This is a genomic window from Streptomyces sp. NPDC045955 (assembly GCF_056430805.1).
In genome coordinates this window covers 69,208-125,794 of sequence record NZ_JBWKKY010000002.1, presented here as the reverse complement: position 1 = coordinate 125,794, position 56,587 = coordinate 69,208, and the positions used below count along the sequence as shown (strand labels likewise).

Here is a 56,587-nt window from a genome sequence, read left to right as displayed (position 1 = left end):
ACGTCGACCTGGTGCGGGGGCACCTCAACCCCGCCCTTCATGTGTCGACCATCCTCCTCACCATGTACGACGGCCGGACGCGACTCGCGTCCCAGGTCGCGGAAGAGGTACGCACCCACTTCGGCGACGAGGTGCTGCGGACGAGCATTCCAAGGTCCGTCCGTATCTCCGAGGCGCCGAGTTATGGGCAGACGGTCCTGACTTACGATCCTGGATCGAGTGGTGCCCTCTCTTATCTTGAGGCGGCACGAGAGATCGCGCTGAAGGGAGTCGGCATCAGCTATGACGCGACGCACGCCCATATTGGCGCACAGCAAAACGACCCGAGCATGGTGGAGGGCATTCAGTGAGCGAGCGACGGAGGGGGCTGGGCCGTGGTCTCGGCGCACTGATCCCTGCTGCGCCGACCGAGAAGTCGGTGGCCCAGGCTGCGACAGGGGGTGCCGCTTCTACGTCCCCCGCGGCAGTGCCCGTGCTGCCGAACGACCGTGGGGTGGCCGCGGCCAAGGTGGCGACCCTGCCGAATGTTTCACGTGAAACAGAGGAACCGGCGCAGCCCAGTGCTCCCGCCACGCCTGCGGCACCCGTCGGTGCGCACTTCGCCGAGATTCCCCTCGACTCCATCACGCCGAACCCGCGGCAGCCGCGTGAGGTGTTCGACGAGGACGCGCTGGCCGAGCTCATCACCTCCATCAAGGAGGTGGGGCTCCTCCAGCCGGTCGTCGTACGGCAGGTGGGTCCTGCCCACTACGAGCTCATCATGGGCGAGCGCCGCTGGAGGGCTTGCCGCGAGGCGGGGCTGGAGGCGATCCCGGCGATCGTGCGCGCCACGGAGGACGAGAAGCTCCTCCTGGACGCTCTGCTGGAGAACCTGCACCGCGCCCAGCTGAACCCGCTGGAAGAGGCAGCCGCCTACGACCAGTTGCTGCGGGACTTCAACTGCACGCACGACCAGCTGGCGGACCGCATCGGCCGATCCCGCCCACAGGTCTCCAACACCCTGCGCCTGCTGAAGCTCTCTCCGGCGGTGCAGCGTCGGGTCGCCGCCGGAGTGCTCTCCGCGGGTCACGCTCGGGCCCTGCTGTCCGTCGAGGACTCGGAGGAGCAGGACCGGCTCGCTCACCGCATCGTGGCCGAGGGGCTGTCGGTGCGGGCCGTCGAGGAGATCGTGACCCTGATGGGGTCGCGTCCCCAGAAGGCCCAGCGGCCCAAGGGCCCGCGTGCCGGTGCTCGTGTCTCTCCCGCGCTGTCCGAGCTCGCCACGCGGCTCTCGGACCGCTTCGAGACGCGGGTGAAGGTCGACCTGGGCCAGAAGAAGGGCAAGATCACCGTCGAGTTCGCCTCCATGGAGGACCTTGAGCGGATCCTCGGTTCACTCGCTCCCGGCGAGGGACCGGTTCTGCAGAAGAGCCTGCTGGAGGGCGACTCCGAGGAGAGCGAGTCCTGAGCCTCCGGCGGGAGCCGCTGTTGTGGGTGACAGAGCGGGCCATGTCCGGTGTGTGCCGGAACGTGGCTCGCTCTTTCCTTTCTGGCGGTATCGATGGAATCACATCGTGGATACGATGCGTTCGGATACGGCGCAACCACCCGGCAGCACCTCTGAGAGGAAGGCAGGGGCCATGCGAACGATGAGCCGCACTGGACTGGTGAGCGCCGGTTTGGGGCTGGGAGCGGTCGGTGGGTTCATCGGCAGTCTCCTCAGGGAACGGAGCGCTCTCACAGCCGCCCGCGACGCGGCAGGCGAAGGAAGCGAGGATCAGCCTTCATGGGTCGCCGGCTCGTACCGCTCACGTTGGACAACCTTCAGGACCTTCCCCAACGCTGTCGGTCGTGTGTCTTCTGGGAGCTCGACCCGGTCAGCGGTGAGGCCGCGGTAAAGGCGGGCGAGTCCGCTCTGGAGAAGGAAGCCTGGATCTCGGCCGTTCTGCTGGACTGGGGGTCCTGCGGCCGGGTCGTGTACGTCGACGACGTGCCCGTGGGTTTCGTGCTCTACGCACCCCCCGCCTATGTCCCGCGCTCTACGGCGTTCCCCACGAGTCCCGTCTCCCCCGACGCGGTGCAGCTGATGACCGCGTTCATCGTGCCGGGGTACCAGGGGCAGGGGCTCGGTCGGGTGATGGTCCAGACGGTCGCCAAGGACCTCCTGCGGCGCGGGTTCAAAGCGATCGAGGCGTTCGGGGATGTGCGCTGGAAGGAACCGGCCTGCGTGCTGCCCGCAGATCACCTCCTGGCGGTGGGCTTCAAGACGGTCCGGCAGCACCCCACCCATCCCCGGCTGAGACTGGAACTGCGGTCGACGCTCTCCTGGAAGGAAGACGTCGAGATGGCCCTCGACCGGCTTCTGGGAGCCGTGCAGAAGGAGCCGGCGCTGCGGCCGCTGTAAGGCGGCATTCGGCGGTCGCTGGGGCCGGTACTCAAACGAATGGGCCAACCCGTCCGGGTTGGCCCATTCGTGTTTCACGTGAAACGTGCACCGTCGCTCCGACGGCTCCGCCGGTTCACTCGGCGATGAACTCCTCGAGGTCGCGAACGATCGCGGCCTTCGGCTTGGCGCCCACGATGGTCTTGGCGACCTCGCCACCCTGGTAGACGTTCAGGGTCGGGATGGACATGACGCCGTACTTGGCGGCCGTACCCGGGTTCTCGTCGATGTTCAGCTTGACGACCTCGATCTTGTCGCCGTACTCGGAGGCGATCGCCTCGAGGGACGGCGCGATCTGACGGCACGGACCGCACCAGGCGGCCCAGAAGTCCACCAGAACGGGCTTGTCGCTCTTGAGGACGTCCTGCTCGAAGGAGTCGTCGGTCACATTCTTCAGGGTGCCGGCCACGGCGGGCTCCTTAACTGGTTGGTGCGTGGGGCGGGTAGGGAGGGGTCAGACAGAGGTCTTCTCGGGCTCGGGCTGCTCCTCGTCCGCGAGGGCGGCGAGGTAGCGCTCGGCGTCGAGAGCGGCGGAGCAGCCGGTCCCCGCCGCGGTGATCGCCTGACGGTAGGTGTGGTCGACCACATCGCCGGCGGCGAAGACCCCGGTCAGGTTCGTGCGCGTCGATGGTGCGGTCACCTTCAGGTAGCCCTCGTCGTCCAGGTCGAGCTGACCCTTGAAGAGCTCGGTCCGAGGGTCGTGGCCGATGGCGATGAACAGACCGGTCACCGGCAGGTCCGAGAGCTCGCCGGTCTTGAGGTTGCGCAGCTTCAAGCCCGAGAGCTTCGCGTCGCCCTGGATCTCGGCGACCTCGCTGTCCCACACGAACGTGATCTTCGGGTCGGCGAAGGCACGCTCCTGCATCGCCTTGGAGGCGCGCAGGGTGTCGCGGCGGTGGACGACGGTCACGGACTTGGCGAACCGCGAGAGGAAGGTGGCCTCCTCCATGGCGGTGTCGCCACCACCGATCACGGCGATGTCCTGGTCCTTGAAGAAGAACCCGTCACAGGTGGCGCACCAGGACACTCCACGGCCGGAAAGGGCGTCTTCGTTCGGCAGACCGAGCTTACGGTGCTGCGAGCCGGTGGCGACGATGACGGCCTTGGCCCGGTGGACGGTACCGGCCGTGTCCGTGACGGTCTTGACCTCACCGGTCAGGTCGACGGCGACGATGTCGTCCGGGACGAGCTCGGCGCCGAAGCGCTCCGCCTGGGCGCGCATGTTGTCCATGAGCTCGGGGCCCATGATGCCGTCCTGGAAGCCCGGGAAGTTCTCGACGTCGGTGGTGTTCATGAGCGCACCGCCGGCGGTGACGGCGCCCTCGAACACCAGTGGCTTCAGCGACGCGCGCGCGGTGTAGAGCGCCGCCGTATAGCCGGCGGGCCCGGAGCCGATGATGATCACGTTACGGACGTCGCTCACGGCTTGATTCCTCGTCTCTGGACTGCGTCGTTCGACCTGTGGGAGCTTCCTCTCGGAACTCTCACCCCACCCAACGGATCCTAAGGGGCGAGCATTCCCGCTGTGTCCGGGCACACGGAGATGCGGCCCTGTGCCGGGTACCGCGCAGGGTGAAGACGAAGGCGTGCCTCAGGCGGACGGGTACGAGCGCTGAAGAAGGACCTTGCCCTTGGCGTTGGCCGCGGCATGATCCACACAGGTCGCGTCGACGATGTAGGCGGTGACCCGAGTGGCGTCGGATGCGTCGGGGAGCAGCACCAGCATGGCCTTCTTCCCCTGATACCTGCCGTTCTCGACGGCGAGGGCCGTGTCCTTGCGCCCGATGCCGTCGCGGACGCAGCCGGGCACGGTGGGCTCCCTGAAGACCCGAGGATGGTTGGGGTCGGCGGTCTTCGCGCCGAAGGGAGTGCGGGAGCCGCCTCCCTCCTTGCTCTGCTTGTCCGCCAGAAGATCGGTGACCTGCTTCTCGAGCTTCCCCTCGGAGAAGGTGTCCGCAGGGGCGGTCTGCGGTCCGCCCGCCGTGTCACGCGAGGACGTGCCGTCATCGAGTGACGACAGCAGGACGGAGCCCAGCCCCAGGACGGCGACGGTGAAGACGGTCCCCAGAACAGCGATCCTCCGGCGCCCGCTCCGTGTGCGGTCCTTGCGGCCCGGGCCGGTGGTGGCAGAGCGGGGGCGCCCGGCGGGCCGGTCGGCGGGTGTCGATGTTTCACGTGAAACATGAGCATCGCTGTCGGTCTCGGGCGTGGCATGGGGCGTGCTCACCGGCGTCTGGTGCTCTGTCTCCGGCCCTGTGGCGTTCAGCAGGGCCTCGGCGGCGAGGGCGGCATCGATGCGGCCTGCGACATCGGCGGGCATGCGCGGTGGCCCCGGCAGTGTGCCGAGCAGCCCGCGGATCTCCTCCAGGGAGGCGTAGACATCCGCGCAGAGCTCGCACCCGTCCAGATGCCGGCGTACGTCGGTGCTCCGGGACGGTGGGAGGAGGCCCTCGGTGAGGTCGGAGATCTCCGCGACGTCCGGGTGCCCGGCCATGTCTGTCGTCGACGTCACGCTCGTCCACCTCCGCCCTTCACTGCCGCTGGGTCGCTCGGTCCTGTGTCCGGTGGTTCCGCTCGGCGCGGTCCCGCTGCGGGTGGGACGGCTGGCCCCTGCGTCCGGTTCCGTTCCCCGCCAGGCTTCTCGCTCCCACCGGTGCTGTCGGGCCGTAGGTGGGTGAGCAGCGGCAGGAGTCTGGCTCTGCCGCGCGCACATCGGCTCTTCACCGTGCCGGTCGGCACGTCGAGGACGCGGGCCGCCTCGGCGACCGGGTAGCCCTGCATGTCCACCAGGACGAGCGCCGCTCGCTGGTCGGCCGGCAGGGTTCCCAGGGCTTCGATGAGCTGCCGGTGCAGATCGTTGCGCTCGGCGGGCGCCGAAGCCGACTCGTGAGGCTCCAGCAGCTGTTCCAGGCGCTCGGTGTCGTCGACGGGAGAGGTCTTCCGGGAGGCGGCCTTGCGGGCGCGGTCCAGGCAGGCGTTCACCGTGATCCTGTGCAGCCACGTCGTGACGGCCGACTGGCCCCGGAAGGTGTGGGCGGCCCGGTAGGCGGACACGAGGGCGTCCTGCACCGCGTCAGCGGCCTCCTCGCGGTCTCCCAGCGTCCGCAGGGCGACGGCCCAGAGCCGATCGCGGTGCCGCCGCACGATCTCACCGAAGGCGTCGGGGTCGCCGTCGACATGCCGGGCGAGGAGGTCCTGATCACTTGCACCGCTGTGCTCGGCGCGGTCCGCCATCGAACCCCCTTCCCCTCGCTCGGCTCTCAGCCCGTGAACTTCACTTCGGTGATGGCCTGCTTGTAGCCCGGGTTGCTGTAGTTGGCGGGGTCGTCACCGGAGTACGGCAGGGCCGTCAGCCACACCAGCAGGTACCGGCTCTTCACCGGCTTGTCGACGGTCACCTTCGCGGAGGTGCTGCTCGTCGTGGCCGTGCCCAGCTTCTTCATGGCACTCAGTGGCGTGGAGGAACCGAGGGTGTCGGTCGCGTACAGCTCCACCGTGGTGTGGTCGCTGCCGTACCGCAGCGAGAGCGTCGCGGCCGAGACTTCCTTCTCGGACCCGAGGTCGTAGACGATGCCGACACCGGGCTTTATCACCAACTTCGGACCGTCCAGGTAGCTGCTGGTGCGCCAGGCCGTGGACGGGTTGCCGTCATAGGTCTTGGTGACGTCGGCGGGGTGCTGGGCGTCGCCCTCGGCGACGTACTCCTCGGCGCCCTTGATGGCGATCGGCTTCGGTGCCGGGCGGTTCTTGTTCTTGTCGCCGCCGTCGTTGTTCTGCGTCTGGCCCGGGGCGTCGTTCTTGCCGCCCTGGTCCATGAGCGCGTCCGCCAGCTGCCAGCTGCCGAGGCCCAGCGCGGCGATGAGGAGCGCGGACACGGCCCACTTCAGGGCCTTGCCCGTGCGGCTCTGCAGCGGGGGCGGCGGGGTCGGGACGGGCTGCGTGGCACCGGGGCGCGGGGCCTGGCGGCCGTACGTGCCCTGCTGATACGCGGTGCGCTGGTACTCGGGCGGGGCGGTGAACGCCGGCTCCGGCGGGCGGATGCGGGGCATCTCGCCGATCGCCTTCACCAGCTCCTCCGGGGTGGTGCACGGCGACTCGTGGCGGGAGGCGGTGGCGCCGTCGTTGGCGAGAGCGCGCATGGAGAGTTCGGAGAGGCCGCGGTGCACACCGGCACGCACTTGGTCGGGCGCGATCAGGCCGATGTCCTTCGGCAGGCCGGACAGCCCGTAGGCATCGCTCTCGTACGGCCAGCGCTGGGTGAGCGCCGCGTACAGCAGCGCGCCGATGGCCTCGGTGTCGGTGCGCTGTGGGGTGTCGGACGCGACGCCCCGCAGCGCGGCGTTCACCGCGAGCCCCCGGATGCGCCACTGGCCGGTCGAGGCACGCAGGACGGCGTTGGGGTTCAGCCGCAGATGGGCGAGGCCCTCACGGTGGGCGGCGGCCATGGCGGAGGAGACCTGGCTGACCATCTGGTAGGCGTCGTACGGCTCCAGCGGCCCGGCGGCGAGGAGCGTGGTCAGTTCCGTGGCGTCCGGCAGCCACTCGTGGACGACGTAGACGAGGTCGTTCTCCTCCACCGCGTCCAGCACCTGGACGAAGCGCGGGTCGCCCAGCAGGGCGGAGGAGCGGGCGGCGGCCAGGACGGACCGGGCCCGTGAGTGGTCCGCGGGCAGAATGTGCACGCCGACGGCACGGCGGAGCTTCTCGTCCACGGCACGCCAACTGCTGAAACCGTCCAGACGGGTGACGCACTCCTCGAGGCGGTAGCGTCTGGCGAGTTTGTGACCACTGTGCAGTTCAGGCGGCGAGGTCTTCCCTGGACCGTCGGTCCGGGTGCTCTCCTGTACCTCGTCGCTGTCCGTGTCCCGCTCCCGGTTCTTGGCCACCCCGTCGGCCGTGGACTGGTCCGCCTGTGCGGTCAGCGACGACTCGTCGCTGTTGTCTGCCACGTCGACGGCAGCCGTACTCCGTTCCGCCACCGTCGTTCCTGCCTCCCCATCCATTGCGCGCCGCCCGGCATCCGTTGCGCGCCGTTCGACGCCGAAACCAATTGTGCCCACAGTCCGCCGCTATGCACGACACGCGGTGGCTGACGATGGTTGTGCGCCCACCCCCCGACTCAGCGTCCCAGGCGTCCGCGGACCATGCCGACCAGCGAGTTGAGTTCCTCGATGCGCATGCGGCGGGCGGCGACGAAGAAGATCACGAGTAGTACGGCGCCTCCGGCGAGCACCGCGGCGAGCGAGCCCATGACGCCCTGGCCGAGCGTGCGGCCGATGCCGTAGCAGGCCGCGCCGCTGAGCAGGGCGGCTGGGACCGACGCGATGCACAGCCGGGCGTAAGTCCGCAGGACACGGGCGCCGTCGAGGTCCCCACCCAGCCGCTTGCGCAGCCGGCGCCAGGCCACACCGACGCCGATCGCGTAGGCCAGGCCGTACGAGGCGGCCATACCGACGACGGCCCAGCGCGACGGGATGACGAAGTAGCAGACCGCCGAGGCGCCGGCGTTGACCGCGGCCACGATGACCGTGTTGTAGAAGGGAGTTCGGGTGTCCTCGTAGGCGTAGAAGGCGCGCAGGACGACGTACTGCACGGAGTACGGGATCAGGCCGAGACCGAACGCCATCAGCATGAAGCCCATGTTGGTGGCCTCGCTGGTGCCGGAAGAGCCGAACATCAGCGTGCACATGGGGATGCCGAGGGAGAGGAAACCGAACGCGATCGGCACGATGGCGACCGCCGTGTTGCGCAGGCCCTGGGAGATGTCGTCGCGGACGGCACCGCCGTCGCCCTCGGCCGCCGAGCGCGACAGGCGCGGCAGCAGGGCGGCCATGAGGGAGACCGTGATGATGGCCTGCGGCAGGCCCCAGATCAGCTGTGCGTTGGCGTAGGCGGCGAAACCGGTGCCGTCGACCGGTGAGGCCTTGCCCGCCGCGGTGGACAGCTGGATGACGATCATGGCGCCCGCCTGGTTGGCGAGGACGAACAGGACCGTCCACTTGGCGAGCGTGATGGCCTTGCCGAGGCCCTGCCCCTTCCAGTCGAAGCGCAGCCGCAGCCGGAAGCCGGTCTCGCGCAGGTAGGGGATCATCGCCAGCGCCTGGACCACGAGGCCGAGCAGGACGCCGATGCCGAGGAGGCGCTGGCCCTCCGGCGGGATGTTCGTGACCTTCATCCCGGACTCGGCGGCGGTGCCGTAGACGTAGATGAACATGCCCAGCGTCACGATGATGACGATGTTGTTCAGGACCGGGGTCCACATCATCGCGCCGAACTTCCCGCGGGCGTTGAGGATCTGTCCCATCACCACGTGGACGCCCATGAAGAAGATCGAGGGCAGGAAGTACTGGACGAAGGTGATGCCGACCTGGTTCGCCGCCGGGTCGCTGGCGACCGGGTCGGACAGCATGCGGATCAGGAATGGCGCGCCGAAGATCGAGAGCGCGGTGAGCGTGCCGAGCGACACCATGACGAGGGTCAGCAGGCGGTTGGCGTACGCCTCGCCGCCGTCGTCGTCCTCCTTCATGGCGCGCACGAGCTGCGGCACGAAGACGGAGTTGAGACCGCCGCCGACCGTGAGGATGTAGATCATCGTCGGCAGCTGGTAGGCGACCTGGAAGGTGTCACCGAGGAGACCGACGCCGAGGGCCGACACGATCAGCGCGGAGCGGATGAAGCCGGTGAGGCGGGAGACCATCGTGCCCGCCGCCATCACGGCGCTGGACTTCATCAGGCCTGCGGCGCGGCCGCCCTTCTTCGGAGCGGGCGAGGCAGCGGCCTCCGGGGCGGGGGTGTCGTTCACGGCCGGCGTCGCCGCGGTCTCGCCGGGTGCCGTGTACTGGCCCGCAGCGTACTGCCCCTGTGCCGCGTACTGCCCCTGCGCCATCTGGCCCGGGGCCGGTGACGGGCCGGGGACCGACGGCGACTCGTAGGACGGGTGGCCGCTGCCCTGCTGCTGGTCCCGGAAGAGATGCGCGAACGCGTCCGGCTCCTGGCGCGGCTCGCCCGCCTGGGAGACGAGGTCGTCCACGCCCACGAATTGGGTGGTCCGGGCGTCGTCGCCGTACGGCAGGTGCCTGGTCGGGCCCTCCGGCTCCGGCGCGGGCGTCTGGGCCCACACCCGGGGGTCGGGCGCGTACGGCGACTGCGGCGGCTGGGCGTACAACTGCTGCTGCGGCTGGTACGTCCCCGGAGGGGGCGGGGGGTGCGCGGCGCGGTCGTAGTGCGCTTCGGCGACCGGGTCCTGGGCGGAGAGGTCCTGTGCCCGGTAGGGGTCCTGGCCGTAGGCGTCCTGGAGGTACATGTCCGCGGGCGGCTGCGGTGGCACCTGGCCCTGCTCGGGCGGCGCGCCCTCGGGCCCGTCCGACTCGGGGTGGCCCGAGCTGCCCACGCCACGGCCGTGGTCACCGTCGTACGGCGCGTTCATGGTTACCCACCTCATCGTCCCGGGCCCACCGGCCACGACATCTCAACGGTCCACTCTCTCACCCGTGCCGGACGGGTCGGCGCTTTCCGCTGCGGTGTCCGTGGCCGGGTCACTCGGCTGCTGCGGGGCGTCTGCCCGGAAGCCGCCCTCGGACTCCTCGTTGAGAGGGTCGCCGGGGGCTTCCGGGTTCTGCGGAGCGACGACCGGGCTGCCACCATCGTCGTCTGCCTCCTCCGCGGCGCCCTCGGCGGCCTCGCGGGCGGCGGCGCGCTTCCGCTGCGTGTACATACGGAAGCCGGCGAGGACCAGGAGCAGGACGCCGCCACCGATGACCAGCATCACGGTGGGCGTGACCTCGGTGACCTTCACCTCGAAGGTGACGGGCTCGCCGTACTTCTGGCCGTCCTCCGTGTACAGCTGGGCGACCACCTCCGCCCGGCCGTTGGCGTTGGCAGACGTGGTGAACTTCACCGACTGGCTGTGTCCGCCGTTCACGGTGACCGGCTGTTCCTCGTAGGCGTCGCCGCCGATCTTGAGGCGGGTCGGGTTCTTCGACGTGAGCCGCAGCTCCAGGTGATCGACGCCCTGGACCAGGTTGTTCTGGACCGTGACCGGGATCATGGCGCTGCGGCCGGAGAGCTTGGTCTCCGACTTCTCGATCAGCTTGACCCCGTCGATCAGCCCGTCGAGGTAGGACTCGACGTTGTCGCGGTACCCCACCGCGGCGACCCCCCGGCCCCGCCATGACGTGGACATCTCGCGGTTCATGGCCCGCCCGAAGGGGGTGACCACCCGGGACTCGTCGGTGAGGATCACCTTGAAGCTGTCGAGCTTTCCCTGCGTCCTCGCGATCTGCTCGAAGGCGGCCCGCGGCAGCTCCTGCCTGCGCAGTGAGGAGGGGTACGCCGAGGCGGGCGGCACCTTCCTGTTGGCCGACGGGTCCGGCTTGGCCCTGGCGGCGGCCGTGAGGTCCTGCGACTCGGACCAGTTCCCGCCCTGGAGGGCTCCCAGCGCCCCGGCCATCGCCTGCGCCTGGCTCCCGGAGGGCATGCGCTGCGGGGCGACGACGACGCTGCGCTGCTTGCCGGTCTGGAGGCCGAGCGTCAGGCTCTGGGCCAGGAAGCGCTGCACGGCGAGCGTGGACGCGGAGGCCTTCGTGAGGTTGCCCTGGAACGCCGTGGACATCCTGGAGTCCGCGACGACCGCCGTGGTGCCGCCGCCGATGGGCCGGGCCGCGGAGGGGGTGTACGACAGGTCGTCCTGGAGGCTGTCGCTGCGGGCGATCACCTTGTCGGCGCCCGCCGAGGTCGCGACCTTCATGATCGACGGGTCGACGGCGCCGTCGACGGGCCACGCGAAGTCCTTGGACGGTTTCACGTGGAGGATCGTCTGCACCGTGTTGTCGACGGCGTCGGTGGCTTCCTTGAGGTGACTCAGCGAGCCCGTGACGGCTGTGCCGTTGTGGGCGAGGGCGGCCAGGTCCGGATCGCCGAACGGCAGGGCGACGACCTCCTTGCCCGCCACGGCCTGCTGGAGCTCGGAGAGCCACTGCTTGGCGGCCGCCTGGTTCCTGCCGGGGGTCGTGGCGCCGTCCGCGCCCCTGACCTCGTAGCTCCTCGTCATCGCGTCGACGGACGCCAGCAGGTCCGGGTCGACCACCCACGTGATGTCGAGGCCCTTGCCCAGCGACACCATCTGGTCGAGGCGCCCGCCCGGGGCGATCTCCGCGGCGAGGTCGTCGTTGCTGAAGACCGGCGTCTGCTGCTCGTTCGACCCCGTCTCGGCCGTCATGTGGACGTCGGAGACGAGCGGCCACAGGAACGTGGTCTTCGTCTTGGTGCCGGCCTCCTCCGGATGCCACGGCAGGAACGTGCGCTGGACGCCGAGAACCTGGTCCCAGGGCTGTGCGGCGGTCTCACCGGAGAGCGCGACGGCCAGCTGGTAGACGCCGTCCTGGCCGAGGTCCAGCTCGTCGACCGGCACGGAGATGTTGAAGGGCTCCGCCACGCCGGGGGTGAGCTTGGGGAACTTCTCGGTGTACTTGCCGCCGAGTGGCTCGCCGGCGGGGCCCTGGACGTCGTCGCTCTTCTTGGCCAGGCGGTCGATGGCGGACCGGGTGTCGAGCGAGGGCCCGACCCGCAGGTCGACGTGGGCGTCCGTGACCGGCTGCTTGCCGTTGTTGGTCACCGTGCCCGTCACGTTCACCGTGTCCCCCTCGGTGGGGGCGCTGGGGCTGAGTGAGTCGACAGCGACGGATACCGAACCGCTCGTGCCGGAGGCGGCCTGGGGGGACTCCTGCCCGGCTGCGTCCGCCGGCGTCGCGGCGGGCAACTGGAGGAGTCCGGCCAGCAGGGGCGCACCGGCGAGCAGTGCCCCGGTGCGCCGCAGCCACCGGCGGGCAGGTGAGGCACTGGTCCCCTGGAAGTCTGCCGCCTCGGCCACGCGCTCGCCCGTCCCTCGTCGTCGTCAGTGGTCGTCGGAATGTGCGTCCACGCATGGTAACGATGCGCGCTGAGGGGAAGTGCCGCGGTCCGTTCCACAAGATCGCGGCCCGGCCCCGAGCTGTCCGTTATGTCGCCGTATGACGGAGAGCGGTTGTCTCCTTCTCAAGAGCATCCCTTGTGCGCGTATGGAGGGACGTGTCTGCATGCGTAATAGGGGGAGCTTGGGGGCGCCCGGGCCACGTACCCTCTTCTGTTGTGCCGAACGCCAACGAAGAAATGCCCAGTGCCCTGAGCCAGGTGCAGCACCGCGCGGTGAGTGAACTGCTGCGGGTCGCTCCTGTCGCCGACGACCTCGCCCGCCGCTTCCAGGAGGCCGGGTTCTCACTTGCCCTGGTCGGCGGCTCGGTCCGGGACGCGCTGCTGGGCCGGCTCGGCAACGATCTGGACTTCACGACCGATGCCCGCCCCCAGGACGTGCTCAAGATCGTGCGCCCGTGGGCGGACGCCGTCTGGGAGGTCGGGATCGCCTTCGGCACCGTCGGAGTGCAGAAGGATGCCCGCGTCGAAGGCGCTGATCGACGCTTCCAGATCGAGGTGACCACCTACCGGTCGGAGGCGTACGACCGGACCTCGCGCAAGCCCGAGGTGTCGTACGGCGACTCCATCGAGGAGGATCTCGTCCGCCGTGACTTCACGGTGAACGCGATGGCCGTCGCGCTGCCGGAGAAGGAGTTCATCGATCCGCACGGCGGGCTCGAGGACCTCGCGTCCCGTGTGCTGCGTACCCCTGGCACGCCGGAGGAGTCCTTCTCCGACGATCCCCTGCGGATGATGCGGGCCGCGCGCTTTGCGGCTCAGCTCGACTTCGAGGTCGCCCCCGAGGTCGTCGCGGCGATGAAGGAGATGGCCGGGCGTATCGAGATCGTCTCGGCCGAGCGGGTGCGGGACGAGCTGAACAAGCTGGTCCTTTCGCCGCACCCGCGCAAGGGCCTGACACTGCTTGTCGAGACGGGCCTCGCCGACCGCGTGCTGCCCGAGCTGCCGGCCCTGCGCCTGGAGCGTGACGAGCACCACCGGCACAAGGACGTCTACGACCACTCGCTGATCGTCCTGGAGCAGGCGATGGCGCTGGAGGATGACGGTCCCGACCTGACGCTCCGCCTGGCCGCCCTGCTGCACGACATCGGCAAGCCCCGTACGCGTCGCTTCGAGAAGGACGGCCGGGTCTCGTTCCACCACCACGAGGTGGTCGGGGCGAAGATGACCAAGAAGCGCATGACGGCGTTGAAGTACTCCAACGAGCTGGTGAAGGACGTCTCACGTCTGGTCGAACTCCACCTGCGGTTCCACGGCTATGGCACCGGCGAGTGGACGGACTCGGCGGTCCGCCGCTACGTCCGTGACGCCGGTCCGCTTCTCGATCGCCTCCACAAGCTGACCCGCTCGGACTGCACCACGCGCAACAAGCGCAAGGCAGCTGCCCTGTCACGCGCGTACGACGGTCTGGAGGAGCGGATCGCCAAGCTTCAGGAGCAGGAGGAGCTGGACTCGATCCGGCCCGACCTCGACGGCAACCAGATCATGGAGATCCTCGGCGTCGGACCCGGCCCGGTCATCGGCCGCGCGTACCAGCACCTGCTGGAACTGCGCCTGGAGAACGGGCCGATGGAGCACGACTCAGCGGTGGCCGCGCTCAAGGAATGGTGGGCCGGGCAGGAGGGCTGAGGCTGTGAAACGGGGTCATGTTTCACGTGAAACATGATCCCGGGAGACGAGCAGGGGCGGTGTTTCACGTGAAACACCGCCCCTCGCTGTGTCTGCCTTACTTCTTGTCCTTCAGGCAGAGCAGGAAGTCCTTGCCGTCGCCGCTCTCGGTGTACGTGTACTGGAAGTCCTTGGCCTCGGCCTCGCACTTGCTCGACGCCAGGGTCTGGGTGAGGTAGGCGCCCTCGATCTTGGCCAGCACGACGTACTGAGCCTTCGCATCGCTGCACTCGACGACTTCGAGGTCGGGGTTGTTGTCGTTGGTGCTGCCGCGGTGCATGCAGTCGCCGACGGCCGCCGTCTTGGCGTCGTCCCGGCTCGTTATGTATCCGCCGATGGCAATGCCCGCCACCGCGATGACGATGGCGATGTTCTTGATGGTCTTGAAGCTGAGCTTGCGGCCGGTCGGCTGCGGCGGACCCGGAGCGTACGGAGCCGCCCCCTGGGGCGGGAAGCCGGGCTGGCCGGGCTGCTGGGGGTAGCCGCCCTGCGGCGGGTACGGGGCCTGCTGAGGCTGACCCGCGGGCTGGCCCTGCGCGAACGGGTTGCCCTGGGGCGGCGGAGTAGTCACTTGGGGTCCCCCTGGAACATGGTTGAGTGACGCGAACATGTCGCGAGATAAGACCCACGTAAGGTAGCGGTCCCCCCTGACAGCGCAGTAGCCGAACGTGGCTCTGTGTCATTGATGTGACACTTACTGGCGGGCAAACCGGCCCATAGTCACAGCTACTGCCGCGTAGATAACGGCGATCGTGATCACCAGCGGCACGGATCGGCCATCCGGCGGCAGCATCAGGGCGGCGAGGGCAGCGGCGCCGACGAAAGCGACGTTGAAGAGGACGTCGTAGACCGAGAAGATCCGGCCACGGAAGCCGTCCTCGACGGAGGACTGGACGATCGTGTCCGTGGCGATCTTCGCCCCCTGGGTGGTCAGGCCCAGGAGGAAGGCCGCGGCCAGCAGAGGGGCAGCGGCGAACGGCAGCCCGAGAGCGGGCTCCAGCAGCGCGGCGGCCCCCGCGCACACGACGATCCAGCGGCCCGGACCGAGCCGCCCCGCGGTCCAGGGCGTCACCACGGCCGCCGCGAAGAAGCCGGCGCCGGAGATGCCCAACGCCAGCCCCAGCAGGGCGAGGCCGTCGTCCGTGGTCGTGGTGAGCGCGTACCGGCAGAGCATCAGCAGCATCACCAGCAGAGCGCCGTAGCAGAAGCGCATCAGCGACATGGCCGCGAGCGCCCAGGCCGCTTCCCGGCGCTGCGGTGCGGCCAGGTGACGTACGCCCGCCGCCAGATCGCGAGCGGTGCCCGTGAGAGCCGTCCCGATCCGCACGCGTGCCAAGTTCCGTTCGGGGCCGAGGAGTTCCCGCGCCATGCTGAGCGACGCCAGGGCGGCGCACAGATACAGCACGGCTCCCACGAGCACCACGACGGCATCGGAGTCCGCCACCACCAGGCGGACGGCGAAGGCGAGACCGCCGCCCGCGGTCGCCGCCAGTGTTCCCGCGGTCGGGGAAAGGGAGTTGGCGATGACCAGGCGCTCGGCGTCGACAACGCGGGGCAGGGCGGCGGACAGGCCGGCGAGGACGAAACGGTTGACGGCGGTGACACACAGGGCGGATACGTAGAAGAGCCAGTCCGGAGCGGGACTGAGTATCAGCAGGGCCGTGGCGGAAGCCAGCAGTGCGCGCAGCAGGCTGCCGTACAGCAGGACCTGACGGCGCCGCCAGCGGTCCAGCAGGACACCGGCGAAAGGGCCGACGAGCGAGTAGGGGAGCAGCAGCACCGCCATGGCAGAGGCGACCGCGGCCGCCGACGTCTGCTTCTCCGGCGAGAAGACCACGTACGAGGCGAGCGCGACCTGGTACACGCCGTCGGCACCCTGGGAGAGCAGGCGCACGCCGAGCAGGCGCCTGAAACCCTGGAAACGCAACAGGACACGCAGGTCACGGACGACGGCCATGGGGCACAGCCTCACATAAGGAGAAGGTCCCCGGGTCGTGCGACCCGGGGACCCTCACAGCCCTGGCAGGAGCGACTGGTTGCGGCGCCTCAGCGCTCGACCTCACCCTTGATGAACTTCTCGACGTTCTCGCGGGCCTCGTCGTCGTAGTACTGGACGGGCGGGGACTTCATGAAGTAGCTCGACGCGGAGAGCACGGGGCCGCCGATGCCGCGGTCCTTGGCGATCTTCGCGGCGCGCAGGGCGTCGATGATGACGCCGGCGGAGTTCGGGGAGTCCCAGACCTCCAGCTTGTACTCCAGGTTCAGGGGGACGTCACCGAACGCGCGGCCCTCCAGGCGGACGTACGCCCACTTGCGGTCATCGAGCCAGGCCACGTAGTCGGACGGGCCGATGTGGACGTTGTCCGCGCCCATGTCGCGGTCGCGGATCTGAGAGGTGACGGCCTGCGTCTTGGAGATCTTCTTCGACTCCAGGCGGTCGCGCTCCAGCATGTTCTTGAAGTCCATGTTGCCGCCGACGTTCAGCTGCATCGTGCGGTCCAGGACGACGCCCCGGTCCTCGAACAGCTTCGCCATGACGCGGTGCGTGATGGTGGCGCCGACCTGGGACTTGATGTCGTCGCCGACGATCGGGACGCCCGCCTCGGTGAACTTGTCGGCCCACTCCTTGGTGCCGGCGATGAAGACCGGAAGGGCGTTGACGAAGGCGACCTTGGCGTCGATGGCGCACTGGGCGTAGAACTTCGCCGCGTCCTCGGAGCCGACGGGCAGGTAGCAGACGAGGACGTCGACCTGCTTGTCCTTGAGGACCTGGACGACGTCGACCGGCTCCTCGGCGGACTCCTCGATGGTCTCGCGGTAGTACTTTCCGAGGCCGTCGAGCGTGTGGCCGCGCTGGACCGTCACACCGGTGCTGGGTACGTCGCAGATCTTGATGGTGTTGTTCTCGGAGGCGCCGATGGCGTCCGCCAGGTCGAGGCCGACCTTCTTGGCGTCCACGTCGAACGCGGCGACGAACTCGACGTCGCGGACGTGGTAGTCACCGAACTGGACGTGCATCAGGCCCGGCACCTTGGACGCCGGGTCGGCGTCCTTGTAGTACTCGACTCCCTGCACCAGCGATGCGGCGCAGTTGCCCACACCGACGATGGCTACGCGAACCGAACCCATTCCGGTTGCTCCCTGTGTGTACGAGTGAGGCCCTTCAACGGGCTCTCACGTGGCGGTGTCGTCGGGCGTATCCGGACGGGGGTCGTCCCCGGTCCGGGGCAGGCCGCCCGACGCTCCAGATGTGGTGTCACGCGAACCGGGCTCCCCCGAGGCGGAACCTTTCAGGTCCCGTCCCGCCCGCTCGCTCTCGATGAGCTCGTTCAGCCAGCGCACTTCGCGCTCCACGGACTCCATCCCGTGGCGCTGGAGCTCAAGCGTGTAGTCGTCGAGGCGCTCCCGGGTCCGGGCCAGGGAGAGGCGCATCTTCTCCAGGCGCTCCTCCAGTCGGCTGCGGCGGCCCTCCAGCACGCGCATGCGTACATCGCGTGAGGTTTGCCCGAAGAAGGCGAAACGGGCGGCGAATGTCTCGTCCTCGTACGCCTCGGGCCCGGTCTGGGAGAGCAGCTGCTCGAAGTGCTCCTTACCCTCCGCCGTCAACCGGTAGACGATCTTGGCGCGGCGGCCGGTGAGGGGAGCGGCCTCGGAGTCGTTCCCCGGCTCCTCGATCAGCCAGCCATTGGCGACCAGCGTCTTGAGGCAGGGGTACAGCGTCCCGTAGCTGAACGCACGGAACACACCCAGTGATGTGTTGAGTCGTTTGCGCAGCTCATAGCCATGCATCGGGGATTCGCGGAGCAGGCCGAGTACGGCGAACTCGAGGATCCCGGAACGCCGGCTCATCGTCGCCTCCTCTCTGCCGCGGTACCCGATGTCTCGGTGGGCTGATGTCTCGGCCCGATGTGTCGGCCCGATGTGTCGCGCTGATGTATCGACTCGATACATCATGACGATAGAACGGCCTTCCGGATGCGACAAGAGGGGGTGTGGTGAACGGGATCACACCACCGATTCATCGGGCGCGAGTTGCCTGATTTGAGATGAACTTCAGACCTCGGCAGGTTTTGGCGGTGCGTAGTCTGTGCGCCATGCACATCACCGGGAACCAAGTGACGCCTGAGGGCGTCGTCGTCTTCGGTGTAGTACGGGTGCATGCGGGACCAATGAATGCGGAGCCGACCGCATCCGTACTTCGGGGGGACCGGAAACCAGCCGCCGTTTCCAGGCGCGCAGCGGTGCGCCTGCCCGAGGAGTAGTCGTTCGATGAGCGAGCACCGTCGCAAACCGCCGCAGCCGCAGGGAGGCGGACGTGCCGCGGCCCGACGCGGCCAGTCCGGCTCGTCCCCCGGTCGCCGCGCGGCCCCGCGAGGCGCCACCGGGTCTCCGTCCGACTCCTATGGGTCGGACTCCTACGGCTCGGGGGGTGAGGAGCGTCCGTACGGCGGTCGTGCCGAGGCCCGGCGTGCGGCGCAGAGAAGTACCGGAGGCGGCCGACGCAGAGCGGCCGAACCGGCCCGTGGCGGCCGGCGTGCCGCTCCCGGCGGTCCGCCCGGGCGTGGCAGGGGGCGCGCGGCTGCCTATTCCGACAAGAAGCGGCTGATCGACTATCCGCGGGCCGGAAAGTACGGCTGGCGCCGCTGGATGCCGTCCTGGAAGCTCGTCTCCGGCCTGTGCATCGGCTTCTTCGGGAGCCTGGTGGCCGTGGCGGGCATCGGGTACGCCATGGTCGGCGTCCCCAACGAGGAGAACGCGGCGGCGCTGTCGCAGAACAACGTCTACTACTGGGCCGACGGCAGCCAGATGGTCGCGGCGGGCAGTGGCCAGAACCGGCAGAACGTCACGATCGACCGGATCCCCAAAGCCATGCAGTGGGCGGTGATCTCGGCCGAGAACAAGACCTTCTATCAGGACTCCGGCGTCGACCCGATGGGTATCGCCCGGGCCCTGGCGAACATGGCCCGGGGTGGTGACACGCAGGGCGGTTCGACGATCACCCAGCAGTTCGTCAAGAACACCTACCTGAGCCAGGAACAGACGGTCACCCGTAAGTTCAAGGAGATGTTCATCTCGATCAAGGTGGGCACGAGCGTCCCCAAGCGGGTGATCCTCCAGGGCTACCTGAACACCTCGTACTACGGCCGTGGCGCCTACGGCATCCAGGCCGCCGCCCAGGCCTACTACGGCAAGGAGGCGAGGGACCTCAAGCCGAGTGAGTGCGCCTTCCTCGCCGCTCTTCTGAAGGGTCCGACGTACTACGACCCCGCGGGTAACGAGGGCATCGACGAGACGGCGACGGCCGACGCCAACCGCAAGCGCTCGGAGCTGCGCTGGCGCTGGATCCTCGAGCAGATGCACAACGACAAGAGGATCACGGACACCGAGTACCAGGACGCGATCAAGGAGTACCCCGAGCCCCAGGGCCGCAAGGCGACCAAGGGCATGACCGGCCAGATCGGCTACCTGGCGGACACCGCCAAGAAGTACGTCCTGAACCACTCCAACATCACGGAGAAGCAGTTCGACCAGGGCGGCTACCAGATCAAGACGACTTTCGACAAGGACAAGGTCGAGGCTCTGGCCAAGGCCGTGAAGAAGGTCGAGAAGGAGAAACTGGACCCGGAGAAGCGTGAGCTGGACAAGCATGTCCAGTTCGGCGCGGCGTCGGTGAAGCCCAAGGACGGCGCGATCGTCGCGCTCTACGGTGGTGCGGGGTACGAGAAGGGCCACTTCAACAACAACGCGGACACCTCGGGTGTCCCCGTCGGTTCGACGTGGAAGCCGTTCGTGCTCGCCGCCGCCATGGAACACGGCACCTACAGGAGCGACGGTCCCCTCTCGCCGCTGAGCAAGTACAACGGCAACGACCACCTCAAGGTCAGGAACAACGACGGCTCCTACGTCCTGAAGAAGGACAACACACCGTTCTTCCAGGAGAACGAGAGCGCCCGCCCCTGGGGCTACATCACCTTGCGCAAGGCGATGGAGCAGTCCGTCAACACCCCGTTCGTCCAGCTCGGCATGGACGTCGGAATGAGGAACGTGCGGGACGTGGCCGAGAAGTCCGGCATCCTGGACTCCAGTTTCGCCACCCTCAACCCGTCGTTCGCGCTCGGTACGTCGACTCCCAGTGCGATCCGCATGGCCGACGCCTACGCGACGTTCGCCGCCGCCGGCAAGCAGGCCTCCCCGTACTCCGTGACCAGCGTCAAGTTCAACGGGAAGGAAGTCGAAGGCTTCGACAAGCCGCGCATCACGCAGGCGATGCCCGAGAACGTGGCCAACAACGTTACGGACACTCTGGAGAACGTCATCCAGAACGGTACGGGTAAGAACGCCCTGGCCCTGGGCCGTACGGCGGCCGGTAAGACCGGTACCACGGACGAGAACAAGTCGGCCTGGTTCGTCGGCTACACCCAGCAGCTGTCGACCTCGGTCGCGATGTTCCGTGAGGACCCCAAGAGCGCCAAGCTGCTCTCCATGAACGGCACGGCGGGTGAGGAGTCCATCCACGGTGGTGACACTCCCACCCAGGTGTGGACCGAGTACATGAAGGCCGCGCTGAAGGGCGAGCCCGACCTCGGCTTCCCGGAAGCCGAGAAGATCGGTGAGATCCAGCACGAGGTGGGCGCTCCGTCGCCGACCCCGACGCCGAGCGTCACGCCCAGCGAAACCGTGACCGAGTCGCCGAGCGCGACGCCCAGCGAGAGCCCGACGCTTCCGTCACCTTCGCCGAGCGACACCTGTGGATTCTTCGGATGCGAGGAGGACGGTGGTGCGCAGAACGGCGGCACCGGTAACGGGGGCACAGACGGGGGGGTTTCCCCCGAGCCCACGCCAACCGATACGAATCTGGACGGCGGCAACACCAGAGGCAATGGCAACGGAGGCATCTTCGGAGGCCCCGAGGGATAGCCCCTGATCGCCCGGCATGGGTGTTTCACGTGAAACGCGAAGACGTTTCACGTGAAACACGGGCCGTCGCACCTACCCGGTGCGGCGGCCCTCGGCGTATTGATGGACGCGTACGGCAGGATGTGCGGCATGGCCAGTGCAGAATCGACGCAAGCGAGCGTCCACGAGCCGGACCCGGTGCGGCCGACCCAGGAGGACAAGGTCGCCGCGGCCGGCAGCGAGCTGATCGGCGGCCCGCTCGGGCGGCGTGCTGTGCTCGGGACGTCCTGGTGGACTCCCGTGCGGGTGATCGCACTGGTGGCGATCGGCATGTTCGCCCTCGGTCTGGTCCAGAAGGCGCCCTGCTACAACGGTGCCTGGTTCGTCGGTGCCAGCTCCCAGTACACGCACGCGTGCTACTCGGACATCCCGCACCTCTACCAGGGGCGCGGCTTCGCCGACGGGCTCGTGCCGTACTTCGACAAGCTCCCCGGCGACATGCAGTACCTGGAGTACCCGGTGCTCACCGGGGTCTTCATGCAGGTCGCCTCCTGGCTCACGCCCGGCAGCGGCACCATCCAGGCCCAGGAGCAGTGGTACTGGATGGTCAACGCCGGGATGCTGATGATCTGCGCGTCGGTCATCGCCGTCTGCGTGACGCGTACCCACGCCCGGCGTCCCTGGGACGGCCTGCTGATCGCCCTGGCACCCGCCTTCGCCCTGACGGCGACCATCAACTGGGACCTGCTGGCGGTCGCCCTGACGGCCGCGGCGATGCTGATGTGGTCGCGAGGCCGCTCCCTCGCCTTCGGCGTCCTCCTGGGACTCGCCACGGCCGCCAAGCTCTATCCCTTCCTGATTCTCGGGCCGCTGCTGGTGCTCTGCTGGCGCGCGGGCAAGTGGCGTGAGTTCGGGACGGCTCTGGGCGGGGCGGTCGTCGCCTGGGTCGTCGTGAACGGGCCGGTGATGCTCTTCGCGTTCGAGGGCTGGTCGAAGTTCTACACGTTCAGCCAGGAACGGGGCGTCGACTTCGGCTCCTTCTGGCTGATCATGGCCCAGAACTCGGACGACCCGCTGAGCACCGACACCGTCAACACGCTCGCCACGCTGTTGATGCTGGTGTGCTGCGCGGGAGTCGCCGTGCTCGCGCTGACCGCACCGCGCCGCCCGCGGCTCGCCCAGCTGGCCTTCCTGATCGTCGCGGCGTTCATCCTCACCAACAAGGTCTACTCCCCGCAGTACGTCCTGTGGCTGGTGCCCCTGGCCGCCCTGGCCCGGCCCAAGTGGCGGGACTTCCTGATCTGGCAGGCCTGCGAGGTGGCGTACTTCCTGGGGATCTGGCTGTACCTCGCGTACACGACCAGCGGAGACGCCCACAAGGGGCTCCCCACCGACGGCTACCACTGGGCCATCGGCCTGCACCTGCTGGGCACGCTGTATCTGTGCGTCATGATCGTGCGCGACATCTTCCTGCCGGAGCGGGATCCCGTCCGCCGGTCCGGGGACGACGATCCCTCGGGCGGAGTGCTCGACGGCGCGAAGGACGTCTTCGTCCTTGGTCCTGCGGCGCGTCCCGCCCGGCACGCGGCCGCTCAGTTCGACGGGCCGCAGGTCGAGTGGGGAAGGCACGGCGCAACGGGCGGTTCGCTCTGAGCGAACCCTGGGAAGGCCGTACAGACGATGCGAAGGCCGTACACGGTTCCCGTGTACGGCCTTCTTGCTGTGCTGGGCCCGTCGGTGCGGGTGCCGGTCAGCGGTCCACGATCCGGTCGAACTGCGTGGTGGTGTGCCGCAGATGGGCCACGAGCTCCTCGCCGACCTTCGGCTCCGGCGCGTCCGCGGGCACGAACAGGATCGAGACCTGCATGTGCGGCGGTTCGGCGAACCAGCGCTGCTTGCCGCCCCAGACGAACGGAGAAAGGTTCCGGTTGACCGTCGCGAGGCCGGCCCGGGCGACGCCCTTGGCACGCGGCATGACGCCGTGCAGAGCCTTGGGGGCCTCCAGGCCCACCCCGTGTGACGTACCGCCCGCCACGACCACCAGGAAGCCGTCGGAGGCCGCCTTCTGCTGCCGGTAGCCGAAGCGCTCGCCCTTGGCCACACGCGTGACGTCCAGGACCGCGCCGCGGTACTCGGTGGCCTCGTGGTCCCCCAGCCACAGCCGCGTGCCGATGCGGGCACGGAACCGGGTCTGCGGGAACTGCTGCTGGAGCCGGATGAGTTCCTCGGCCTTGAGGTGGCTGACGAACATGGTGTGCAGCGGCAGCCGGGCGGCGCGCAGCCGGTCCATCCAGCCGATGACTTCCTCGACCGCGTCCGAGCCGTCGGTGCGGTCCAGCGGCAGGTGGAGCGCGAAGCCTTCCAGGCGGACGTTCTCGATGGCGGCATGCAGCTGGGCCAGATCCTGCTCGCCGATGCCGTGCCGCTTCATCGAGGACATCACCTCGATCACCACACGGGCACCGACCAGGCCGTACACGCCGTCTATCGACGAGACCGAGCGGATGACCCGGTCCGGCAGGGGCACGGGCTCCTCGCCGCGCCGGTACGGCGTCAGCACCAGCAGGTCACCGCCGAACCAGTCCTTGATCCGGGCGGCCTCGTACGTCGTGCCGACGGCGAGGACGTCCGAGCCCAGCCGGGTGGCCTCCTCCGCCAGCCGCTCGTGCCCGAAGCCGTAGCCGTTGCCCTTGCAGACCGGCACGAGGCCGGGGAACTGCTCCTGCACGTGCTTGTGGTGCGCCCGCCAGCGCGCGGTGTCGACGTAGAGCGTGAGCGCCATGGCCGGACCTGGAACCTTTCTCGTGGTTGCCGTTAAGCAGTGGTTGCCGTGTGTCAGAGGGTGCCGTGTGTCAGAGGTATGGAAGCACTGAACGTGACATCAGCGGCGCGACATGTAGATGTCGAGCGCCTTGTGCAGCAGCTTGTTCAGCGGGAAGTCCCACTCGCCGAGGTACTCGGCGGCCTGGCCGCCCGTGCCCACCTTGAACTGGATCAGACCGAAGAGGTGGTCGGTCTCGTCCAGCGAGTCGGAGATGCCGCGCAGGTCGTAGACGGTGGCGCCGAGCGCGTAGGCGTCGCGCAGCATCCGCCACTGCATCGCGTTCGAGGGCCGGACCTCACGGCCGATGTTGTCGGAGGCGCCGTAGGAGTACCAGACGTGCCCGCCGACGATCAGCATCGTCGCCGCCGACAGGTTCACGCCGTTGTGCCGGGCGAAGTACAGCCGCATGCGGTTGGGGTCCTCGGTGTTGAGGGCCGTCCACATGCGCTGGAAGTACGACAGCGGGCGCGGCCGGAAGTGGTCGCGCACGGCCGTGATCTCGTACAGCCGCTGCCATTCCTCGAGGTCCTGGTAGCCGCCCTGGACGACCTCGACGCCGGCCTTCTCGGCCTTCTTGATGTTGCGGCGCCACAGCTGGTTGAAGTTCTTGTGGACCTCTTCCAGGGAACGGTTGGCCAGCGGCACCTGGAAGACGTAGCGGGGCTGGACGTCGCCGAAGCCGGCGCCGCCGTCCTCGCCCTGCTGCCAGCCCATGCGGCGCAGTTTGTCGGCGACCTCGAAGGCGCGCGGCTCGATGTGGTCGGCCTCGATGTCGCGCAGCCGCTTCACGTCGGGGTTCTGGATGCCCTGCTTGATGGAGGTGGCCTCCCAGCGCCGGATGACCACCGGCGGGCCCATCTTCACCGAGAAGGCGCCCTGCTGCTTCAGGTGCGCCAGCATCGGCTCGATCCAGTCCTGCAGATTCGGCGCGAACCAGTTGATGACCGGGCCCTCGGGCAGGTAGGCGAGGTAGCGCTTGATCTTGGGAAGCTGCCGGTAGAGGACCAGACCGGCACCGACCAGCTCGCCCGTCCTGTCGTCGAACCACCCGAGGTTCTCGGAGCGCCACTCCGCCTTGACGTCAGCCCAGGCCGGGACCTGCATGTGGCTCGCCGACGGCAGGCTCTGGATGTAGGCCAGATGCTGCTCTCGACTGATGGTCCTCAGGGTCAGGCTCATTTCGGGGCGCTCCTCGGGCTGGTGTGTCCCCATGGGGTCAGGGGCTCCGGCTCTCGCGCGAAGCCTACTGCGCCTTGGATGCGCGCCGGTTGGGCGTACGGAACCTCGCCCCGGCCCGTGAGCGGCCGGGGCGGCACCCGGTGTTCAGAAGGGGATGTCCCTGGCGTCAGTCGATGAGACCGCCGAAGAGACCGCCGTGCGCCATTCCCAGGAAGAAGCCGACGCCCGCGGCACCGAGGCCGAGGATCAGGCCGAAGCGCTCCCTGGTCGTCTCCGAGACCCACTGGCCGTACGCGCCGGTGATGATGCCCACCAGGCCGGTCCAGGAGCTCAGCAGATGCAGGTCCTCGTCGACGAGGGCCGTGATGAACGACGTGATGCCCAGCACCAGGGTCACCGCGAGCAGGGTGTCCTGGAGGGGGTGGGGCTTGCCGTCCGTGGCGAAGAGGCCGCCGGCGGTGTTGGGTCGCAATGCCTGTGCCATAGGGCACCTCCTGCGAGAGTCGGCGCTTCGTAGCGCCATACACACCCGATGTGTACAGATTGGCTGCCCTCGCGGCCGGATTTCAACCGCAAGCCACTATGCGGGTAGTCTGTACCGTCCGCACCGGTGTCTGCCCATGTCACGACGGGGGTTTCTCGACAGAACCCCCGACTGTCAGTGGTGGCCGATACCGTTGCTACGCATCACAACCCTCCTGCCACGGAACGACCGTGGCCGCTGAGTCCAAAGGAGGTGGGTTCCACATGCGTCACTACGAGGTGATGGTCATCCTCGACCCCGACGTCGAGGAGCGCGCTGTCTCCCCGCTGATCGAGAACTTCCTCTCCGTCGTCCGTGACGGCGGCGGAAAGGTCGAGAAGGTCGACACCTGGGGTCGTCGTCGTCTCGCGTACGAGATCAAGAAGAAGCCCGAGGGCATCTACTCGGTCATCGACCTTCAGGCTGAGCCTGCGGTCGTCAAGGAGCTCGACCGCCAGATGAACCTGAACGAGTCGGTCCTCCGGACCAAGGTCCTCCGTCCCGAGACCCACTGAGCTCTTCCGCTCAGCTGATTCCGGGATTCGAGTAGCAAGCAGCCAGAGCAAACCCGCCGAGAGGTTCCCCCATGGCAGGCGAGACCGTCATCACGGTGGTCGGCAATCTTGTCGACGACCCCGAGCTGCGCTTCACCCCCTCCGGTGCGGCCGTCGCGAAGTTCCGTGTCGCGTCCACTCCCCGCACCTTCGACCGCCAGACGAACGAGTGGAAGGACGGCGAGAGCCTGTTCCTGACCTGCTCGGTCTGGCGTCAGGCGGCGGAGAACGTCGCCGAGTCGCTCCAGCGAGGCATGCGCGTCATCGTGCAGGGCCGGCTGAAGCAGCGGTCCTACGAGGACCGTGAGGGTGTCAAGCGCACGGTCTACGAGCTGGACGTCGAGGAAGTCGGCGCCAGCCTGCGCAACGCCACGGCCAAGGTCACCAAGACCACCGGCCGCGGTGGCCAGGGCGGCTACGGCGGCGGTGGCGGTGGCGGCCAGGGTGGCGGCGGCTGGGGCGGCGGCCCCGGTGGCGGCCAGCAGGGCGGCGGCGCTCCCGCTGACGACCCGTGGGCGACCGGCGCTCCCGCCGGTGGCAACCAGGGCGCCGGTGGCGGCTGGGGCGGTGGCTCCGGCGGCACCGGTGGCGGTGGCGGCGGCTACTCGGACGAGCCCCCCTTCTAGGGCGGGCTCGCACCCCAACTTCTTGATCACACAGGAGATACACCATGGCGAAGCCGCCTGTGCGCAAGCCGAAGAAGAAGGTCTGCGCATTCTGCAAGGACAAGGTCACGTACGTGGACTACAAGGACACGAACATGCTGCGGAAGTTCATTTCCGACCGCGGCAAGATCCGTGCCCGCCGCGTGACCGGCAACTGCACGCAGCACCAGCGTGACGTCGCCACGGCCGTCAAGAACAGCCGTGAGATGGCGCTGCTGCCCTACACCTCCACCGCGCGATAAGGGAAGGGTGACCGACACATGAAGATCATCCTCACCCACGAGGTCTCCGGCCTCGGTGCCGCGGGCGACGTCGTCGACGTCAAGGACGGTTACGCTCGCAACTACCTGATCCCGCGGAAGTTCGCTATCCGCTGGACCAAGGGCGGCGAGAAGGACGTCGAGCAGATCCGTCGTGCTCGCAAGATCCACGAGATCCAGACCATCGAGCAGGCCAACCAGGTGAAGGCCCAGCTCGAAGGCGTCAAGGTCCGCCTGGCTGTCCGCTCCGGCGACGCCGGTCGTCTCTTCGGTTCCGTCACCCCGGCCGACATCGCTTCCGCGATCAAGGCTTCCGGTGGCCCCGAGGTCGACAAGCGCCGCATCGAGCTGGGCTCGCCGATCAAGACGCTGGGCGCTCACGAGACGTCCGTGCGTCTGCACCCCGAGGTTGCCGCCAAGGTCAACATCGAGGTCGTCGCGGCCTGAGTGCCGCGCTCGCTGAAGCAGTGAGCGATGGGGCCGCACCCTTCGGGGTGCGGCCCCATCGTCGTTTCACGTGAAACGCGGTGTTTCACGTGAAACAGTGAGCGTGGGCCCAGCCCGGCGGTCAGCGGGTCGCGCCCGTCACGATCCAACGGCCCGAGCGGGTGCGGAGCCAGAGCGTCAGCATCCGCACCGTCATCATCAGCGTCATGGTGGCCCAGAGAGCGGTGAGCTCACCTCCGAGTACCGGCACCAGCAGGGCGACCGGGGTGAACACCGCCAGAGTGATCAGCATCGCCCAGGCCAGGTAGGGGCCGTCACCGGCGCCCATCAGGACCCCGTCCAGGACGAAGACGATCCCCGAGATCGGCTGCGAGAGGGCGACGATGAGCAGGGCTGGCAGCGCCGCGTCCTTGACCGCCGAGTCACTGGTGAACAGGGGCAGGAACGCCGGTCGAGTGATGACGACCAGGATGCCGAGGACGACCCCGACGGCGATACCCCACTCGACCATGCGACGGCAGGCATCGCGGGCCCCTTGTGCGTCACCGGCTCCGAGATAGCGGCCGATGATGGCCTGCCCAGCGATGGCGATGGCGTCGAGGGCGAAGGCGAGCAGGCTCCACAGGGACAGGATGATCTGGTGTGCGGCGATGTCGGCATCCCCGAGACGGGCAGCGACCGCCGTGGCAATCATCAGGATCGCCCGCAGGGAGAGCGTACGAACCAGCAGGGGCACACCGGCCTGTGCCGAGGCCCTGATCCCGGCGGCATCCGGGCGCAGCGAGGCACCGTGCTTGCGTGCCCCGCGCAGGACCATGGCGAGGTAGACCACGGCCATGCCCCACTGGGCGATGACGGTGCCCCAGGCGGAGCCGGCGATCCCCAGGTCGGCGCCGTAGACGAGCCCCGCATTGAGGGCGCCGTTGGCGACGAAGCCGGCGACGGCCACGTAAAGAGGGGTTTTGGTGTCCTGGAGACCGCGCAGGACGCCGGTCGCGGCGAGGACGACGAGCATGGCCGGTATGCCGAGCGCGGAGATGCGCAGGTAGGTGGTCGCGTAGGGAGCCGCCGCGTCCGAAGCGCCGAAGAGATCGACGACGCCGGACGCCGTCGACAGGACGACGGCGACGACGGCAGCACCGAGGAGCAGGGCCAGCCAGATGCCGTCCATGCCTTGGCGGATGGCGGCCTGAAGATCGCCCGCGCCGACGCGCCGGGCGACCGCCGCTGTCGTGGCGTAGGCGAGGAAGACGAAGACACTGACGGCGGTCATCAACAGGGCCGATGCGACGCCGAGGCCGGCGAGTTGGGCCGTACCCAGATGGCCCACGATGGCGGTGTCGGCCATGAGGAAGAGGGGCTCGGCGACGAGGGAGCCGAAGGCCGGCACGGCCAGAGCGACGATCTCTCGGTCGTGCTGTCTTCGGCCGGTTCTGCGGCGCGTGGGGGCCTGTGTCATGTGCACCAATCTAATCGTCCACAGGTAAGAGATGCAACGGCGTTGTGTCCCTTACTTTCCGTCCAGAGGTGCGCACTGCCGTGCACTGTTCGAAGTGATCTCGCGCCGGTTGGGGAAGTTTTTCTTCTGCACAGCCGGTGGACGGCAAAGTCGCAGGTCAGGGCCCTCCCTTCAAGGCAGGTCGAAGCTTGTTCACAGGCCTGTCCACCGGGTCGTGCACAGGTTTTGAGGAGTTCTCCACAGCATCTGGGCCGTCGTCCACATGGCCTGTGGATAACCAGATTGGCTGACGGTGCCGAGAGGCCTAACGTGGTCCGGCGCCCACTCCGTCTGCCGGTTTTCAAAACGTCACAAAACCGGCGTTGGCCAACCGGAGTTGGGCGTCTCATTTGTCAGTGCCGTGCCGTAGAAAAGAGGGGCACGGCGAGGTCTGCTGCGGCGGACGGGAGGAGGTGGCTCGGTGAGCATTTCCGAGCCCTTGGACGACCCGTGGGCCGACAGCGGTCCCAGTGATCGTCTGCCCGCCTCCCGCCGACGTGGCGAGGGAGCCCGAGGCCGGGACGAGCAACACGAGCGCGGCAGGGACAGCCGGGCATGGGACGGCGGTGCCGCCCCGGCGTTCGAGCGGGTACCGCCGCAGGACATCGAGGCCGAGCAGTCCGTCCTCGGCGGCATGCTGCTCTCCAAGGACGCCATCGCCGATGTCGTCGAGATCCTCAAGGGCCACGACTTCTACAAGCCGGCCCACGAGACGATCTACCAGGCCGTCCTCGATGTCTACGCCAAGGGCGAGCCGGCCGACCCCATCACGATCGCGGCCGAGCTCACCAAGCGCGGCGAGATCAACAAGATCGGCGGGGCCTCGTATCTGCACACCCTCGTCCAGACGGTGCCCACCGCCGCCAACGCCGCCTACTACGCGGAGATCGTCCACGAGCGGGCCGTGCTGCGCCGCCTGGTCGAGGCGGGTACGCGCATCACGCAGATGGGATACGCGGCCGACGACGACGTCGACGAGATCGTCAACCGCGCCCAGGCGGAGGTCTACGCGGTCACCGAGCAGCGGACCAGCGAGGACTATCTGCCGCTCGGCGACATCATGGAGGGCGCGCTCGACGAGATCGAGGCGATCGGCTCGCGCAGCGGTGAGATGACGGGTGTGCCCACGGGGTTCACGGACTTCGACTCGCTCACCAACGGGCTGCACCCGGGCCAGATGATCGTCATCGCCGCGCGTCCGGCCATGGGTAAGTCGACGCTCGCCCTGGACTTCGCGCGGGCCGCCTCGATCAAGAACAACCTGCCGAGCGTGATCTTCTCGCTCGAAATGGGGCGCAACGAGATCGCGATGCGTCTGCTGTCCGCCGAGGCGCGGGTCGCCCTGCACCACATGCGGTCCGGCACGATGACGGACGAGGACTGGACGCGGTTGGCACGGCGGATGCCGGATGTCTCGGCGGCCCCGCTCTACATCGACGACTCCCCCAACCTGTCGATGATGGAGATCCGCGCCAAGTGCCGCCGCCTCAAGCAGCGCAACGACCTCCGGCTTGTGGTCATCGACTACCTCCAGCTGATGCAGTCCGGGGGGTCCAAGCGGGCCGAGAGCCGTCAGCAGGAAGTCTCGGACATGTCCCGTAATCTCAAGCTGCTGGCCAAGGAGCTGGAGATCCCGGTCATCGCGCTCTCCCAGCTGAACCGTGGTCCCGAGCAGCGCACGGACAAGAAGCCGATGGTCTCCGACCTGCGTGAGTCCGGTTCCATCGAGCAGGACGCCGACATGGTCATCCTGCTGCACCGCGAGGACGCCTACGAGAAGGAGTCGCCCCGCGCGGGCGAGGCCGACCTGATCGTGGCCAAGCACCGAAACGGCCCGACGGCGACGATCACGGTCGCCTTCCAGGGCCACTACTCGCGGTTCGTGGACATGGCGCAGACCTGATCCAGTACCAGCGCAGACCTGATCCGGTGCCGACGGCGAAATAAGGTCGACTCACCGGGCCGGGCCAGGTGGACTGGGGCCATGACGACACCTCAGGAAGAGCTGCTTCCCGCCACGAGCCGTGCGCTGCTGCACCGGATCGCCGTGGCACAGGCCGAGGGACGGGCGCCGTCGCTGGTCGCGGCCGTCGTCCGGGACGGGCGCGCTGTGTGGCACGGCGCCCGGACATCGGTGGCCGGTCAAGAGCCCGACGAGCACGTCCAGTACCGCATCGGCTCGATCACCAAGACCTTCACCGCCGTTCTCGTGATGCGTCTGCGGGACGAGGGGCTGCTCGGGCTCGGGGATCCGCTGGAGAAATACGTGCCGGGTACCGGCGCGGGGGAGGCCACCATCGCCGAACTGCTCGCCCACACGGGCGGGTTGGCGGCCGAGTCGCCCGGGCCGTGGTGGGAGCGCACGCCCGGGTCCCTGCGACCGGAACTGTCCGACGTGCTCGGCGAGCAGCCTCTTCTGCACCCCGTCGGCCGGCGGCATCACTACTCGAACCCCGGCTACACACTGCTGGGCGCGCTCGTCGAGGAGCTGCGGGGGGTCTCCTGGGAGGAGGCACTACGGCGTGAAGTGCTCGAACCACTGGGGCTCGATCGAACCGGCGTGCGACCCGAGGCCCCGCACGCGGGTGGCTGGGCCGTGCACCCCTGGGCCGACGTGCTGCTGCCCGAGCCCGCCGAGGACCTCGGCCGTATGGCACCCGCCGGTCAACTATGGTCGACCACGGCAGATCTGGCCCGGTTCGCGGCTTTCCTGCTGAGGGGCGACGAGAGGGTGCTGAACGCCGAGTCCCTGCGGGAAATGCGGACTCCGGCGGCTCCGCCGGAAGCCGCGGACGTGATGTCCGGTGACGCCTACGGCCTCGGCATGCAGGTGCAGAGCCGCCACGGCCGACTGCTCGTGGGGCACAGCGGGTCCCTGCCGGGATTCCTGGCGAGCGTGAGCATCAGCGTGGAGGACGACGTAGCGGCGGTCGTGCTGGCCAACTGCACCTCGGGCCTTCTGGTGTCCGGCGTCTGCGCCGATCTCGTCCGTATCGTCGCTGAGGCGGAACCGCGCATTCCCGCTCCGTGGAGGCCACTGCCGGAGGTCGACCCGTCGGTGTTGGAGCTGACGGGCCAGTGGTACTGGGGGACGTACGCCTTCGCCCTGCGGCTCACGGCCGACGGGCTCGCCTCGCTGGAGCCGCTGTCCGGCAACGGGCGCCGCTCGCGGTTCCACCCGAACGGCGACGGCACCTGGACCGGGCTGGAGGGCTACTACGCGGGAGAGCTGCTGAAGGCTGTACGGCGGCCGGACGGGTCCGTGAGCCACCTGGACCTCGGCTCGTTCGTGTTCACGCGGCAGCCATACGACGAGGCGGCCCCTGTGCCGGGTGGGGTCGATCCCGAGGGGTGGCGCGGCATCGGTTAGGCGGTGACACGGGTGGGCGCGCTGTTTCACGTGAAACAGCGCGCCCACCCGCATGCGGTCACAGCGGGAGCTTGAAGCCCGTGTGGGAGGCCGTGAAGCCGAGCCGCTCGTAGAAGCGGTGGGCGTCGGTGCGGGTCTTGTCGGAGGTCAGCTGGACCAACTGGCATCCCTGGCGCCGGGATTCGTCGATCGCCCACTCGATGAGCTGTGTTCCCAGGCCGCTGCCGCGCTCATCGGCATGGACGCGCACGCCTTCGATGATCGACCTGGTCGCGCCGCGTCGGGACAACCCGGGAATGACCGTGAGCTGGAGCGTTCCGATGACGCGGCCTTCCCGGACCGCCACGACCAGGCGCTGGTTGGGGTCGGCCCTGAGCCGTTCCAGCGCGGTCAGGTACGGAGTCAGGTCGTCAGGCGACTCACGCTGGGCGCCCAGGGGGTCGTCCGCGAGCATGGCGACGATCGCCGGGACGTCGCCGGAGGCCGCGGGGCGTATCTCAAGATCTCCCATGACCGCACCCTACGCACGGACGCCCGGTGCGGAGGCCGACTTATGCGGGCACCGGGGCCTTCAGCGTCTCCACGACCCGGACCAGCGGGGCAAGCTCGGGATTCTTCGCCGCCTCGTCGAGGGCCTCACGCAGGGCGGCGTCGTTGGTCGGCCGGGCCTCTTCGAGGAGCTTGAGGCCCGCCTCGGTGACGTTCGTGTAGATGCCCCGGCGATCGGTGGGGCAGAGGTAGCGCTCCAGGAGCCCGCGGTCCTCGAGCCGGGTGACCAGACGCGTGGTGGCGCTCTGGCTGAGAACGACCGCGTCGGCGACCTGCTTCATCTGCAGATGCCCTCCGTCCCCGTCGTGCTGCCGGCTGAGGACGTCGAGCAGGGAGTACTCGCGTGCGCTCAGGTCGTGCTTGGTCTGCAGGGCCCGCTCGATGTGGGCCTCGATCCTCCCGTGCAGCAGGGAGAGGGCGCACCAGCTCTGGGCGAGAGCGGTGAGCGCGGGATCCGTCGCTGTCATTGGCGTTTCCTCCGTCCCGGAGCGGCTGACACCCAGGATAGAGCAGGACCGCAATTGACGGCGTTTGCCTATAGCCCGCGTGTGCAACTATTGTGGGCGCATGCAAAGCGCTCCTGCAATCGTCTGGGAAGGTGTACCTCTCCATGCCTCTCGCGCTTCTGGCCCTCGCGATCGGGGCCTTCGGAATCGGAACGACCGAGTTCGTGATCATGGGCTTGCTGCCCGAGGTCGCGGGCGACTACGGGGTCTCCATTCCCACCGCCGGGTACCTGGTGACCGGCTATGCGCTCGGTGTCGTGTTCGGCGCCCCGCTGATGACGGTGCTGGGCACCAAGGTCTCCCGCAAGCGCATGCTGATGCTGCTCATGGGCCTGTTCATCGTCGGGAACTTGCTCTCGGCAGTCGCTCCCGCCTTCGCGGTCATGCTGATCGGCCGGATCGTCGCCTCCCTGGCCCACGGTGCCTTCTTCGGTATCGGCTCGGTCGTCGCGGCCGACCTCGTCGCCCCGGACAAGAAGGCCGGAGCCATCGCGATGATGTTCACCGGCCTGACCGTGGCCAACGTCGTCGGCGTGCCGGTGGGCACACTCGTCGGGCAGTCCGTCGGCTGGCGGGTGACCTTCGGCATCGTCGCCGCCCTCGGCGTCGTCGGCCTGGCCGGCATCGCCCGGCTCGTCCCCGACATGCCCAAGCCGGAGGGAGTGCGCTTGGGGCACGAGCTCGCCGCGTTCAAGAACGTGCAGGTGCTGCTCGCGATGGCGATGACCGTCCTCGGCTTCGGCGGTGTCTTCGCGGCCATCACCTACATCGCGCCGATGATGACCCACACCGCGGGCTTCGCCGACGGCTCCGTCACCTGGCTGCTGGTCCTCTTCGGCCTCGGCATGGTCGGCGGCAACCTCGTGGGCGGCAGGTTCGCCGACCGCGCCCTGATGCCGATGCTCTACGTGTCCCTGGGCGCCCTGGCCGTCGTCCTGGCTCTGTTCACCCTGACCGCGCACGACAAGCTGCTGTCGGCCGTCACGGTCGCCCTGATCGGCGCCTTGGGCTTCGCCACCGTCCCGCCGCTCCAGAAGCGGGTCCTCGACCAGGCGCACGGAGCCCCCACGCTCGCCTCCGCCGTGAACATCGGCGCCTTCAACCTCGGCAACGCGCTGTCCGCCTGGCTCGGCGGCCTCGTGATCGCGGCGGGCTTCGGTTACACCGCCCCCAACTGGGTCGGCGCCGCCCTGGCCGCGGGAGCCCTGCTCCTGGCCTTCCTCTCGGCCGGCCTGGAGCGCCGCACGGGTGCCCCCAGCACCGTCGTCACGGGATCAGCGCCGGCCGAGCAGCGGACCGCCGTCCACCACTGAGCCACCTGGCCAGGCTCATCGCCTTCCCTCACCCCGGACCAGCACCTGGTACACGTCTTCCAGGAGAACCCCCTCATGAGCACCACCACCGCAGTCGCCCCGCTGACGGCGGTGCGCCGGAGCAGGACCACGCCTTCGCCGCGGCCGGCCGCCGTGGAGGCCCTCGCCTGACCGGGCCCCTTTTAGTGAGACGACGCCGGCTCCCGATGCCTGGGGAGCCGGCGCTGTCGTATCGGGGTGGTTCAGCCCGCCGCGACCGTGACCGGGGCGAACCGACGGCTCCAGTCCCCGGGCAGCTCGGTGATCCCGTAGGTCATCACCGAGTTGAAGGCCACGGACGCCAGACCGCGCTCCTTGGCCCACGCGAGCAGCTCCGTGTGCCGTACGTCGATGTCGGTGCGCAGGGGACGGTCCGTGTGGGCGGCGAGGGAGGTGATGAGGGCCTGGGCCACCGACGTGTCACGCGCGATGACCGGACCGACGACATGAGTGTCCATGTTCGGCCAGGCGGCCGCGTATCCGATGATCCGCCCGTTCTCCTCCGCCACGCGCAACTGGTCGGCGAAGGCCGGCAGTCGGGTGACGATGTGGGTGCGGTCGGTCCCGAACGCCTGCTCGTCGAGCCGGAGGATGGCGCAGAGGTCTTCGGCGGTCGCGGCACGGGTGGTGACCACCGGCTGCGGCCCGCCAGGAGTGAAACGCCCGCTCACCATCTCCGCCCGCCCGGTGACCTTGAAGCCGAGTTCCTCGTAGAGGGGCCGGCCGTACGGCGTCGCATGCAGGGTGAGGGGCGTGGTGCCCATCGCGGAGACGACGTGGTGCATCAGCCGGCGCCCCACGCCCTGTCGGGCATGCCGTTCGGCGACGAGGACCATGCCGATCGCCGCGAGGGCGGGGCGCTCCTGCGGTCCGTACTCGGTGACGACGCAGGCACTCACGAGGCCGCCGTCGGGGGCGTCGATGCCATAGCCCCTCCCGGCCGTGAGGAGGAAGCCCCACTTGTGCTCCTCCCGTGGCCACCCCCGGTCCTCGGACAAGTCGGCGCAAGCGGCGAGATCGCGGAGCGTCAGACGGCGGATGGGCAAAGAGGCAAGGGAAGGAGTCGGCACGCAGGTCAGGCTGTCCGACGGGAGCCCCTGACGTCCACCTCTTTCCGTAGACACACACGAGCTTTTGGCCAGTTGTAGCCCCCTGCACAGAGCGCGGACAGACGCCGGACGTTTCACGTGAAACACAGGCGCGTCGCCCGGCGGTTGACCACGCTCATGATTCGCGCCGTGCCCTCATTCGTGACGAGGCAAGGGGGGACTTGTGTGCACAGCGGTGGCCGGTAGGGTCGACTCCGGTTCACGTCCGGGGCGGCTGACCCGTTCTGCGTGGGCCGCGTACAGGGCAATGCAGCCTAACGGGACGGAGAGATCGAAAACCCGCGTTTCCGGTTATGCGACTGAGCTGCCCAGGCGGGGTAGGAGGCTCAGGGAGTACTGCGGCCAATGTCACACTCTTGCCTTACTTGTCCGTACAGAGCCGGAACACAGGTTGAATGTGGCCGCATTGGCCGCGACACCGGATGGGCACGCCGTCCGTCCACGGGGGAAAGCAGGCACCTTCCGACTGGGGAAGTGCGCAGACCGACCGAAAGATGTTCGAGGCGAGGCACACCATGGACGCTCCGACCACCACGTCGGCCGACAACGGCACTTCTGGCGGCGGGGGCGACTGGTTCACGCCCCGCAACAAGCCGACGACGACGCCGGACAACGAGTCCGGGACGCCGGACAACGAGTCCGGGACGCCGAACAACGGGACCGGGATGCCAGACAGCGACTCCGGGATGCCGGACGGCCGTCGCCCCGCGGTGATACGCCCGGTGGGCCGGCAGACGGCCGCCCCGGGAGCGCCGGCGGACGGCACGGCGGCCCCGCCCGCCTCGGCGACGGACGGCGCGAGCACCGGTGTGCCGGACCAGGAGCGCGAATCCCGCGAATCCCCGGACGCGATACCCGGGCCCGCCCCCACGGCACCGCACTCCGTCCCCTCTCCCGAGGCCTCCTCGCCACGACCCGCGCCCGCGACGGGAACACCGCCTCCGGCGCCCTTCGCCTCCGCCACGGCTCCTCCTGCCGAGCCGCGCGTCCCCGCCCAGCGGCCCGCACCGATGTCGTCCCCAGGGCCGGACGCTTCCGCCCCGGCCGGCCAGGCCTCCCCGGACGCCATCCTCGTTCGCCGCGCCATGGCAGAGGTCACGCCGGTGGCCGACAAGGTCACCTCGTACTTCTACGCCCTGCTCTTCGTCCGCTACCCCGACCTGCGCCCGCTCTTCCCGGCCGCGATGGACACCCAGCGGGACCGGCTGCTCAGGGCACTGCTCACGGCCGCCGAGCACATCGACAACACCGATGTCCTGGTCGACTACCTACGCAACCTCGGCCGGGGCCACCGCAAGTACGGGACGCGGCCCGAGCACTACCCGGCCGTCGGCGAATGCCTGATCGGCGCGCTGAGCAAGTACGCCACCGGGGTCTGGGACGCGGAGATGGAGGCGGCCTGGGTCCGGACGTACACGACGATCTCCCAGATCATGATCGACGCGGCGGCCGCCGACGAACTGCGTGCCCCGGCCTGGTGGTACGCCGAGATCGTCACGCACGACCTCAGGACCCCGGACGTCGCCGTCGTCACCGTCCGCCCGGACCAGCCCTACCCCTTCCTCGCCGGGCAGTACACGAGCCTGGAGACACCCTGGTGGCCCCGGATATGGCGGCACTACTCCTTCGCCTCGGCACCCCGCTCCGACGGTCTGCTGTCGTTCCACGTGAAGGCCGTCCCGGCGGGCTGGGTCTCCAACGCCCTGGTGCACCGCGCCCGCCCCGGTGACATCGTCCGGCTCGGCCCGCCCGCGGGTTCCATGACCGTGGACCACACCACCGACAGCGGGTTGCTCTGTCTGGGCGGCGGCACCGGCATCGCGCCCATCAAGGCGCTGGTCGAGGACGTCGCCGAGCACGGCGAACGCCGGCCGGTCGAGGTCTTCTACGGGGCCCGCACCGACCATGACCTGTACGACATCGACACCATGCTCCGCCTCCAGCAGAGTCACCCCTGGCTCTCGGTCCACGCGATCATCGACCAGCTGGCACACCAGCAGCTTCCGGACGCAGTACGCGCCTACGGGCCGTGGAACGAGTTCGACGCCTATCTCTCGGGCCCGCCGGGGATGATCCGCAATGGTGTGGACGCCCTGCGGGACATCGGAATCCCGTCGGAGCGCATACGGCACGACTCCGTCGAGGAGCTGGCCGCGGCCGGGCCCTGACCCGCCGCCGGTGTCAGCCCAGGTCGGGAGCGTGCATGGCACGTACGCCCTCGATGTTGCCGTCCAGGTAGTGCCGCAGCGACAACGGAACCAGATGAACCGAGGCGATGCCGACCCGGGTGAAGGGCACGCGCACGATCTCGTACTCGCCGACCGGCTCGTCCACCTCGGGGCCGTGGCGGAGGGAGGGATCCATGGACTCCAGGCGGCAGACGAAGAAGTGCTGCACCTTCACACCGGTCGCGCCGCCGTCCTCCCCGATGTGCTCCACGGTGTCCACGAAGCAGGGCACCACGTCGGTGATCTTCGCGCCCAGTTCCTCGTACACCTCGCGGTGCAGGGCGTCGACGACGGTCGAGTCGTCGGGCTCGACCCCGCCGCCGGGCGTGAGCCAGTAGGGATCCATGCCCGGTTTGGTGCGCTTGATCAGGATCAGGTCGTCCCCGTCCAGCAGAACGGCACGGGCGGTGCGCTTGACCACGGGTCGGACGGTCATGGGTGAAATGTGGCCCGGCTGGTTCCACGTGAAACATCGCGAAAAGTCACCGGTCGAGCTCTCAGAGTGAGGCACCTGCCCGGCAGCCGACCTGCGCGCCCGCGCTACCCGGCACCCGCCCTCGGGCGCCTCCTCAGCACCAGTCGGCCGCCGCCCGCTGCAACCACTCGTGGGCCCGCGCGATATGAGGCATGGCGAGCGTCCCGGTGCGCACCACCAGGAAGTACGTACGCAGCGGCGGCACCGCCGGCTCGTGCAGGGCGACGACGTCACCCCGCTCCAACGCGGCCGCGCACAGATAGCGCGGCAGCACCGCCAGACCCGCGCCCGCGACCGCGCACGCCAGAACCGCACGCAGGTCCGGGACGACGACGGTGCCCGGGGCGGCCGGGCGCGAGTCGAAGACGGAGGCCCAGTAGCGGGAGACGAAGGGCAGCGACTCGTGCACCTCCACCACGGGCACCTGCTCCAGGGCCGGTTCCGGCTTGCGGTCCGGCTGCCCGGCGCCGATCTGCTCGGCCCAGCGCGGGGCGGCGACCAGGACGTGCTCCTCGTCGCAGAGCGCGGTCGCCGTGAGCAGGGCGCCGCGCGGACGGGCCGTGCTGATGGCCAGATCATGGTGCCCGGCGGAAAGCCCTTCCAGCGTTTCCTCGGCGTTCCCGAAGGAGGCGCGCAGAGCGAAGCCCTGGCCGTCCTCTCCGGTCAGCTCCGTGAGGGCGGGCAGGGCTCGTTCGGCGGTGAACTCCGGGGGGCCGGCCAGATGCAGCGTCCGTAAGGAGGAGTCGTCGTCGAGGCCGGTCTCGGCTATCTCCACCAAGGCGTCGAGATGCGGGGCCGCCTTGTGGGCGAGTTCGTCACCGATGCTGGTCGGGGTCACACCGCGGGCCTGCCGCAGGAACAGGGGGCGGCCCAGTTGCCGTTCCAGCGTGCGGATCTGCGAGGTGACGGCCGGCTGGGAGAGGCCGAGCAGGGCGGCGGCGCGGGTGAAGGAGCCGGCCCGGTGCACGGTCACGAAGGTCCGCAGCAAGGCCAGATCCACCGCGCAGTCTCCCCTCTTCGGCCCCGCTCCCAGCCCCCCGGCCGCGCCCAACTATAAATAAGTCGATAGGTCTCTGTCGCTACTGTGATTGGACACTGACAGAGAGTCAACTAGCCTTGGTCGCGCGGTTCTTGCGCGCGGAACCGGGGGACGGTCCGAGCCACGAGGGGGGAGGCTCGGACCGTCCGTGGGGAATGTCAGGCTGCCGACGCGTCCAGCGCGCGCAGCACATCGGCCACCAGGTCCTGCGGATCCTCAGCGCCGACCGAGAGGCGGATGAAGCCCTCCGGCACCGCGTCGCCGCCCCAGCGTCCGCGCCGTTCGGCCGTGGACCGCACTCCGCCGAAGCTCGTCGCGTCGTCCACGAGCCGCAGGGCGTCGAGAAAACGGTCGGCACGGGCGCGCGTGGGCAGCGCGAACGACACCACGCAGCCGTAGCGCCGCATCTGCTGCGCGGCGATCTTGTGGGCGGGATCGCAGGGAAGTCCGGGGTAGCGCAGGCCGGTCACCTCGGGCCGCTCGCGCAGTGCCTCGGCGACCGCCAGCGCCGTCGCGCTCTGCCGGTCGACGCGCAGCTGGAGCGTCGCGATGGAGCGGTGCGCGAGCCAGGCCTCCATAGGCCCGGGAATCGCACCGACGATCTTGCGCCAGCGGCGTACGGCGGTCATCGCCTCGGCGTTCCGGCCGACGACGTAGCCCAGGAGGATGTCGCCGTGCCCGCTGAGCTGCTTGGTGCCGCTGGCCACCGCGAAGTCGGCGCCGAGCTCCAGGGGGCGCTGGCCGAGCGGTGTCGCCAGGGTGTTGTCCACGGCCACCAGGGCGCCATGCGCGTGTGCCGCCTCCGCGAGCCGCCTGATGTCGCACACGTCGAGGCCGGGGTTCGACGGCGTCTCGATCCACAGCAGCTTCGCACCGTCGAGGACGTCGAGCTGGGCGTCATCACGGGTGGGCGCGGTGCGCACCTCGATGCCGTACGCCTCCAGCTGGGCGCGGACCAGGGGCAGCGCCTGATAGCCGTCGTCGGGCAGGACGCACACGTCCCCGGCGCGCAGCTGGGAGAAGAGCACCGCCGACGTAGCGGCCATGCCGGAGGCGAACACGAGCGTCTCGACGTCGTCCTGACCGGGCGCCTCCAGCTCCCCGACGGCGCCCTCCAGCAGCGTCCAGGTCGGGTTCTCGTCGCGGCCGTAGGTGTAGGGGCCGGTGGGCTCGCCCGGCAGGTGGTAGTGGGCGGCGAAGACAGGTCCGGGCAGGGTCGGCTCGTACTTGGCCGGCTCGGGCAGCCCGGCCCGCACCGCGCGCGTGCCGTCACCCGTCGCGGATTCGCTCATGCCGCCCGTCCCTCCACGTCCTCACGCACCGCGGCGAGCAGACCGGCGCTCGCCGTCTCCACCATCTCAAGGCACTCCTCGAAGCCCTCGGCGCCCCCGTAGTACGGGTCCGGTACGTCGAGGTCGTCGCCGGCCGCGGGGTCGTACGAACGCAGCAGACGCACCTTCTGCGCGTCCTGCTCCGTGGGCGCGAGACGGCGCAGCGCCCTGAGGTGGCCGGAGTCGAGGGCGACGACGAGATCGAGGTGGGAGAACCATGACGGCTGGAACTGCCGGGCCGTGTGGCCGGTGGCGTAGCCGTTCTCCGCGAGGACGGCCACCGTGCGGGGGTCGGCGCCGTCGCCCTCGTGCCAGCCGCCCGTGCCGGCGCTGTCGACCTCGACCAGGCCGTCGAGACCGGCCTCCGCCACGCGCGCGCGGAAGACGATCTCGGCCATCGGGGAACGGCAGATGTTGCCCGTGCAGACGAAGCAGACGCGGTAGGTCATGCGCGTTCAGTCCTTGTCGGGCAGGACGACGTGCAGCGCCCAGGAGACGACCGAGATGATCAGGCCGCCCAGGACTGCCGTCCAGAAGCCCTCGACGTGGAAGCTGAGGTCGAGCTTGTCGGCCAGCCACGAGGTGAGCAGCAGCATCAACGCGTTGACGACCAGGGTGAACAGGCCCAGCGTCAGGATCAGCAGCGGGAGGCTGAGGAGCTTGACGACCGGCTTGACCAGGAAGTTCACCAGGCCGAAGATCAGCGCGACGATAATCAGGGTGCCGGCCTTCTTGCCCGTGCTGTCACCGGTCAGGGTGATCTTGTCGAGCAGCCATACGGCGACCGCCAGGGCACCCGCGTTGGCGATCGTCTTGACTACAAAATTCATCATGTGTCTGATCGTGGCAGACCTGATCGGACATGGGGACACGAGGCAGGGGCGGACGAAGCGATGAAGGCATTCCGGCTGGACGAACTGGAGGCGGAGCGCGCCGCCAACGAGGGCGCCTACCTGCAGTTTCTGCGGGAGCAGAACATGTCGGTCGGCCTGTACGCCCTCGACGCGGGCGACCAGGATCCACAGAAGCCGCACAATCAGGACGAGGTCTACTTCGTAGTGAGCGGCCGTGCCGCGATCACGGTCGGCCTGGAGACGACGCAGGTGGCGCGCGGCAGCGTGATCTACGTACCTGCCGGTGTCGCGCACAAGTTCCACCACATCACCGAGGACCTGAGGGTGCTCGTGGTCTTCTCTCCCCCCGAGAGCTGACGAGCCCTCTCGGGGTTCCCTAGGGGATCGGTCAGGGGAGGACAAGGGGTGCGAGGCCCCCGCAGGGCCCCCTCCCGGACCTAGCATCGAGTGCAGGACGTCAAGAGATCCAGAAGAGACCGACAGGGCCCGGCACTCGAACGGGTGGAGAGGTAAGGACGAGGGCGATGCGAGAGATCTTCACGGGACTGCCGTGGTGGGTGAAGTGGATCGCGGTGCCGGTCATCGCCCTGGTCGTGTTCGGCGGGCTGATCGCCAGCGTGGTCGGCTTCGTCATCGGACTGCTCTTCAAGGTGCTGGTCTTCGTGGCACTGGTCGGCGGACTGATCTACGTCGTACGGAAGTTCACGTCGAGCTCCTCGTCGCGCAGCGACTGGTGAGACCGGTGGGAAACCGGTGGGGGTAGGGGGAAACACCCGGAGTCACCGGTTCCCTCGGCCGGGGGAAGTTTCCGTTCCGGGCCGTCTGCGTGCGGTGGCAGACGAATAGAGTCCGGAACTCGACGCGGGGACATCCCCGTGAGCGGCACACCCCACCCGTGTCCATCGGCACGGTCTGCCCCCTCGCGCTTCGGGAGTGACCCTTGGCCCCGGCTGACACCGCACCTGTCCACCTGCGCACCGTCCCCGCGCAACCCCGCTCGGCGCCCCTCTCCGAGCAACCGCCTCCCGCCCCGCCGCCCCCTCCGGCGACCCTCATCGGATCCGTGCAGCGCGCGATGCGCCTGCTGGAGACCGTCGCCGCGCACGAATACGGCGCCCCCGCCAAGCAACTGGCCCGGGAGACCGGGCTGGCGCTGCCCACGGCCTACCACCTGCTGCGCACCCTGGTACATGAGGGCTATCTGCACCGTGACAAGGGCCTGTTCTTCCTCGGTGAGGCCGCCGAGCGGCTGAGCAGCAGCGGGGCCCGGCAGAAACGTCGCAGCACGGTCGTCGACGCGCTCGCGCACTGGCGGGACGTGCTCGGCGTTCCCGTGTACTTCGCGGTGTACCGCGAGGGCGAGATCGAGGTCATGTGCGTCTCCGACACCCCGGGCAATCCCGCGGTCGAGGAGTGGGCCGACTTCCGGGAGACCGGGCACGCGCACGCCATCGGGCAGTGCCTGCTGTCCCAGCTGGACGAGGAGGCCCGCCGGGACCACCTCGACCGCTATCCGGTGCAGGCCCTCACGCCGTACACCGTGCGGGACAACCACAGCCTGCTGCGCCGTCTGGAGCGGGTGCGGCGGTTGGAACCCGTGACCGAGCGTCAGGAGTACGCCCTGGGCGCCGTCTGCGCGGCGATCCCGCTCACCCTCGGTACGAGGGCCGCGACGGTGGCCATCTCCCTGCCCGCTCACCAGGAGCACCGGCTGCTCCCGGCGGCCCGGCAGTTGCAGAGCGAGATCGGGAGTCTGCTGGGCTCGCTCGCGCTCTCTATCAGTATGTGAAAACTCACTCCTTGTGATCTGCTGTGTACGTTCAGCAAGATTCCATCAAGTGTCAGAGGTTCGTTGCCGGCCATCCACGGCGAATGACGGGGTTAGCGATGCGCGAGTCCGTACAGGCAGAGGTCATGATGAGCTTTCTCGTGTCCGAGGAGCTCTCCTTCCGCATTCCGGTGGAGTTGCGCTATGAGACCAGTGATCCCTATGCCGTCAGGCTGACCTTCCACTTGCCCGGTGATGCCCCGGTGACCTGGGCTTTCGGCCGGGAGTTGCTGATCGACGGCGTCGGCCGGCCGTGCGGGGAGGGCGATGTGCGGGTCACGCCCGTCGAACCGGATTCGCTGGGCGAGGTGCTGATCCGGCTTCAGGTGGGCAGCGACCAGGCGCTGTTCCGGTCCTCGACGGCACCGCTGGTCGCCTTCCTCGACCGCACCGACAAGCTGGTGCCGCTGGGCCAGGAGGGCTCGCTCGCCGACTTCGACGCCCATCTCGACGAGGCCCTGGACCGCATCCTGGCGGAACAGGGCGCCGGCTGAGACATCCGTCGGGCGGCACGGTGGAGTAACGCTTCACCGGATGCCGTCGAACTGTGCAGGAACGCTTCTCCGTACGGCGGGACAGCCGACTTCACCGTTCGCGAGCCGTCAGCGCTTGCGGCGCCGGCCCTTCCCCCCGCGTGCCGGGACCGCGGCGGCCTCCGCGGCGGGCTGCGTCCCCGGGCGGTCGGCCGAGACCACCAGTGCGGCCAGGGCCGTGGTGACCGGCACCGAGGCGACCAGGCCGATCGAACCGACCAGCGTGCGCACGATCTCCTCCGCCACCAGTTCGCTGTTGGCGACGGTCCCGACACCGCTCTGCGCGATGGAGAACAGCAGGAGCAGCGGCAGCGCGGCACCCGCGTAGGCGAGGACCAGGGTGTTGACGACCGAGGCGATGTGGTCGCGGCCGATCCGGATCCCCGCGCGGTAGAGGCCACGCCAGCCCATGGTCGGGTTGGCGTCGTGCAGTTCCCAGACCGCCGACGTCTGCGTGACCGTCACGTCGTCGAGCACACCGAGCGATCCGATGATGACGCCGGCGAGCAGCAGACCGCTCATGTCGATCGTCGGGTAGAGGCCGTGGATCAGACCGGTGTTGTCGTCGGTGTTGCCGGTGAGCGCGGCCCAGTCGATGAACAGCGAGCCCAGAACGCCGATCAGCAGCAGCGAGACGAGGGTGCCGAGCACCGCCACGGAGGTCCGGGCGGACAGGCCGTGACACAGATACAGGGCGATGAGCATGATGGCGCTCGCGCCCACCACCGCCACGAGCAGCGGGTTCGAGCCCTGAAGGATCGCGGGCAGGATGAAGAAGTTCAGCACCAGGAAGCTGATGGCGAGGGCGACCAGCGCCATGACACCCCGCAGTCGCCCGACGACCACGACGGCGAGGGCGAAGATGCCGGCGAGCAGCGCCAGGGGCAGTCGGCGGTTGATGTCGGTGACCGAGTACTGGAGATCCTTCGGCGCGGAGGGCTCGTAGGCGACCACGACCTCCTGGCCCTCGTGCAACTGACGGGACTGGTCCGGCTGGACGATCTCGGTGAAGGTACGGCCCTTGTCCTTGCCGCTGTCGACCCGGATCGTCGCCCGCTTGCAGGTGCCGTTCTCCTGCTGCACCGCGGAGGAACCCTCAGCGGTGGAGGTGTCGCCGGTCGGCGGGACACCCGAGGCGCCGGCCTCCTTGCAGCTCACCGCCACGACCTTGGTGACCGAGCCCTCCTGCGTCTGCCGGTCGAAGCCGACGCCGGTGCGCTCGTGCGGCGGGGCGCCGCCCGGCCACAGCACGGCGAGACCGACCAGCACGGCGGCGGCGAACGGGATCAGGATCGCCGCGATGACCTTGCGCAGGTGCATGGAGACGGGCGTGGCAGGACCGTGGTTGTGACTGTGCCCGTGCGCGCCGCCCGGCTCGGAGCCGGGCCCGTTTCCGTGCCCGTCGCCGCCTCCGCCGTGCCCGTCGCCGCCTCCGCCGTGCCTGTCGCCACCGTGCCCGTCGCCACCACCGTGGCCGTGGCCCCCGCCGGGACCGTGTCCTTCGCCGTACCCGTCGCGTCCGCCGTACCCGTCGCGTCCGCCGGGCCTGTCACCTCCGCCGTGCCCGTACCCGTCGCCGCGCCCGTCACCCTGCCCGGAGCCGGCAGGTTGCCAGCCTTCGGAGCCGGCACCGTACGAACCGGCCGGACCGGCCGTACCGCCGCCCTGTCCGTTCCCGGGACCGGGCCGGTGCGTGTGCGTCTGCCCCCGGGCGGGACCGAGCCCGCCCCCGGCGGCGAAATCGCGGTCGTGCCCACGGTCGTTGCCGTTGCCGGCGCCGGACCCGCGGGGCGGTTCGGGCGGTGGGTAAGGAGGACGCTGCGTCGTGGTCACCGACCGATCATCGCAAGAACGAGGGGGGCCCTCTGTTCACCGCGCCAGAATTGCCGCTAGCGTGGAGGCACCTTTTGTACACGCGGGAGCTCGGAGCACCGGGCTGAGAGGGCGCTGACCTCCGTCCCAGCGATGTTTCACATGAAACATCACCGAAGTCGAGTGATGTTTCACACGGAACGTCGGCAGACGGAAGCCGCTGCGTCGACCGCCGAACCTGTTACCGGGTAATGCCGGCGTAGGGAGTAGGTCTCATGACCAACAAGGACGCACGCACGCCTGCCTCCGTTCAGGACGCACAGTCCGAGGAGGCCGGGAAGTCCATCGGCTGGCACAAGGCGTACGTCGAGGGCAGCCGCCCCGACCTGCGGGTGCCGGTCCGTCAGGTGCATCTCACCAACGGGCAGTCGGTCACCCTGTACGACACGTCGGGCCCGTACACCGATCCGCTCGTCGACACCGACGTCCGCAGGGGCCTGTCGCCGCTGCGCGAGAACTGGATCATCGCCCGTGGCGACACCGAGGAGTACGCGGGGCGGCCCGTCCGTCCGGAGGACGACGGCGTCAAGCACACCTCGCCGCGCGGGGGCCTGCGCAACCTCGACGCCGTCTTCCCCGGCCGACCGCGCCAGCCGCGCCGCAGCAGGGACGGCAAGGCGGTCACGCAGCTCGCGTACGCCCGCCGCGGCGAGATCACGCCCGAGATGGAGTACGTGGCCATCCGGGAGAACGTCTCACCCGAGGTGGTCCGTGACGAGATCGCGGCGGGCCGGGCCGTGCTTCCGGCCAACGTCAACCACCCGGAGATCGAGCCGATGATCATCGGCAAGCGGTTCCTGGTGAAGGTCAACGCCAACATCGGCAACTCGGCGGTGACGTCCTCCATCGAGGAGGAGGTCGAGAAGATGACCTGGGCGACCCGCTGGGGCGCCGACACGGTCATGGACCTGTCCACCGGCCGCAACATCCACACCACACGCGAGTGGGTGCTGCGCAACTCCCCCGTGCCCATCGGCACCGTGCCGCTCTACCAGGCCCTGGAGAAGGTCGACGGCCGGGCCGAGGAGCTGACCTGGGAGATCTACAAGGACACGGTCATCGAACAGGCCGAGCAGGGCGTGGACTACATGACGGTCCACGCGGGCGTGCGCCTGCCGTACGTGCCGCTGACGGCGAACCGGAAGACCGGCATCGTCTCGCGCGGCGGCTCGATCATGGCGGCCTGGTGCCTCGCGCACCACAAGGAGAGCTTCCTGTACGAGAACTTCGAGGAGCTCTGCGAGATCCTCGCCGCGTACGACGTCACGTACTCCCTCGGAGACGGCCTGCGGCCGGGCTCGATCGCGGACGCCAACGACGAGGCGCAGTTCGCGGAACTGCGGACTCTCGGGGAACTCAACCGGATCGCGAAGCGTTTCAACGTACAGACCATGATCGAAGGCCCGGGCCATGTCCCGATGCACAAGATCAAGGAGAACATCGACCTTCAGCAGGAGATCTGCGATGAAGCTCCGTTCTATACGCTCGGCCCGCTGACCACGGACGTCGCGCCGGCGTACGACCACATCACCTCCGGCATCGGGGCGGCGATGATCGCCTGGTGGGGCACGGCGATGCTGTGTTACGTCACGCCCAAGGAGCACTTGGGCCTGCCGAACCGCGACGACGTCAAGACCGGTGTCATCACCTACAAGATCGCCGCCCACGCGGCGGATCTGGCCAAGGGACATCCGGGTGCCCAGGAGTGGGACGACGCGCTGTCCGACGCCCGTTTCGAGTTCCGGTGGGAGGACCAGTTCAACCTCGCCCTCGACCCGGACACGGCACGGGAGTTCCACGACGAGACCCTGCCGGCGGAGCCCGCCAAGACGGCTCACTTCTGCTCGATGTGTGGTCCCAAGTTCTGCAGCATGAAGATCAGCCAAAGCATCACGGAGCGGTTCGGTGGTGCCGCGGCCGGAGCGTCTGCCGACGAGATCGCAGAAGGAATGCTCCAGAAGTCCAAGGAGTTCGCGGAGAGCGGCAACCGGGTCTACTTGCCCCTGGCGGATTGATGTGGCGAGGAGGCAGGCCGCGCCGGTCCTGCCTCCTCAACCGTTGTCCCTGCAGAACAGAGAGATGGCCGCTTTCTGCCACCCCAGTGACTCCCGCTCCCACCGCCCGCGCGGGGCAACCCGGTCGGCGCGCAAGGCGTCCTTCCCGGTGGGCGGGATGGATCTGTCCGCCTGCCCAGCATGCGACGGGGACGAGGATGAGTGACAAGGCCCTCAGGCTGTTCGAGGCGCTCGATCTGGACCAGGACGGGATGCTCACCCGGGAAGAGGTGATCGTCGCCCTGCGGACGAAGGGACCGTCCCTGGCCGCCTCGGGCGTTCTGCCGCTCTGGGGAGTGCAGGACGCCGACGCTTCGTCCGCGCTGTTCGACTCCGCCGACCAGAACGGGGACGCCGTACTGACGCTGGAGGAGTTCGCCGCGGTGGTGAACCGCCGGTTCGGCTGGAGCTGAGCCTGGCGGTGATCGTGACCGACGCCCGGCTGCGTCACCTCCGTCTCGTCGGTTTCGGCGGCGGTCACGCGGGTGGGCGGCCGGTGATGGCCGGCAGGGTCTTCGTTCTGATCCGGTGATAGGCCCGGAAGCACCCTTCTGACAGCGCGCGCCTTCCATGACCGTCAGCGTTCAGGGCGCAGGTCTCGGTTCTCGAACGCACGCCGGACCGCGACGCCCTCGTCTTCGACCAGTCCGGCGGCATCCGGCAGTTCCAGCGCGGTGGCGCAGTGCTCGCACACCATCGTCCCGCTTGCGGCCGGGTCGGCCGGCCTGCTCCCGCATGCCTTGCACATTCCCTCGCCCTGGGCGCTGTCGCGTATCCGCCGCTCTTCCATCAGGTGCCTTCCTTCTCACTGCACGGTGCCCGAGTCCGGGTCGTCCTGAAGCCGGGTGCCCTGGAAGGCATACGGCCTATCCGGCCCGCGGGTCGCGGCAGCGGCTGCGCGACCTGCTGATCACGACCCTGGAGGGCCTCACATCGGCTCGATGACGTTCTGCCGCAGGTGCCCGTAGATCACCGAGGTGCGCACGTCCGCGAGTTCCTGTCGCTCAGTCAGCTTGTCGAGGACCACCGAGTGCAGATGGTCGGTGTCGCGGACCGCCACATGGATGAGGAAGTCGTCGGTGCCCGTCAGCACGAAGACCGAGATCACCTCAGGCATCCGCGCCACGAAGGCCTGGAACTGTTCGATGACCGCACGAGTCGGCGGCCGCACCCGCACGGCGATCATCGCCTGCAGACCCCGGCCCATCGAGGCGAGGTCCACCTCTGCGTGGAAGCCGAGCAGCACGCCGCGCTCGCGCAGGGAGCGCACCCGCTCCAGACAGGTGGAGGGGGCGATCCCCAACTCCTGTGCCAAATCCCGGTTGGTACGCCGACCGTCCTGCTGCAGAAGCCGCAGCAACGCCGAATCAAGTTCGTCCATGTTCCGTCAATCTCCCGTCTTCCCGAATTATATTCGGCAAGTGTGCCATACACCCGTTGGATTGCTAGCGTGTGGGCCATCATTCCGTCCATGATTCGCCTTCCTGCGCGGTCTGGGCGGAGTCGGGGAGTGCGGACCGAAAGGGAGAACAGGGGTGGACGAGGGGAAAGCCAGGGGCTGGGCGATCTGTGCCGTGGTGGCGGCCGCGCTGTTCTGGAGCAGCTCGTACGCGGTGACCAAACAGGTCCTGGCGGACGTCGGTCCGCTGAGCATTGGGGCCATCCGCTTCACGCTCGCCGCCGCCCTGCTCGGAATCATGGTGCGCATGCGACGCAAGCCGGTCGCGCGGCCGAATGCCCGCCAGCGGCGAATGATCCATCTGAGCGGCCTGCTCGGCATCACGGTCTACTTCGTGCTGGAGAACGTAGGCGTCGAGCTGTCGACCGCCTCGGATGCCTCTCTGATCGTGGCCACCTACCCGCTGATGACCATGCTGCTGGAGCTTGTGGTCTTCCGGACCCGAATGCCGCTGCTCCGGGTCGGCGGTGTGCTGCTCGCCACCGTGGGCGCCTTCCTGGTCGTACGCAACGGAGCGGAAGTCGGCGGCAGCGAGCGCTGGTTCGGTGATGTCCTGCTGCTGCTCGGCGGACTGGTGTGGGCCGGGTACAACGTGCTGGGCAAGTACGCGGGCCGCGGTCAGGACGCGATGACGCTCACCTACCACCAGACCGTGGCGGGCGCCGCCGGCTTTCTGCTCGCTTCGCTCCTGGAGGCCGGGGACTGGCAGGTACCGAACGGGGCGGCCTCGGCACTTCTCGCCTATCTGGCCGTGGCATGTTCCGTCGGCGGCTTCCTTCTCTACAACTACGGCCTGCGCCGAATGACCTCGAGTGTCGCGGTCAACATCCTCAACCTCGTACCGGTGTTCGGTGTGCTCGGTGCCGTGGTGATCAACGGAGAGACAGTCCGGCTCGGGCAGGCCTTGGGTGGCGCGATCATCATCGCCGGTGTGGCGCTTGGAGTCATCGAACGCCGATCGACTTCCGAGGGAGCCGCGGTTCCCGAGCCGGCCGCGGTCGGCGCGCGCACCTGAAGGAGTCCGTCCTGGGGCACGGTGGCGCCGCCCCACCGGGAGGGATCCGGTCCCGGGGCACTGACCCGGGACCCGACGGCTACTCCGGCTGGTGTTCCGGGCCTCCGAAGTCCGGGCTGGTGTAGTCCGGACTGCTGAAGCTCGGCCGAGAGCCGCGGTCGCCGTCGTCCGGGCTGGAGAAACCCGGGCGGTCGTAGCCGAGGTGCGGGATGCGGCTGACCGGCGTGGACGGGGAGGTGTGGTGCACCGCGGCGGCCGCGCTCGGGTCGACGAGGGCCTCCCGGAGGAAGGGCACGATGCCGCGTTCCAGCAGGGCTTCGCGCCAGGCCTCCCTGGCCCGGTCCACCTCCCCGTGCAGCTCGCCGTGCGGGTCGCTTTCGGCCGTCGGCTTGTTGCGCAGGGCGGTGATCAGCAGTCCCACCGCGGCGACGAGGATCGCGACCGCGGTCACGGCGCCGAACACCCAGCCCGTGGTGAGCATGGTCCGGGCGAACGTCTGCTCGGGGTTGAGCATCTGAAGGATGTAGCCGACGAGCAGGAAGATCGCCGCGGCGGTTCCGGCCAGGACGGGAGCGAGGACGGCGACGACGGCGACGGCGCCCGCGCCGGCGGTCTCGGCGACCTCGCCCATGGTGGCGGTGAGGCCCGCCGCGCCCGTGTCCGGCTCCTCCGAGCCGGATGCGCGCACGGCCGGCCGGTCGGCCGGCGCCGGCCGGCGCTGTGCCTCGCGGACCTTGACGTAGTGCTGGTATTCGGTCGACGCGGCCGCCGTGATGAGCGCGGTGGCGTTCAGCGCCATGGTGCGCAGTTGCTCGGAGTTGAGCCGCTGTCCGACAGCGGCCAGTTCCGGACGGTGTGGTGCGGAGCGCAGCGCCTCATCGAGGATCCGCTCGTATTCCTGGCGGTCCTCGCTCAGCAGGTGCTGCGGAACGCTGTTCATGTGCATCCCCCGATGCTCCGTAGGGCTTGGGGCTCGGCATGCTGACGAGCCGTCGGGCAGAAACGGAGGGGAGCCTGCTACGGATAAACCGATGGTAGAGCCGTGAAGGTGGGCGGTGACAGGGGGTTTACCGAAATTGGCCCCTCACCGGTCCGGTCCTGTGACGGGAAACGCCTGCCCGGTGAACGTTCACGTACCCAGCGGCAGTTGCTGGACCAGCAGCTTTCCGGCCATGGTCACACCGCCGTCCATGGCGATGGCCAGTCCGTCGGCGTAGACGTGCGGCCCCTCGACCACGGGGTCGGTCCTCTCCTCGTCTTCCTCGGAGCCGACCTCGCCCAGGAGATACGGAATCGGGCTGTGACCGTGAACGATACGGCTGCCTCCGTACGTATCGAGCAGGGAGCGTACGGCGTCCGCGCCGCCCTCGTCACGGAAGGAGAACCGCTTGGTGAACTTGCGGAACAGGTCCCAGACCTCGTCCGCGTCGTTGCGCGTGAGCGTCTCGCGGACGGTGTCGTTGACCTCTTCGATGGAGCGGCCGTAGTCGAGATAGGCGGTGGTGTCGGAGTGGACGAGCAGGTGGCCGTCGACCTCCTCGACGGCGTCCAGACGGGCCATCCACTGCAGGTGGTGGTCCTGGAGGCGGTCCATGTCGGTCTTCTGGCCGCCGTTGAGCAGCCAGGCCGCCTGGAAAGTGGCGGTGCCGGCGCCGGAGTTGACGGGGGTGTCGCCGAACCGCTTGGCGCCGAGCAGCAGCAGCTCGTGGTTGCCCATGAGTGCCTTGCAGTAGCCGCCGGCCGCGGCGGCCTCGGCGGACAGCCGCATCACCAGGTCGATCACGCCGATGCCGTCGGGGCCGCGGTCGGTGAAGTCGCCGAGGAACCACAGCCGGGCGGTGCCCGCGCACCAGTGGCCGTCGGCGTCGAGGAGGCCCTTCTCCTGGAGGGCCGCCACCAGCTGGTCGAGGTAACCGTGCACATCACCCACGACGTACAGCGGGCCCTGCCCGGTGTCGGCCTGCGGGGCGGCGACGGTCTCGGGGTCGATGGCCACCTGGACGGTGTCGCCCCGGTTGATCACGGGCAGATCGCGCTCGGTCGGCGTGTACCCCTCGGGGTAGGTCTCCTCGGTCGGCGGGGCGACCTCGCCGGGGTGCGCGCTGTGGACGTACGGACCGGCCTCGTGGACGTACGCGGGCACCCGGAAGTCGCGCAGCGTCGCCGTCCGCTCCACCTCGGGTCCCTGACCGGCCCCCTGAGTCATCGACCCCTCCACCATCGCGCCGCAGCTGCACCGCATCGGACTGCCTGGTCGTAGCGGCCCGTGGGTGTCGTGGGCCCATCATAGGAATGCGGATCGCGCCATGTGATGACCCAGGGGTGGTGAATCAGAGCAAGAGTCCAGTTCACCGCGGCTTTCGCCCCGATTGAGCCGGGCTTCGACCACCGTGTGACCGTCCTCGCTTTCCTTGTCTTCGCGAGAACGATCCCTTCTCTCCGGGGGACCGGCCCTGTTTCTCCCCAGGAGTGCGCACTTTCGTTGACCCGATCGGGCGGGTTTAGGCCCCCTCGGGTGACCGCGGCGGGCTGACCGTCGTGCGCGGCGGGCGCCGCTGGGACGACGTGCGCACGATCAGCTCCGTCGGTATCACCTGCTCCACCGGGCGGTCGGAGTCCACTCCCTCGATGGCGTCGATGAGGAGCTGCACGACCGCCGTGCCGATGCGGCGCGGTTTCAGGGAGAGCGTGGTGATGGGCGGGTCGGTGTTGGCGTACACGGTGGACTCGCTGCAGCAGACCAGCAGCAGGTCGTCGGGTACGCGCAGGCCGTAGCGGCGGGCGGCGGCGAGCAGGTCGGTGCCGTTCGGGTCGAACAGGCCGTAGACCGCGTCGGGCCGGTCGGGCCGGGCGAGCAGCCGGTCGGCGGCGACGGCGCCCGCGCACGGATCGTGCGCCGGGTAGGCCTCGTACACCGGATCCTGGCCGACGCGTTCGCACCAGCGCAGGTAGGCGGTGGTCGACAGGTGGGTGTACGTGTCCGTGGTCGTACCGGTCAGCAGGCCGATGCGGCGGGCGCCGGCGTCGGCCAGGTGGTCGAGGATGCCGAGGACGGCGGCCTCGTGGTCGTTGTCGACCCAGGCCGTGACCGGCAGAGAGCCGGCCGGGCGGCCGTCGGAGACGACCGGCAGGCCCTGGCGGACGAGTTCGCTGACGACCGGGTCCTGGTCGGAGGGGTCGATGACGACCGTGCCGTCCAGGGCTACGTTCGACCACACGTCGTGGCGGGAGGTCGCGGGGAGGATGACGAGGGCGTAGCCGCGGGCGAGCGCCGCGGAGGTGGCGGCCCGCGCCATCTCGGCGAAGTACGCGAACTCGGTGAAGGTGAAAGGTTCATCCCCGTAGGTCGTCACGGTCAGGCCGATGAGTCCCGACTTGCCGGTACGGAGGGTCCGGGCGGCGGCCGAGGGCCGGTAGCCCAGCCGGTCGGCGACCTCACGGACATGGCGCCGGGTGGCGTCCGGGAGCCGGCCCTTGCCGTTGAGGGCGTCGGAGACGGTCGTGATGGACACTCCGGCGGCGGCGGCCACGTCTCTGATACCCGCCCGACCCGGCCGACTGCCTCGACGTGAGGTTTCCGCGCGGCTCACCTGGTGCTTCCCTGCTGCTGTCATGGCGAGCCGATAGTAGGGCTCATGCGGTGGGGTAGTGCGGACGCATATGCACGCGTTGACAGGCACGTTTCTGCATGATCATTCGGCCCCAATTGCTTTGGAAAACAAGGGCGTTGGCGTCTCCCATGCCAGTACCTGGCTTGTCGGCCCGCACGGGCCTGCCAAGTGGCCGATGTTGCGAAGAGGTCTCAACTCACCTGTACGGGGGATGCGCGCCACGGAGCGCACCACCGGCGCGTAGATATATGTGCGGCGCGCCCCTGCTTTCGTACGCCTTCGTACGGTGATGCCTCTGATGCCGGTGGGACGCACACGTGATGCCTGTGGGACGCACCAGGCCGGCCTTCGTCGCTCCGTCGTGGCTATACGCAGCGGCGCCGAATCCTCATAAGGTGAGGAGTATTGGATGTCGGCGGCGGTCATGGGCCGCCGGTCTTCGCGAGGAGGACTGCGGTGAGCGAGACGAGCCCCAAGCTGCGCGCCGAGCTGGAGGGGATCCCCACCTACAAGCCGGGCAAGCCGGCCGCGGCGGGTGGGCCGGTGGCCTACAAGCTGTCCTCCAACGAGAACCCCTACCCGCCGCTGCCGGGCGTGATGGAAACGGTGACGACGGCGGCCTGCGCCTTCAACCGCTACCCGGACATGGCCTGTACCGGGCTGATGAACGAGCTGTCCGAGCGGTTCGGCGTGCCCCTCTCCCACCTGGCCACGGGCACCGGGTCGGTCGGTGTCGCCCAGCAGCTGATCCAGGCCACCTCCGGCCCCGGCGGCGAGGTCATCTACGCCTGGCGGTCCTTCGAGGCGTATCCGATCATCACGCAGATCAGCGGCGCGACCTCGGTGCAGGTGCCGCTGACCTCCGGTGATGTGCACGACCTCGACGCGATGGCCGACGCGATCACCGACCGGACCCGGCTGATCTTCGTCTGCAACCCGAACAACCCGACGGGCACGGTCGTGCGGCGGGCGGAGCTGGAGCGCTTCCTCGACCGGGTGCCCGGTGATGTGCTGGTGGTGCTCGACGAGGCCTACCGCGAGTTCATCCGCGACCCCGAGGTGCCGGACGGTGTCGAGCTGTACCGGGACCGGCCCAACGTCTGCGTTCTGCGGACCTTTTCCAAGGCCTACGGCCTCGCCGGCCTGCGCGTCGGGTTCGCCATCGCCCACGAGCCGGTGGCCGCGGCGCTGCGCAAGACGGCGGTCCCGTTCGGGGTGAGCCAGCTCGCGCAGGAAGCGGCGATCGCCTCGCTGCGCGCCGAGGACGAACTGCTCGGCCGGGTCGGCTCGCTGGTGTGTGAGCGCACGCGCGTGGTCGACGGGCTGCGCGCCCAGGGCTGGACGGTGCCCGAGACCCAGGCCAACTTCGTGTGGCTGCGGCTGGGGGAGCGCACGGTCCCGTTCGCGGAGGCGTGTGAGCAGGCAGGTGTGGTGATTCGGCCGTTCCCCGGTGAGGGTGTGCGGGTGACGGTCGGGGAGACCGAGGCGAACGACATCTTCCTGAAGGTGGCGGAAGGGTTTCGCAGGGAGATCTAGGAACTGAGAACCGTTGGATGAGCCGGTCGGCGCCAACCGTCGACCGGTTCCACGCGTTTCGGGTCGCCGTCCCGCACGGTTGCGAGCAGACCGGGGTCGTCGTCGATGCGGCTCCGGACATTGCGCCTGTTTCACGTGAAACCGACGCTCCTGTATCGGACGATGCCTGCCGTTGATTCAACAATATGTTGAAGTCCCGGCCAGGAGTTGACTGTGACGGGGGAGACAGGGGACCCCCTCCGGGGCTCGAAAGTCCGTGCTGCATAATGGCTTGTGAATGTGAACGCTTTCACAAGCGTATGTAAGGAGCGGCGACGTGGACCTCGCTTTGGCGCCGGAGACCCTGGCGCGATGGCAGTTCGGCATCACCACCGTCTACCACTTTCTGTTCGTCCCCCTGACGATCTCGCTGGCCGCCCTGACGGCCGGACTGCAGACCGCCTGGGTGCGAACGGAGAAGGAGAAGTACCTCCAGGCGACGAAGTTCTGGGGCAAGCTCTTCCTGATCAACATCGCGATGGGTGTGGTCACCGGCATCGTGCAGGAGTTCCAGTTCGGCATGAACTGGTCCGACTACTCGCGATTTGTCGGTGACGTCTTCGGCGCGCCGCTCGCCTTCGAGGCCCTGATCGCCTTCTTCTTCGAGTCCACCTTCATCGGCCTGTGGATCTTCGGCTGGGACAAGCTGCCCAAGAAGATCCACCTGGCCTGCATATGGATGGTCTCGATCGGCACGATCCTGTCGGCCTACTTCATCCTCGCGGCCAACTCCTGGATGCAACACCCGGTCGGCTACCGGATCAACGAGGCGAAGGGGCGGGCCGAGCTCACGGACTTCTGGCTGGTGCTGACCCAGAACACCGCGCTCGCCCAGGTCTTCCACACGCTCACCGCGGCCTTCCTGACCGGCGGCGCCTTCATGGTCGGCATCGCCGCCTTCCACCTGGTCCGCAAGAAGCACGT

General features: G+C 69.0%; 52 protein-coding genes (2 of these 52 running past the window's edge). 23 read left to right on the top strand and 29 right to left on the bottom strand.

Annotated features, from left to right (window positions below):
* From AC07F0_RS03855 to AC07F0_RS03845, 3 genes are all read left to right on the top strand, one after another.
* Positions 1-350: the final stretch of a ParA family protein gene (locus AC07F0_RS03855; protein WP_078945117.1), read on the top strand. The gene continues 727 nt to the left of window position 1, outside the view; 350 of the gene's 1,077 nt are visible here — the last part of the coding sequence; its start codon lies beyond the left edge, outside the window; the stop codon is at positions 348-350.
* On the top strand, positions 347-1,447 hold the full coding sequence (locus AC07F0_RS03850; protein ID WP_478973834.1) for a ParB/RepB/Spo0J family partition protein: 1,101 nt from the start codon (positions 347-349) through the stop codon (positions 1,445-1,447). The genes AC07F0_RS03855 and AC07F0_RS03850 overlap by 4 nt, the downstream gene beginning before the upstream one ends.
* A 318-nt stretch (positions 1,448-1,765) precedes the next feature.
* Positions 1,766-2,383, top strand: coding sequence for a GNAT family N-acetyltransferase (locus tag AC07F0_RS03845; protein ID WP_478973831.1), 618 nt, complete (start codon positions 1,766-1,768; stop codon positions 2,381-2,383).
* Between the two features lie 115 nt (positions 2,384-2,498).
* On the opposite strand, the gene trxA is transcribed toward AC07F0_RS03845, so the two are convergent.
* From trxA to AC07F0_RS03810, 7 genes are all read right to left on the bottom strand, one after another.
* Entirely contained in the window at positions 2,499-2,831 is a 333-nt protein-coding gene (trxA, locus tag AC07F0_RS03840; protein ID WP_010032728.1) for a thioredoxin, read from the bottom strand.
* A gap of 45 nt (positions 2,832-2,876) precedes the next feature.
* Positions 2,877-3,845, bottom strand: a complete 969-nt coding sequence (gene trxB / locus AC07F0_RS03835; RefSeq protein WP_478973829.1) for a thioredoxin-disulfide reductase — start codon at positions 3,843-3,845, stop codon at positions 2,877-2,879.
* 168 nt (positions 3,846-4,013) lie between these two features.
* Positions 4,014-4,934 carry an anti-sigma factor family protein gene (locus tag AC07F0_RS03830; protein ID WP_478973827.1) on the bottom strand — a complete coding sequence of 307 codons (921 nt, stop codon included), beginning with the start codon at positions 4,932-4,934 and terminating at the stop codon, positions 4,014-4,016.
* Complete coding sequence (gene sigM, locus AC07F0_RS03825; RefSeq protein WP_478973824.1) at positions 4,931-5,656, bottom strand: RNA polymerase sigma factor SigM; 726 nt, start codon at positions 5,654-5,656, stop codon at positions 4,931-4,933. Before sigM ends, AC07F0_RS03830 begins: the two co-directional genes overlap by 4 nt.
* A 26-nt stretch (positions 5,657-5,682) precedes the next feature.
* A complete protein-coding gene (locus AC07F0_RS03820; protein WP_478973821.1) occupies positions 5,683-7,401 on the bottom strand; it encodes a protein kinase family protein in 1,719 nt (572 codons plus the stop codon).
* 140 nt (positions 7,402-7,541) lie between these two features.
* Entirely contained in the window at positions 7,542-9,848 is a 2,307-nt protein-coding gene (murJ, locus tag AC07F0_RS03815) for a murein biosynthesis integral membrane protein MurJ (protein ID WP_478973818.1), read from the bottom strand.
* Positions 9,849-9,890: 42 nt separating this feature from the next.
* A complete protein-coding gene (locus AC07F0_RS03810) occupies positions 9,891-12,290 on the bottom strand; it encodes a DUF6049 family protein (RefSeq protein ID WP_478973815.1) in 2,400 nt (799 codons plus the stop codon).
* Positions 12,291-12,547: 257 nt separating this feature from the next.
* Here AC07F0_RS03810 and AC07F0_RS03805 point away from each other — a divergent pair, with 257 nt between their 5' ends.
* Positions 12,548-14,017 carry a CCA tRNA nucleotidyltransferase gene (locus tag AC07F0_RS03805; protein ID WP_478973812.1) on the top strand — a complete coding sequence of 490 codons (1,470 nt, stop codon included), beginning with the start codon at positions 12,548-12,550 and terminating at the stop codon, positions 14,015-14,017.
* 97 nt (positions 14,018-14,114) lie between these two features.
* Here the strand turns inward: AC07F0_RS03805 and AC07F0_RS03800 are convergent, their stop codons facing one another.
* The 4 genes from AC07F0_RS03800 to AC07F0_RS03785 all read right to left on the bottom strand — a co-directional run bounded on the left by AC07F0_RS03800 (position 14,115) and on the right by AC07F0_RS03785 (position 17,905).
* Positions 14,115-14,627: an LppU/SCO3897 family protein gene (locus AC07F0_RS03800; RefSeq protein WP_478973809.1), complete on the bottom strand. Its 513-nt coding sequence runs from the start codon at positions 14,625-14,627 to the stop codon at positions 14,115-14,117.
* Between the two features lie 123 nt (positions 14,628-14,750).
* Positions 14,751-16,013 (bottom strand): MFS transporter, encoded by a 1,263-nt coding sequence (locus tag AC07F0_RS03795; RefSeq protein WP_478973806.1) that lies wholly within the window; start codon positions 16,011-16,013, stop codon positions 14,751-14,753.
* Between the two features lie 89 nt (positions 16,014-16,102).
* A complete protein-coding gene (locus AC07F0_RS03790) occupies positions 16,103-17,185 on the bottom strand; it encodes an inositol-3-phosphate synthase (protein WP_086560472.1) in 1,083 nt (360 codons plus the stop codon).
* Between the two features lie 45 nt (positions 17,186-17,230).
* Positions 17,231-17,905: a PadR family transcriptional regulator gene (locus AC07F0_RS03785; RefSeq protein WP_478973803.1), complete on the bottom strand. Its 675-nt coding sequence runs from the start codon at positions 17,903-17,905 to the stop codon at positions 17,231-17,233.
* Positions 17,906-18,325: 420 nt separating this feature from the next.
* Between AC07F0_RS03785 and AC07F0_RS03780 the strand changes: the two genes are divergently transcribed.
* A complete protein-coding gene (locus AC07F0_RS03780; RefSeq protein WP_478973800.1) occupies positions 18,326-20,974 on the top strand; it encodes a transglycosylase domain-containing protein in 2,649 nt (882 codons plus the stop codon).
* A 120-nt stretch (positions 20,975-21,094) separates the two neighbouring features.
* Complete coding sequence (locus AC07F0_RS03775; RefSeq protein WP_478974943.1) at positions 21,095-22,606, top strand: glycosyltransferase family 87 protein; 1,512 nt, start codon at positions 21,095-21,097, stop codon at positions 22,604-22,606.
* A 97-nt stretch (positions 22,607-22,703) separates the two neighbouring features.
* On the opposite strand, the gene AC07F0_RS03770 is transcribed toward AC07F0_RS03775, so the two are convergent.
* The 3 genes from AC07F0_RS03770 to AC07F0_RS03760 form a co-directional block, all read right to left on the bottom strand.
* Positions 22,704-23,735, bottom strand: coding sequence for an alanine racemase (locus tag AC07F0_RS03770; RefSeq protein ID WP_436728653.1), 1,032 nt, complete (start codon positions 23,733-23,735; stop codon positions 22,704-22,706).
* Positions 23,736-23,834: 99 nt separating this feature from the next.
* Positions 23,835-24,956, bottom strand: coding sequence for a peptidoglycan bridge formation glycyltransferase FemX (gene femX, locus AC07F0_RS03765; RefSeq protein WP_355862012.1), 1,122 nt, complete (start codon positions 24,954-24,956; stop codon positions 23,835-23,837).
* Between the two features lie 166 nt (positions 24,957-25,122).
* Positions 25,123-25,440, bottom strand: coding sequence for a hypothetical protein (locus AC07F0_RS03760; RefSeq protein ID WP_478973797.1), 318 nt, complete (start codon positions 25,438-25,440; stop codon positions 25,123-25,125).
* 263 nt (positions 25,441-25,703) lie between these two features.
* Between AC07F0_RS03760 and rpsF the strand changes: the two genes are divergently transcribed.
* The 4 genes from rpsF to rplI all read left to right on the top strand — a co-directional run bounded on the left by rpsF (position 25,704) and on the right by rplI (position 27,405).
* Positions 25,704-25,994, top strand: a complete 291-nt coding sequence (rpsF, locus tag AC07F0_RS03755) for a 30S ribosomal protein S6 (RefSeq protein WP_003991486.1) — start codon at positions 25,704-25,706, stop codon at positions 25,992-25,994.
* 71 nt (positions 25,995-26,065) lie between these two features.
* The gene (locus AC07F0_RS03750; protein WP_356928078.1) at positions 26,066-26,659 is read left to right on the top strand and encodes a single-stranded DNA-binding protein; all 594 of its coding nucleotides are present in this window, start codon (positions 26,066-26,068) and stop codon (positions 26,657-26,659) included.
* Positions 26,660-26,703: 44 nt separating this feature from the next.
* Positions 26,704-26,940: a 30S ribosomal protein S18 gene (rpsR, locus tag AC07F0_RS03745; RefSeq protein WP_003949403.1), complete on the top strand. Its 237-nt coding sequence runs from the start codon at positions 26,704-26,706 to the stop codon at positions 26,938-26,940.
* Between the two features lie 18 nt (positions 26,941-26,958).
* Positions 26,959-27,405, top strand: coding sequence for a 50S ribosomal protein L9 (gene rplI / locus AC07F0_RS03740; RefSeq protein WP_010032778.1), 447 nt, complete (start codon positions 26,959-26,961; stop codon positions 27,403-27,405).
* A gap of 121 nt (positions 27,406-27,526) precedes the next feature.
* Here the strand turns inward: rplI and AC07F0_RS03735 are convergent, their stop codons facing one another.
* Complete coding sequence (locus AC07F0_RS03735) at positions 27,527-28,864, bottom strand: MATE family efflux transporter (protein ID WP_478973794.1); 1,338 nt, start codon at positions 28,862-28,864, stop codon at positions 27,527-27,529.
* A gap of 460 nt (positions 28,865-29,324) precedes the next feature.
* Here AC07F0_RS03735 and dnaB point away from each other — a divergent pair, with 460 nt between their 5' ends.
* Both dnaB and AC07F0_RS03725 read left to right on the top strand, forming a co-directional pair.
* Positions 29,325-30,806 carry a replicative DNA helicase gene (gene dnaB, locus AC07F0_RS03730; RefSeq protein ID WP_478973791.1) on the top strand — a complete coding sequence of 494 codons (1,482 nt, stop codon included), beginning with the start codon at positions 29,325-29,327 and terminating at the stop codon, positions 30,804-30,806.
* Positions 30,807-30,887: 81 nt separating this feature from the next.
* On the top strand, positions 30,888-32,273 hold the full coding sequence (locus AC07F0_RS03725) for a serine hydrolase domain-containing protein (protein ID WP_478973788.1): 1,386 nt from the start codon (positions 30,888-30,890) through the stop codon (positions 32,271-32,273).
* 58 nt (positions 32,274-32,331) lie between these two features.
* Here AC07F0_RS03725 and AC07F0_RS03720 read toward each other — a convergent pair whose 3' ends face one another.
* Both AC07F0_RS03720 and AC07F0_RS03715 read right to left on the bottom strand, forming a co-directional pair.
* Positions 32,332-32,784 carry an N-acetyltransferase family protein gene (locus tag AC07F0_RS03720; RefSeq protein ID WP_478973785.1) on the bottom strand — a complete coding sequence of 151 codons (453 nt, stop codon included), beginning with the start codon at positions 32,782-32,784 and terminating at the stop codon, positions 32,332-32,334.
* A gap of 40 nt (positions 32,785-32,824) precedes the next feature.
* The gene (locus AC07F0_RS03715) at positions 32,825-33,289 is read right to left on the bottom strand and encodes a MarR family winged helix-turn-helix transcriptional regulator (RefSeq protein WP_478973783.1); all 465 of its coding nucleotides are present in this window, start codon (positions 33,287-33,289) and stop codon (positions 32,825-32,827) included.
* 143 nt (positions 33,290-33,432) lie between these two features.
* Between AC07F0_RS03715 and AC07F0_RS03710 the strand changes: the two genes are divergently transcribed.
* Positions 33,433-34,641 (top strand): MFS transporter, encoded by a 1,209-nt coding sequence (locus tag AC07F0_RS03710; RefSeq protein WP_478973780.1) that lies wholly within the window; start codon positions 33,433-33,435, stop codon positions 34,639-34,641.
* 242 nt (positions 34,642-34,883) lie between these two features.
* Here AC07F0_RS03710 and AC07F0_RS03705 read toward each other — a convergent pair whose 3' ends face one another.
* On the bottom strand, positions 34,884-35,750 hold the full coding sequence (locus AC07F0_RS03705; protein WP_478973777.1) for a GNAT family N-acetyltransferase: 867 nt from the start codon (positions 35,748-35,750) through the stop codon (positions 34,884-34,886).
* 554 nt (positions 35,751-36,304) lie between these two features.
* Here AC07F0_RS03705 and AC07F0_RS03700 point away from each other — a divergent pair.
* Positions 36,305-37,957, top strand: a complete 1,653-nt coding sequence (locus AC07F0_RS03700; RefSeq protein WP_478973774.1) for a globin domain-containing protein — start codon at positions 36,305-36,307, stop codon at positions 37,955-37,957.
* Positions 37,958-37,970: 13 nt separating this feature from the next.
* Here the strand turns inward: AC07F0_RS03700 and AC07F0_RS03695 are convergent, their stop codons facing one another.
* The 5 genes from AC07F0_RS03695 to AC07F0_RS03675 form a co-directional block, all read right to left on the bottom strand.
* Positions 37,971-38,453, bottom strand: coding sequence for an NUDIX domain-containing protein (locus AC07F0_RS03695; RefSeq protein ID WP_086560458.1), 483 nt, complete (start codon positions 38,451-38,453; stop codon positions 37,971-37,973).
* Positions 38,454-38,586: 133 nt separating this feature from the next.
* Entirely contained in the window at positions 38,587-39,492 is a 906-nt protein-coding gene (locus AC07F0_RS03690) for a LysR substrate-binding domain-containing protein (RefSeq protein ID WP_086847956.1), read from the bottom strand.
* Between the two features lie 197 nt (positions 39,493-39,689).
* On the bottom strand, positions 39,690-40,823 hold the full coding sequence (locus tag AC07F0_RS03685) for a cystathionine gamma-lyase (RefSeq protein ID WP_478973771.1): 1,134 nt from the start codon (positions 40,821-40,823) through the stop codon (positions 39,690-39,692).
* Positions 40,820-41,311, bottom strand: coding sequence for a low molecular weight protein-tyrosine-phosphatase (locus AC07F0_RS03680; protein WP_478973769.1), 492 nt, complete (start codon positions 41,309-41,311; stop codon positions 40,820-40,822). Before AC07F0_RS03680 ends, AC07F0_RS03685 begins: the two co-directional genes overlap by 4 nt.
* A 6-nt stretch (positions 41,312-41,317) precedes the next feature.
* A complete protein-coding gene (locus tag AC07F0_RS03675; RefSeq protein WP_436731549.1) occupies positions 41,318-41,695 on the bottom strand; it encodes a phage holin family protein in 378 nt (125 codons plus the stop codon).
* Between the two features lie 60 nt (positions 41,696-41,755).
* On the opposite strand from AC07F0_RS03675, the gene AC07F0_RS03670 reads away from it, so the two are divergent.
* The 4 genes from AC07F0_RS03670 to AC07F0_RS03655 all read left to right on the top strand — a co-directional run bounded on the left by AC07F0_RS03670 (position 41,756) and on the right by AC07F0_RS03655 (position 44,038).
* Positions 41,756-42,073 (top strand): cupin domain-containing protein, encoded by a 318-nt coding sequence (locus AC07F0_RS03670; protein ID WP_010032823.1) that lies wholly within the window; start codon positions 41,756-41,758, stop codon positions 42,071-42,073.
* Between the two features lie 167 nt (positions 42,074-42,240).
* Entirely contained in the window at positions 42,241-42,453 is a 213-nt protein-coding gene (locus tag AC07F0_RS03665; protein ID WP_020271174.1) for a DUF5326 family protein, read from the top strand.
* Positions 42,454-42,779: 326 nt separating this feature from the next.
* Positions 42,780-43,505 carry an IclR family transcriptional regulator gene (locus AC07F0_RS03660; protein ID WP_478973766.1) on the top strand — a complete coding sequence of 242 codons (726 nt, stop codon included), beginning with the start codon at positions 42,780-42,782 and terminating at the stop codon, positions 43,503-43,505.
* Positions 43,506-43,603: 98 nt separating this feature from the next.
* Positions 43,604-44,038 (top strand): SsgA family sporulation/cell division regulator, encoded by a 435-nt coding sequence (locus AC07F0_RS03655; RefSeq protein ID WP_020271172.1) that lies wholly within the window; start codon positions 43,604-43,606, stop codon positions 44,036-44,038.
* Positions 44,039-44,146: 108 nt separating this feature from the next.
* Here AC07F0_RS03655 and AC07F0_RS03650 read toward each other — a convergent pair whose 3' ends face one another.
* Entirely contained in the window at positions 44,147-45,910 is a 1,764-nt protein-coding gene (locus tag AC07F0_RS03650) for a YibE/F family protein (protein WP_478973763.1), read from the bottom strand.
* Positions 45,911-46,164: 254 nt separating this feature from the next.
* On the opposite strand from AC07F0_RS03650, the gene thiC reads away from it, so the two are divergent.
* Both thiC and AC07F0_RS03640 read left to right on the top strand, forming a co-directional pair.
* Positions 46,165-47,964: a phosphomethylpyrimidine synthase ThiC gene (thiC, locus tag AC07F0_RS03645; RefSeq protein ID WP_478973760.1), complete on the top strand. Its 1,800-nt coding sequence runs from the start codon at positions 46,165-46,167 to the stop codon at positions 47,962-47,964.
* 197 nt (positions 47,965-48,161) lie between these two features.
* Positions 48,162-48,416: an EF-hand domain-containing protein gene (locus AC07F0_RS03640; protein ID WP_436728841.1), complete on the top strand. Its 255-nt coding sequence runs from the start codon at positions 48,162-48,164 to the stop codon at positions 48,414-48,416.
* 164 nt (positions 48,417-48,580) lie between these two features.
* On the opposite strand, the gene AC07F0_RS03635 is transcribed toward AC07F0_RS03640, so the two are convergent.
* The gene (locus AC07F0_RS03635) at positions 48,581-48,793 is read right to left on the bottom strand and encodes a hypothetical protein (protein WP_478973757.1); all 213 of its coding nucleotides are present in this window, start codon (positions 48,791-48,793) and stop codon (positions 48,581-48,583) included.
* 138 nt (positions 48,794-48,931) lie between these two features.
* A complete protein-coding gene (locus tag AC07F0_RS03630) occupies positions 48,932-49,384 on the bottom strand; it encodes an Lrp/AsnC family transcriptional regulator (protein ID WP_436728843.1) in 453 nt (150 codons plus the stop codon).
* Between the two features lie 154 nt (positions 49,385-49,538).
* Here AC07F0_RS03630 and AC07F0_RS03625 point away from each other — a divergent pair, with 154 nt between their 5' ends.
* Positions 49,539-50,477 carry a DMT family transporter gene (locus AC07F0_RS03625; protein ID WP_478973755.1) on the top strand — a complete coding sequence of 313 codons (939 nt, stop codon included), beginning with the start codon at positions 49,539-49,541 and terminating at the stop codon, positions 50,475-50,477.
* Between the two features lie 79 nt (positions 50,478-50,556).
* Here AC07F0_RS03625 and AC07F0_RS03620 read toward each other — a convergent pair whose 3' ends face one another.
* The 3 genes from AC07F0_RS03620 to AC07F0_RS03610 form a co-directional block, all read right to left on the bottom strand.
* Positions 50,557-51,423, bottom strand: a complete 867-nt coding sequence (locus AC07F0_RS03620; RefSeq protein WP_478973752.1) for a hypothetical protein — start codon at positions 51,421-51,423, stop codon at positions 50,557-50,559.
* Positions 51,424-51,606: 183 nt separating this feature from the next.
* Complete coding sequence (locus tag AC07F0_RS03615; RefSeq protein ID WP_478973749.1) at positions 51,607-52,698, bottom strand: metallophosphoesterase; 1,092 nt, start codon at positions 52,696-52,698, stop codon at positions 51,607-51,609.
* Between the two features lie 280 nt (positions 52,699-52,978).
* Positions 52,979-54,091, bottom strand: coding sequence for a LacI family DNA-binding transcriptional regulator (locus AC07F0_RS03610; protein ID WP_436728846.1), 1,113 nt, complete (start codon positions 54,089-54,091; stop codon positions 52,979-52,981).
* 453 nt (positions 54,092-54,544) lie between these two features.
* On the opposite strand from AC07F0_RS03610, the gene hisC reads away from it, so the two are divergent.
* Both hisC and AC07F0_RS03600 read left to right on the top strand, forming a co-directional pair.
* On the top strand, positions 54,545-55,624 hold the full coding sequence (hisC, locus tag AC07F0_RS03605) for a histidinol-phosphate transaminase (RefSeq protein WP_478973746.1): 1,080 nt from the start codon (positions 54,545-54,547) through the stop codon (positions 55,622-55,624).
* A gap of 316 nt (positions 55,625-55,940) precedes the next feature.
* A protein-coding gene (locus AC07F0_RS03600) for a cytochrome ubiquinol oxidase subunit I (RefSeq protein ID WP_478973744.1) crosses the window boundary here: on the top strand, positions 55,941-56,587 show its beginning. It continues 862 nt past the right edge of the window; the window shows 647 of its 1,509 coding nt (coding positions 1-647); it begins with the start codon at positions 55,941-55,943; its stop codon lies off the right edge, out of view.

Coding starts and splice junctions, on each gene's coding strand:
- AC07F0_RS03720 (WP_478973785.1), bottom strand. CDS start 32,784: ATGGGAGATCTTGAGATACGCCCCGCGGCCTCCGGCGACGTCCCGGCG.
- murJ (WP_478973818.1), bottom strand. CDS start 9,848: ATGAACGCGCCGTACGACGGTGACCACGGCCGTGGCGTGGGCAGCTCG.
- AC07F0_RS03750 (WP_356928078.1), top strand. CDS start 26,066: ATGGCAGGCGAGACCGTCATCACGGTGGTCGGCAATCTTGTCGACGAC.
- AC07F0_RS03735 (WP_478973794.1), bottom strand. CDS start 28,864: ATGACACAGGCCCCCACGCGCCGCAGAACCGGCCGAAGACAGCACGAC.
- AC07F0_RS03845 (WP_478973831.1), top strand. CDS start 1,766: ATGGGTCGCCGGCTCGTACCGCTCACGTTGGACAACCTTCAGGACCTT.
- AC07F0_RS03795 (WP_478973806.1), bottom strand. CDS start 16,013: ATGGCCGTCGTCCGTGACCTGCGTGTCCTGTTGCGTTTCCAGGGTTTC.
- AC07F0_RS03635 (WP_478973757.1), bottom strand. CDS start 48,793: ATGGAAGAGCGGCGGATACGCGACAGCGCCCAGGGCGAGGGAATGTGC.
- AC07F0_RS03785 (WP_478973803.1), bottom strand. CDS start 17,905: ATGAGCCGGCGTTCCGGGATCCTCGAGTTCGCCGTACTCGGCCTGCTC.
- sigM (WP_478973824.1), bottom strand. CDS start 5,656: ATGGCGGACCGCGCCGAGCACAGCGGTGCAAGTGATCAGGACCTCCTC.
- AC07F0_RS03695 (WP_086560458.1), bottom strand. CDS start 38,453: ATGACCGTCCGACCCGTGGTCAAGCGCACCGCCCGTGCCGTTCTGCTG.
- thiC (WP_478973760.1), top strand. CDS start 46,165: ATGACCAACAAGGACGCACGCACGCCTGCCTCCGTTCAGGACGCACAG.
- AC07F0_RS03670 (WP_010032823.1), top strand. CDS start 41,756: ATGAAGGCATTCCGGCTGGACGAACTGGAGGCGGAGCGCGCCGCCAAC.
- AC07F0_RS03700 (WP_478973774.1), top strand. CDS start 36,305: ATGGACGCTCCGACCACCACGTCGGCCGACAACGGCACTTCTGGCGGC.
- rpsF (WP_003991486.1), top strand. CDS start 25,704: ATGCGTCACTACGAGGTGATGGTCATCCTCGACCCCGACGTCGAGGAG.
- AC07F0_RS03770 (WP_436728653.1), bottom strand. CDS start 23,735: ATGGCGCTCACGCTCTACGTCGACACCGCGCGCTGGCGGGCGCACCAC.
- femX (WP_355862012.1), bottom strand. CDS start 24,956: ATGAGCCTGACCCTGAGGACCATCAGTCGAGAGCAGCATCTGGCCTAC.
- AC07F0_RS03715 (WP_478973783.1), bottom strand. CDS start 33,289: ATGACAGCGACGGATCCCGCGCTCACCGCTCTCGCCCAGAGCTGGTGC.
- AC07F0_RS03775 (WP_478974943.1), top strand. CDS start 21,095: ATGTGCGGCATGGCCAGTGCAGAATCGACGCAAGCGAGCGTCCACGAG.
- AC07F0_RS03620 (WP_478973752.1), bottom strand. CDS start 51,423: ATGCACATGAACAGCGTTCCGCAGCACCTGCTGAGCGAGGACCGCCAG.
- AC07F0_RS03655 (WP_020271172.1), top strand. CDS start 43,604: ATGCGCGAGTCCGTACAGGCAGAGGTCATGATGAGCTTTCTCGTGTCC.
- AC07F0_RS03615 (WP_478973749.1), bottom strand. CDS start 52,698: ATGGTGGAGGGGTCGATGACTCAGGGGGCCGGTCAGGGACCCGAGGTG.
- rpsR (WP_003949403.1), top strand. CDS start 26,704: ATGGCGAAGCCGCCTGTGCGCAAGCCGAAGAAGAAGGTCTGCGCATTC.
- AC07F0_RS03710 (WP_478973780.1), top strand. CDS start 33,433: ATGCCTCTCGCGCTTCTGGCCCTCGCGATCGGGGCCTTCGGAATCGGA.
- AC07F0_RS03790 (WP_086560472.1), bottom strand. CDS start 17,185: ATGGGTTCGGTTCGCGTAGCCATCGTCGGTGTGGGCAACTGCGCCGCA.
- AC07F0_RS03680 (WP_478973769.1), bottom strand. CDS start 41,311: ATGACCTACCGCGTCTGCTTCGTCTGCACGGGCAACATCTGCCGTTCC.
- AC07F0_RS03725 (WP_478973788.1), top strand. CDS start 30,888: ATGACGACACCTCAGGAAGAGCTGCTTCCCGCCACGAGCCGTGCGCTG.
- AC07F0_RS03760 (WP_478973797.1), bottom strand. CDS start 25,440: ATGGCACAGGCATTGCGACCCAACACCGCCGGCGGCCTCTTCGCCACG.
- rplI (WP_010032778.1), top strand. CDS start 26,959: ATGAAGATCATCCTCACCCACGAGGTCTCCGGCCTCGGTGCCGCGGGC.
- AC07F0_RS03610 (WP_436728846.1), bottom strand. CDS start 54,091: ATGACAGCAGCAGGGAAGCACCAGGTGAGCCGCGCGGAAACCTCACGT.
- AC07F0_RS03675 (WP_436731549.1), bottom strand. CDS start 41,695: ATGATGAATTTTGTAGTCAAGACGATCGCCAACGCGGGTGCCCTGGCG.
- AC07F0_RS03780 (WP_478973800.1), top strand. CDS start 18,326: ATGAGCGAGCACCGTCGCAAACCGCCGCAGCCGCAGGGAGGCGGACGT.
- AC07F0_RS03685 (WP_478973771.1), bottom strand. CDS start 40,823: ATGAGCGAATCCGCGACGGGTGACGGCACGCGCGCGGTGCGGGCCGGG.
- AC07F0_RS03665 (WP_020271174.1), top strand. CDS start 42,241: ATGCGAGAGATCTTCACGGGACTGCCGTGGTGGGTGAAGTGGATCGCG.
- AC07F0_RS03630 (WP_436728843.1), bottom strand. CDS start 49,384: ATGGACGAACTTGATTCGGCGTTGCTGCGGCTTCTGCAGCAGGACGGT.
- AC07F0_RS03640 (WP_436728841.1), top strand. CDS start 48,162: ATGAGTGACAAGGCCCTCAGGCTGTTCGAGGCGCTCGATCTGGACCAG.